We start from the raw sequence: 57671 nt of genomic DNA on the forward strand, positions 1-57671 counted from the left end.
TTTAAAGAAAGCATTAGATGAAATGGGTGAAGCGGTAACCGATGGCACATCTGGGGAAAAAGCAGATTTACAATTTCATCTTTCAATTGCAAGAGCAGCCAAAAATTCATTGCTAGTTGAGCTATTAAATAACATTTCTGAATTAATGCAAGATTCAATGGAAGAAACAAGAAAGATATTTATTTATAGCAAACAAAAAACAATGAATAAACTACATGAAGAACATGTGATTATTTATAATGCAATCGTAGAACAAAATGCTACCAACGCAGTTAAAGCCATGGAGTCACATTTATTAGAAGTTAAAGAAACAATTTTAGCTAATTTTAAAGAGCAATAATATTTGGAAAGCATCTGGGAGTGTGTCAGCAATCTAATTTTTAAAACAGCTTTTGTAGTGTGAAGTTAGGTCGGCAAAGAGGACTTAAAAATAGGAATAAAAGCATTAATATAAGCGTAATTTCAATTTAGACAGCTACTGCCAATGTAACAGTATGGTTGCGACAGGTATTTATGTTTCAGTCTTATTGAAAAAAGCACCTATTTCAATTTTAAAAAATGAAATAAGTGCTTTTATTTTTTTGATTTTATTAAGTTTAAGCCAGAAATTTTTTACTTTAGGTTGTTGAGCAATAATAAAAGCCCAAACTAAGGAAGTTTGGGCTTTATCGCAAATTTTATATTTTTGAAAAAGTAATCAGCTTTTTCAAGTACATCATAATAAACTTTTAATTACCTTATATGTAAAACAGATAGAGTCTGTTTTTGTGACTCTATAGTAATTATAATATTTTTAAGTATATAATGGCAAGTATTTTTGTAAAAAATTTACGACAATAATATAATTGTTCATTAAAATGTCGAAAAATGTAATTGAGTCAAATAAAACAAACTATTATGCTTTATAAATAATTGATATAATAACAAGTGATTTTAGTATCATTGAACGTTGAACTAGTCGTTTATAACGCGCAGCGTTATATGATACAATCTTTATAGCTCAAATAAAAAATACAAAACTATACATAAAAATTTCCGTTAAAAGTATTTTATATAGAAAGACTTAAAATTTGAATGAAGCAACTTAAGAATTTGGAGGTGTGATTAATGCCATTATTTTTAAAACCAATTTTCCATGAAAAAATATGGGGTGGCAATAGATTAAAAGAATTAGGATATGATTTACCAAGCGATTGTATTGGAGAAGCATGGGGGATATCAGCGCACCCAAATGGCAAATGTGAGATATTAAATGGACCATACCAAGGTCAAACTTTAGATCAAGTTTGGAATGAGCACAGAGAATTGTTTGGTGATTTTCCAAGCAAAGAATTCCCGTTAATGACTAAAATTGTTGATGCTAAGGAAGCATTGTCAGTACATGTTCATCCAGATGATGCGTATGCTTATGAAAAAGAGAACGGGCAATATGGAAAGTCTGAATGTTGGTACATAATCGACGCTAAAGAAGATTCAGAAATTATCTATGGGCTTTCTGCAGAAACAAAAGAGTTAGCCATAGATAAATTAAATGACGGGGAGTATAATGGTTTATTTAATAAAGTTAAAGTTAAACCAGGAGAATTTTATTTTATCCCTGCAGGTACAATCCATTCCATAGGTGCAGGTATTCTAGTGTATGAAACGATGCAATCTTCAGATGTAACGTATCGCGTGTATGATTTCGATCGTGAACATGAGTCAGGACATAAACGTGAACTTGACCAAGGAAAAGCTAAAGACGTCATTGAAATAGCCAATGAAAATATCAATATTGCTACAGATACTGAAATCATTGAAAATCACAAACGTACACAACTCGTATCTAATGATTTTTTCACAATTGTGAAATGGCAAATTTCAGGTACACTAAATTATATGAAACCAAGAGAGTTTGTTCTCGTATCAGTACTTAAAGGTGAGGGACAAGTGATTATTGATGGCGAAGTTTATGATTTAAATCATGGACAAAACTTTATTCTAACTTCAGACGACTTAGATACAATATTTGAAGGAGACTACGAACTAATAGTTAGTTACTTATAGAAAAAATGGAGTGTTTTGAAATGTATAAATTTTTGTATATCTCATTAGTTTGTGGAATGTTAGCAGGTGCAGGCATATTTTTAAAATTACCAATTTTTCCTTCTATGGCATTTCCAGTAATGATAGGGGTAATTGGGATAATTTCATCATTGATTACAATTCCTAATAAAGAGATAAGCGGTTTATTAAAGCTTGGCGGGGTTATGATTAACATCATGCCGATTATGGCTGCGTTTGCCGTAGCGTAATAGCCAATAAGTTTAGTATCTTTACATTATTGTAGAAGATACTTTTTTTGTGATTTTATAAAAAAAACAGAACAAAAACAATTTGAAATATACTTTACGAAGTATCTTATGATTAATTATTTGTGTGCTGTGAGAATTTAGCTGAAAATATTTAAATAAATATTGCAAAATATAATATTTATTTTTACAGTTTTATGTCAAAAGAAATATGCTAAAATGAAACTAAATTGGGAGGTGGCAAGTGTGCAAAAAGTACGGGGTATCATGATGACCTTGGTAATTGCAATGGTTGCAACAATATTAGGAAGTGAATTTCCAGTCATTGGCGGTGCAATTTTTGCTATTATTATAGGAATTATTATCAATAATATAATTTTAATTCCTAAAAAATATGAAGCTGGTATCAAGTATAGTAGCAAAAAGATTTTGCATTACAGCATTATCGTGCTTGGGTTTACATTGAGCTTTCAATCTATTGGTGCAATTGGATGGAAATCGTTACCAATCATTATCATTACTTTACTTGCTGCCTTTATCACTGTGTTTTTGTTAATGAAGATATTTAAAATTAATGAACATCTAAGTATTTTAATAGGGGTTGGAACAGCAATATGTGGTGGATCGGCAATTGCTGCAACAAGTCCAGTAATTAAAGCGAAAGAAAGTGAAGTAGCATTCGCTATTTCTACGATATTTTTATTTAATTTAATAGCAGTATTTGTATTTCCACCATTAGGCCACGTATTAAATATGGGGCAAACTGCATTTGGATATTTTGGAGGAACCGCTATTAATGATACTTCAAGTGTGATTGCTGCAACTTCAAACTATGGCAATACAGCCTTAGAAACAGGGGCAGTTGTAAAATTAACGCGTACTTTAATGATTATACCGGTGGTACTCTTTTTTACATATAGAACGATACGTAAAGAAAAAGCGAAACAAACTGATACATCTATTGCTAAAATATTTCCATGGTTTATTGTATGGTTTATCGTAGCATCTTTAATAAGCACTGTTTTTAATTTTTCACCAACAGTGATACATGTATTCCAACAAATTTCATTGTTTTTAATTACAATGGCAATGGCTGGCATTGGATTAAGTGTTGATTTTAAACAATTTAAACAAGCAGGTATGAAACCGGTAATGCTTGGGTTAGTAACATGGATTGTCGTCATTATTTCAAGTTTAATTACGATGAAGTTGATAAACTTATTGTAATGTTTGTTCAGAAAGAAATTTTGCATATAATAGGTTAGATAGAATTTTTATATGAGATAAGGAGTATCTAAATGGCAGAGGAAACAAGTTATTTTTGGTTGAACTGCGGATATAATCGCTGGAACCATAATGAACTATTAGTAGGTCAGACGACATTATTTGAATCAGGTGCACAATTTAATCCTTCACAAGGTTTCCGATCATTTAAACAAGCTAAAGTAGGAGACCGTGTTATCTTTTATCAAGTACAAATGGATACTGGTTTATTAGGTTTGGGTGAAATCACAAGTGTACAAACAGGTGCTCAAAATAAAATTCGTGTTCATTTTCAATTACAAGAACAGCTTAAACCATTAACTGCGGATTATTTGAAAAGAAGCGAACAATTAGAATTTAGAATGAGAAATATGAAAGAAACTTTATTTAATCAAATAACACAAGAAGAATTTGAGTTAATTGTTAGTTTAGGTAAAGGAGAAACAAAAATTCCTCGATACTTTTTTATAGCGGAAGAACAAGAGTTCGAACCTAAATCATACAATACAATATATACGCACACATATAACGGTATTAAACGAAATGGTTATCATTTTTACACGCAACTTGAAATAGGTGATCAACTTATTTTTTATAATAAAAATAGAGATCAGTCCGTCATTGGTGTAGGAGAAGTAAGTAAGCATATACATGAAAAAGCACCTATACCTGGGAGAACAAACAGTACTGCAATTGAGGTTTATTTTGAAAAGGAAATTGACCCTGTTTCATTGGGTACATTAAACAAACATCCTAAATTGAAAAATTTATATTATCTTCAAGAAAACGCAAAACAAGCTATTGCTAGCATGTCAAAAACACAATTCGATGCGATTCGTGAAATAAGTAAAAATGATGGTATGAAATCACAGTTTGAAGCTATTAAAAGTGGTCAGATGATTGATGAACATACTGAAGATTTAAAACCGTTTATTTTACTCGTAGTTGATAAAGGAGAAGGCTTAAAGGCAGCTGAAGATTTATTACAAAAAACGAATGCGAAACCAGTGATAACTTCTGGTCATCCTGACTTTTCTGAAGATATGTTGTACGGGAAGTATTTACCAAATGAAACAGGTGCACTGTACTACAGAGAAGGGTTTATAACGAATCTTATGCCTCGTACAGATAAAAGCTACCTTGTTATAGATAACTTTAATCGTATTGATCCTGATATATTCCAAACATATATCAATGTGCTTGAAGGTTATGAAATAACATTACCACGCTATAATAGAGATGGTAGTATGGTTAAATGGTCTAGAAAAAAAGATTCATTTTATCATTTTAATCCAAATTGGCATATTGTGGGTATCACATATGATGACTTAAATGAAATTAAGCAAAAATATACTGAACAATTTTTGAAATATACAAGAATCGTGAAAGTAAATCAAGACTAATTTTTAAGTCATAACTTATTTAAAGTTAATAATATAAGATAAGCTATGGATATATCCATACTTAAAATAGAAGCATCAATTCATTGCATTTTATCAATGGATTGGTGCTCTTTTAAATTTTCGGAGTTTAAAGTGTTAGTCCGATTTAGTTTAAAACGTCCCATCGGTTATAATTAGAGGATAAATGACAATAAAATAAGATAACGAGTGATATAATGATTTAATTTTATAATTTTAGGATATAATAATAGTGTGGAGAAATCACATTCTCTTATGAAGTGACAATATAATATTTTACTGTTAGGGGTGAAGTATATGCCAATAATATATTATGATGCCAATTGTGTATATTGCTATAACTATGCAATTTGGCTAATACAAAATGGTTTGTCAAGACGTTATCAATTTGCTGAATTACAAGGAGAAACAGCACAAAATTTATTTGAAAATTATCCTGAAACAAAACAATATGACAGTGTTATATTGCAAGAAGGGGATCATTTCGAATATAAATCTGATGCAATCACTACACTAATCACAACACTGACAAATTATAAATGGATCGGTATATTGCTACATTTGACGCCTAAACCACTTAGAGATTTAGGATATCAATTGTTTGCTGATAATAGGGATAAAATGTGGAAAACGCATTGGCATCAGCCTAATGCTTATGAGCAATCATTTTTTATTGATTGAATAGACGGAGGAAGCAAATATGGAGAACATTGTTGTAATAGGTAGTTCATCAATTGATTTAGTAGTGAAAACAGACGTTTTACCACAAGCAAGTGAAACAGTTATGGGTAATTCATTTTTTACAACTACTGGTGGCAAAGGTGCTAATCAGGCTGTTGCAGCAGCTCGTTTGAGTAATAAGGTCTATATGATAGGCGCTGTAGGCGATGATGAAAATGGTAAACAGATTATTGAGAACTTAGAACAAAACAATGTAGATACAACTTTTATGGATAAAATTGAAAATGAAACATCTGGAACAGCGCATATTACACTGTTTGAAGATGATAATCGAATCATCGTTGTGCCTGCTGCTAATAATCATGTAACGCCTGAAAAAGTGTTACCAAAACTCGAGCGCTTTGGTGCAGGAGATATTATTTTGATGCAACATGAAATACCAGAACATACAATTAAAGAAGTGACAGATTATGCTGTGAAACATGATATGAAAGTAATATTAAACCCAGCACCATATCGTAACATTGACAAAGAAATTATAGATAAAGTGACTTGGATTACACCAAATGAATCAGAAAGTGAACTACTATTTGAAAGCGGAGTAGATGAAGCACTGAAAGCTTATCCTCGTAAGCTTATTGTAACTAAAGGAGCAGCAGGAGCTATGTTTTACAATGATTCTCAACAACTTGTCAAAGGATATAAAAAGAAAGTCGTTGATACTACAGGTGCTGGTGACACATTCAATGGTGCTTTAGCTGTTGCACTAATTGAAAATAAACCTTTAGAAGAAGCCGTTGATTTTGCTAATTTAGCGGGTAGTTTTTCTGTAACTGGATTAGGTGCTCAAGGTGCGATGCCATACAGAAAAGAACTAGATTAAACCCCTTAATTTGGGTATAATATAGTAAGATTATTAAATGACAACACAGATTAAAATAATTCTAATTTAGGTAAGTTAAAAAACTTTACAGATTATAATGATTATTATATAATAATAAATGTAATCAAGAACTTGAGTTGTCATTTTGTAATGATAATTAAACTTAAAGGAGAGATTTTAGCATGGCAAACAGTAATAAAGACGTAGTAAAAGTATTAAATGAACAAGTAGCAAACTGGACAGTAGCATTTACTAAATTACACAATTTTCATTGGTATGTAAAAGGACCTAATTTCTTCTCATTACACACTAAATTTGAAGAATTGTATGATGAAGCAAGTCAATATATCGATGATTTAGCTGAACGTATTTTAGCAGCAGGTGGAAACCCAGTTGCAACATTAAAAGAAAGTTTAGACCTTGCAATCATTGATGAAGCTGGTAAAGGCTATAAAGCTGAAGAAATGGTAGAAGAACTATCTAAAGACTTTGAAAATATTACAAAACAATTAGAAGAAGCAATTGAAGTTGCTTCAGCTGCTGAAGATGATGTAACAGAAGACATGTTCATCGGTATGAAAACAAATATAGATAAACATAACTGGATGTTAAAATCTTATTTAGGTAAATAAGAGACTTCAGTCACATATATGAATGAATATTATATTTTGATTGAGTGATAAGCTAGTGCGAAAATAATCTAATTTTAGATTATAAGCATCAATCTGTTATCTTTGAAGGATTGCATAGTAGCTGTCTGATAACCAGTCAACGTTGTAGGAGCGAGGAAAAATCAAATTTTGATTTTTCTTCGCTCTTTTTCTATTTAAAAATCGCAACAATTATACAAAAGGCCATGAATATAATCACTATCGCAGTGAAACCATTTATTCGGAATTTCTATATCTTATCCATTTTTCATTAAAAAACAGGTCTTTCAAAACATGCGTTGTTTTGAAGGACCTGTTTTATTTAAATAATGATTTGAAACATCAATTACTCAGCCATTTCGAGTGCGACTTCCATCATTTGTGTAAATGAATTTTGACGTTCTTCAGCTGTAGTTGCTTCATCGCGTAAAATATGATCACTCACTGTGAATATACCTAACGCTTTTTTACCAGCGTAAGTTGCATTTAAGTATAATGCAGCAGATTCCATTTCTATACCTAAGATGCCCATACGTTGCCATCTTTCATTAAACGTTGGATCAGCATTATAGAATGTATCAGATGATAATATGTTTCCTACATGTGTAGTTGCCCCAATTTCATCCGCTTTTTGTTTTGCTTTTAAAACTAAATCAAAATCAGCTAAAGGTGCGTAATGACCTGGAATATTATATTGCTCTACATAACTAGAGTTTGTAGAAGCGCCTTGAGCAATAATTATATCGTAAAGGTTAACGTTTTCTTGTAATGCACCACAAGATCCAATACGGATAATTGTCTCAACATCAAAGAAATTATAAAGCTCATAAGAATAAATTCCAATACTAGGTACGCCCATGCCTGATCCCATTACTGATACTTCTTTCCCGTTATAAGTACCAGTATATCCAAACATATTTCTAACTTCGTTGAATTGTTCAACATGTTCTAAATAGTTGTCAGCTATGTATTTTGCTCGAAGCGGATCTCCCGGCATTAATACTGTTTTTGCAATTTTAGTTCCATTGGGTTGAATATGAGGTGTAGATTTTGTCATAATCATCTTCTCCTTTATGTTCTTTTATCAATTTAAAGATAACATTTGTTTATTATTATTGCGAATTTTTGTAATATAGATAATAAGAGAGTGTTTATAAAGATATCTATTTAATTTTGCTTTATAATAATAAGTGAAATGAATGTTTATTGTAAACAAAAATTAGGAGGATTTAATATGAATTATGCAAAATATATAGATCATACATTACTTAAACCGGAGTCGACTAGAGCTCAAATCGACAAAATTATCGAGGAAGCTAGAGAATTTAATTTTAAATCAGTGTGTCTTAATCCTACACATGTAAAATATGCAGCAGAAAAACTTAAAGATACAGAAGTATTAGTTTGCACTGTAATTGGATTCCCTTTAGGCGCGTCTACTACAGAAACGAAAATGTTTGAAGTTGAAGATGCTGTGAAAAATGGTGCTTCTGAACTTGATATGGTTATCAATGTTGGTGCATTAAAAGACGGACGTTATGAAGACGTACAAAAAGACATTGAAAGTGTTGTTGGTGCTGCGAACGGTAAAACAGTTAAAGTAATTATTGAAACATGTCTATTAACAGACGAAGAAATAGTTAAAGCAAGTGAACTAAGTAAAGCAGCAGGTGCTAACTTTGTTAAAACATCAACAGGTTTTGCTGGTGGCGGTGCAACTCCAGAAGACGTGAAATTAATGAAAGATACTGTTGGAGATGACTTAGAAGTGAAAGCTTCTGGTGGCGTGAGAAATCTTGAAGATTTCAACAAGATGCTTGAAGCTGGTGCAACGCGTATCGGTGCGAGTGCAGGCGTTCAAATAATTCAAGGCTTAGAAAGCGATTCTGACTACTAGAATAGTTAAAAAAGGGATATATTATTAAGTTTGTATGATAGACAAACAGGGGAGGCCAACTCATATGAGAATGGTAGATATTATTGAAAAAAAGCGTGACGGACAAGTACTTACGAAAGAGGAAATTGAATTTTTTATAACTGGTTATACAAATGGTGACATACCGGATTATCAAGCTTCTGGTTTAGCGATGGCTGTATTCTTTCAAGATATGAATGATGAAGAAAGAGCTGCGTTAACTATGGCAATGGTTAATTCAGGTGACGTTATTGACTTATCAGATATTCACGGTACTAAAGTTGATAAGCATTCTACTGGTGGAGTTGGAGATACAACTACATTAGTACTTGCACCTTTAGTTGCAGCTGTAGGTGTACCTGTAGCTAAAATGAGCGGAAGAGGACTAGGACATACAGGCGGAACGATTGATAAATTAGAATCAGTTGAAGGTTTCCATGTTGAAATCAGTGAAGAAAAATTCGTTAAGTTAGTTAATGAAGCTAAAGTTGCTGTCATTGGACAAACTGGTAATTTAACACCCGCAGATAAAAAATTGTACGGTCTTCGTGATGTTACTGGTACAGTAAATTCTATTCCACTTATCGCTTCATCAATTATGAGTAAAAAAATTGCAGCAGGTGCTGATGCAATTGTGCTTGATGTTAAGACAGGTAATGGCGCATTTATGAAGACACTTGAAGATGCTGAAGCTTTAGCACATGCTATGGTAAGCATCGGTAATAATGTAGGTAGAAATACAATGGCTATCATTTCAGATATGGGTCAACCTTTAGGACACGCTATAGGTAATGCCTTAGAAGTAAAAGAAGCGATTGAAACACTACAAGGTAAAGGTCCTGAAGACTTAACTGAACTTGTAATGACCTTAGGTTCACAAATGGTTGTAGTGGGCGGCAAAGCAAAAGATTTAGAAGAAGCACGTGCATTGTTAGAAAAAGCAATACAAGATGGTTCTGCTTTAGAAAGTTTTAGAACATTTTTAGAGAATCAAGATGGAGATGGCTCAGTGGTAGACGACGTATCAAAATTACCACAAGCCAAATATCAAGTAGCATTACCAGCGGAATCATCTGGTTTCGTAACTGAAATTGTTGCGAATGAAATGGGCGTTGCCTCGATGATGTTAGGCGCAGGTAGACAAACAAAAGACGATGATATCGATTTAAGTGTTGGTCTTGTACTGCATAAAAAAGTAGGCGACAGAGTCGATGAAGGTGAACCTCTATTAACAATACACAGTAATCGCGAAAACGTTGATGATGTAATAGAGAAATTGAACCAAAGTATCACAGTAAGTGAACAAGGTGCAGAACCAACATTGATTCATAAAATTATTACTGAATAGGAGTTGAGATAATGACTACACCATTTAAACGAGTCCACTTAATTGTGATGGACTCAGTAGGCATAGGGGAAGGCCCTGATGCAAAAGCTTTTAACGATGAAGGCAGTCATACATTAAAACACACGTTAGAAGATTTTAATCAGTCATTACCTAATCTTCAAAAATTAGGTTTAGGTAATATTGAACCACTACCTGTAATTGAAAAAGAAGTAAAACCACAAGCTTTTTACACTAAAATGAGTGAAGCCTCTGTTGGTAAAGATACAATGACAGGGCATTGGGAAATTATGGGCTTAAATATCATGCAACCTTTTAAAGTATATCCTGAAGGGTTCCCTAAAGAGTTGATAGATGAAATTGAGTCAATAACTGGTCGTAAAGTAGTAGCTAATCGCCCTGCTTCTGGAACGCAAATTATAGATGAATGGGGCGAACATCAAATGAAGACTGGAGACTTAATAGTCTACACTTCAGCTGATCCAGTTCTCCAAATTGCTGCCCATGAAGATATTATTCCGTTAGAAGAACTCTATGATATCTGTGAAAAAGTAAGAGAATTGACCAAAGATCCAAAATATTTAATTGGTAGAATTATTGCCAGACCTTATCTTGGTGAACCAGGTTCCTTTAAAAGGACATCTAATAGACACGACTATGCTTTAAAACCTTTTGGCAGAACAGTTATGAATGAATTACAAGATGGTGGCTATGATGTCATTGCCTTAGGAAAAATAAATGACATTTTCGATGGCGAAGGTGTGACTGAAGCGGTTCGTACAAAAGATAATATGGACGGTATGGACAAATTAATAGAAACAGTACAACGTGATTTTAATGGACTAAGTTTTTTAAATCTTGTGGATTTTGATGCCTTATACGGACATCGTCGTGATAAAGCAGGTTATGCACAAGCGATTAAAGATTTTGATGAGCGTTTACCTGAACTTATCGAGCATTTACAAGAAGATGATTTAGTAATTATCACTGCTGACCATGGTAATGATCCAACTGCTGAAGGTACAGATCATACAAGAGAGTATATTCCAGTTTTAATGTTTAGTCCGAAAATTGCTGAGTATCATGAATTATCGGTAGATGCTACATTTAGTTCGCTAGGTGCAACGATTGCTGATAATTTTAATGTGAAATTACCAGAGTACGGAAGAAGCTATTTAAAAGAAATGGGCATTGAGTAATGAAGAAAATAATTAGAATTTTATTTGGCATTGGTTTTAGCGTAGCTGGCGTGCTTCATTTTAAAGATGAAGAAAATTTCAGAAATATTGTACCTGAATATTTACCATTTAGAAAAGCCGCAGTTTTAATCACAGGTGTGTTTGAAATCGTGTTTGGTTTATTATTATTAATCAAGCAGCCTTCAACATGTTTGAAAAAAACGATAAATGCTTTTCTATGGGCTGTATTCCCAGCTAATATTTATATGGCACGTAAAAATTTACCACTAGCTGGTAAGCAATTACCTAAATGGGCTTTGTATGGCCGTTTACCATTACAATTTATCATGATAAAAATGATTAGTAAGCTATAATCGGTTAAATAAAGAAAGTGGCTGTTAGTATCCTTATTGGGAATCTAACAGCCACTTTTTTATGCAATATAATTAAGTTAGGAATAAATGAACTCACAGTTATCTTAAGATAATTATTGGTTAGTATGATTATTTGTTTTCTCCGTATACATCTTGCCATACTGATTTTTGATCTAAGAAAGTTTGTGCAATTTCTTTAGCGCCTTCAAGAGAATGACTTGCTGCCCAGCCACATTGTACTTCGTTACAAGCAGGTACTTCTGTAGCGTTTAATACATCATTGATTGTTTGTTCGATGATGTTTAAGACATCTTCATAATCATCATGGTTAATGAATGAAACATAGAAGCCAGTTTGACAACCCATTGGGCTAATATCAACTACTTTATCTGAATGATTTCTAATATTCTCGGCCATTAAATGTTCTAAAGAGTGTAAACCAGGCATTTCCATATGCTCTTTGTTTGGCTGTTTGAAACGGATATCATATTTATGGATAACATCACCGTTAGCGCCCTCCATTTTACCAGCATGTCTAACAAATGGTGCAGATACTATCGTATGATCTAAATTGAAGCTTTCAACGTTCATTTTTGGCATGTCATATCCTCCTAATATTATAAGTAAGTTAATTGTAACAAGACCGCAATGTATTTACAATTTCTGAAACGGGTATAAATATAAAGTGGTAAAATACTAATTTATTTAAAATTCAGAAAAGGAATGACAGAAGACGAGAAACCCGATAGAATAAATAATAATTAAACACGATATAAATATTTAGCATGATATGTGGTGTTATCTATAAAATTACTTAATGCATAGTGTATGGAAGTTGAAAGTGTTTTGGTAATTTAGGAGGTAGAGTGCAAACGATGGAGAAAAAACAAATTATTTTAGATTATATAGAAAATGAAAATCATAAATACTTAGAAATAAGTCATCAGATACACCAAAGACCAGAATTAGGAAATGAAGAGATTTTTGCTTCGAGAACTTTGATTGAAGATCTAATAGCACATAATTTTGATGTGGAAACTGATATAGCAGGACATGCAACAGGATTTATTGCACGATATGACTCAGGTATAGAAGGGCCTACAATTGGATTTTTAGCAGAATACGATGCTTTGCCAGGTTTAGGACATGCTTGTGGTCATAATATTATAGGTACTGCGAGTGTATTAGCGGGTACTGCATTGAAATAAGTGATTGATAAGATTGGTGGTAAAATTATTGTCTTAGGATGTCCTGCAGAAGAAGGCGGTGAAAATGGCAGTGCTAAAGCGACTTATGTTAAAGCAGGTGTTATAGATGAGTTGGATATTGCACTCATGGTCCACCCTGGAAATGAAACATATCGAACGATTGATACATTGGCTGTCGATGTTTTAGATATAAAATTTTATGGTAAAAGTACGCATGCATCTGAAAACGCAGATGAAGCGAGAAATGCTTTAGATGCGATGATTTCTTATTTTAATGGGATAGCGCAATTAAGACAACACATTAAAAGACGCCAACGTGTGCATGGTGTGATACTTGATGGTGGTAAAGCAGCGAATATTATACCTGATTTTACACATGCGCGTTTTTATACGAGGGCTACGTCTCGAAAAGAGCTAGATGTTTTGACTGAGCGGGTTGGACAGATAGCAAAAGGTGCAGCACTACAAACAGATTGTGACTTTGAATTTGGACCAATACAAAATGGGGTTAATGAATTTATTAAAACGTCTAAATTAGATGACTTATTTGCGAAATATGCCACTGAAATGGGTGAAGCAGTTATAGATGATGATTTTGGATATGGTTCTACAGATACTGGGAATGTCAGTCATTGTATACCAACGATTCATCCTCATATCAAAATTGGTTCACGAAATTTAGTTGGTCATACACATCGTTTCCGTGAAGCAGCAGGTAGTACCCATGGTGATCAGGCATTAATTAGAGGTGCGAAAATTCTCGCTTTAATGGGGCAAGAACTCATAGAAAATAAACCATTGTTTGAAGAAATCATCGAACAATATCAATATACAAAGGGGCACAAAAAATGACTAATCAAAGCTTTCTAAGACCTACATTAACACTTAGTGATCTTTACGATTCACATATTGTTTATACTTCTAGACCGTCTTATATATCGAATCCTTGGTTGGAACCCGAAGTACATCAATCTAATTTTTTGACTGGTAGAGAGCTGATTATTGCTAATGAGATGCCTGTAATCGTACACGCAGCAAGTGTAACTGATAAATTAAAAATGCTATTTGAAGCAATTGGTAAAGATATGCCAACCAATACGCTTAAATTTCAAGATCAAAGTAGCTATGAACAATTGATACAAGATTTGGCACATGATTATAAAAAAGTTTACTTTCAATACATTCATGGTGAAGATATTTTGAATAAAAAGTATTACGCGTTGGATAAGGATATTTTTGTAGCTTTAAATAATAAAGCACGTATACCAGAATGGACAAACCATAAATATCTACCTATAAGAGAAGTTGTTGATATAGATAATTTTGTAGAAGCTGTAGCAAAATGGGAGTATCCATTTGTATTGAAACCTGGAGACGACCTACCAACAGCAGGTGGATATGGTGTGATGATTTGTTATAATGATGCTGATTTAAAACAAGCAAAATTGCGTATTGAAAATGCTAAAAACGAAACAGATACGATGATTATCGAACAAAAAGTAGAAGCAGTTGCAAATTATTGTGTTCAATATGCATATTCGAAGTATACTGGTGTGCGTTATATTGGGACTTCTGAACAGTTAACCAATAAATATGGGTATTATAATGGAAACGAAAATGTACAAGATGTGCCTGATGCTGTAATTCAAGCGGGTAAAGAGATTATGGAAGTCGGCGTTTCGAAAGGATATTTTGGAATAGCTGGTTTTGACCTTTTGGTAGATAGCAACGATGACATTTTTGCGATAGATTTGAACTTTAGACAGAATGGCTCAACAAGTATGTTATTGCTAGAACCGTTTCTTCAAGAAGGGTACCATAAATTTTATAGTTATTTGTCACATGTAGATAATTCAAAATTTTTCAACACAATTATGAAGTATGTAAATAAGGGTGTATTATTTCCGTTATCTTATTATGATGGGGATTGGTTTGATAATGAAGTTGTTAAATCAAGGTTTGGTTGCATATGGCATGGGGAAAACAAATCATATGTGGAAAAAATGGAGCAACAATTTTTAAATGATTTAGAAGAAAAATAGAACAATTACTCACAAATATAATGAAACTCTCTAGTAAATTACATTAGACGTTAATTGACTAGAGTATAAGAGTCATTTATATTTTAAGTATGGGTAAATATTATAAATGAATTGAAGGTGCTATGATGTCTTATAAACAAAATTCATTTTTCCAAGAAATTTTAGTCAATGAAGTCTTTTACGTAGCTACAAAATCAAAAGAATTAATTAGACATGAAGTATTGGGAAAAAATGTAGTATGTGCGTGGTCGGAAAAATCTAAAGCGGAAACATTTTTGAAGAAGCTTAATATTGACTACAGCAATATAAAGAAAATTGATATAGACCGTTTTGTAACATACGAAATGGATAACTTATTTGAAGAAGGCGAAGAAGTACTCATTGATGCTACTGGTACTACAGATGGCGAATTGATTAATATTGTAGAAATTACAAATGAGTTAATGTCTGATTTAGACAATATTCGTTTGAAAGAATTTGTAAACGATGTTGCTAAAGAGGATGCAGTCTTTGGTTTATCTAATCAAAAAGAAAAGCATTTTATATTGATTAGTGATGATGAACATCAAAGACCACAAATTATGCCTGTTTGGAGCATTAAAAGTAGAGCTGAAAAGGTAAGGAACGAAGACTTTGAAGAATGTGAAATTATCGAAATCGAAGGTGAAGTATTCGCTGAATGGTTAGATAATTTACGAGATGATGATAAAGCTGTAGCAATAGACTTGAAATCTGGTGTTGTAGGCACAGTTGTATCTGCTCAAAAAGTGATTGACCAACTTACATTTTAATTATTTCTAAATGCGTTTCAATGCGCTAGTATTTTGTTTTTATATTATTTGAATAATGATTAATTATGATGAGTTGTTTTGAAACTATAAATAGAAATTTGGGACATTTGTATTTTGAATTACTAGTAAAAGCAGTTTTCTACTGAAAAACGTAGAAAGCTGCTTTTTTCATGTTGATATTTATAAATGAATTGCACCTAATGCACCAGAGAATGCACCATGTTCAATATAATAAGGTTTAAACCCGCGAAGTATTGTATAATCTGTAACAACTTTTTTTAATAAATCATTATTATGAAAAGATGAACCAATATAAGCGACATTTTCAGTATTATTTTCTCTAGCAACAGTAATAGACATTGTGGTAATAACTTCCCCAACAACACCTATAACAGATGCTAATTTATCAGCATCTGTAAAATTGGCATCCAAATTATGTAGGACATGGCCAAAGTTTGCTGCTGTAAGGTCACCTGAGATAGGTGGTTCACTGTCCTTATAAATATGTTTAACTTTCAAGTCAATAATCTCTCTATTTCCATTTTGAGCTGTATCAGTTAATTGTTTATAATCTTTAATACCAGTTAATAAATATCCAAGCCCTTGAATCATTCCACCACCTGCGCCAACGCCACCTACACGTTGTTGATGATTACCGTCTGAAAAGTGTAATGAAGTGCCGGTACCGACGTTAGTAAAGATGTAATCATCTAATAAATGCTCTTGTTCTACTAAAAGTATTTCTAAACCTTTTGCAGCTGCATCAAATTCGACAAAAATACGCGAAGGACAAGTTAAGTGTTCTTGTATTAATGCAGCTTGTCCACCAGTTAAACTAATGCTTTCACAATCTTGTTGATTTAACCATGAGATAACTTCATCAATTTCAGTAGTTGATTTTGTTGTATATACACGTTCCCCGTTATTGTCTTGAACTATCTTAATTAGAGTTCCACCAGCATCAATGCCAATCTTCATTTCTATTCCCCCCAAATAAATTTACATTATAACTAATATTATAATAAAATGGGGGAAAATCAAATATGAAATTAAAAGGAGCGTTCTTTTATGATGCAATTAAGTCCGTTTATTAAAGTAGACGACGTTGATGAAGCTGTGAATTTTTATAAAAATGCGTTTGGTGGAGAAGAAAAATATTAAACGAAACAAATGGACTACGACTGCATACAGAATTGCATGTGAATGCAACAGTGATATTACATATATCAAGTACATACGGAAAAGAATGGCATAATGATAATACTAATATTATTTTGACCTTTGACGATTTAGAAGTGCAACAACAAGTATATAACGCTTTGAGTAAATTAGGTGATCCACATATGCCGCTTGAAAAAACATTTTTCAATGCTATGCATGGTCAAGTTAAAGATCAATTTGGTGTGAATTGGCTCATGAATTGCTTTTTAAACTAAACCGTTTAGTATAGGTTATAATTAGTTAGAAAGTGGTATTAATAAATAATTACTAAGTTTTAAATAGGGGATAGGATATGTTTATTAAAAAACAATTTGAAGGAATTACAGTTCAAGTGTATGAAGATAAATATAAAGATGCACTTTATAATTTTAAATTGAATGAACGCCAACAAATTTATTCATCTTTGCCGAGTGATGTTTTAGAAGATGCGTTGCACGATAAAGATAGAATTGCAAACATCGCATTGAATAAAAAAGGGGAAGTTGTAGGATTTTTCGTTTTGCATCAGTATTATCAACATGAAGGCTACGATACACCAAAACAAGTGATTTATGTTAGATCACTATCTGTTAACCAAAATTTTCAAGGTTATGGTTATGGTACTAAAATGATGATGTATCTTCCACAATATGTTCAATCTTTATTTCCAGATTTCAACCACTTATATTTAGTCGTTGATGCGGAAAATGAGAGTGCTTGGAATGTTTATGAACGTGCAGGTTTCATGCACACTGCAACTAAAGAAGAAGGACCACTAGGAAAAGAAAGATTATATTATTTAGACTTAGATTCAAACCATGTATCATCATTGAAATTAAAGCCAAATACGGAAGATGTGCCGTTCAACATTCATATTATTGATTTATTTAAAGATGGAAACAAAGTAGGATTTATTGCAGTAGAAAAACATGAACAACGTATGAATATTTCTTCTGTAGAGGTTAATAAATCAGAAAGACACAATGGTATTGCGGAAAGTGCTTTGAGACAACTTTCTACATATATCAGAAAGTATTTTGATGATGTCAGTCTGTTGACAATTACACTATATGGTGAGAATAATGAATTAAAACCGTTATGTATCAATAGTAACTTTGTTGAAATCGAGTCTGCGGATGATTTTAAAGTATTTGAAAAGCATATAAATTATTAATAGAGATTGCGAAATCACAAATTGTCATTTATAATTTACATTTGTTATTATTACTTAAGATGAACTTAGTACGAATTTGGATAAATGCCTTTGAAAGGAAGAATAAATAATGAGAATTCAAGATTATACAAAAGAAATGGTTGATGAGAAATCATTTATCGATATGGCCTATACGCTATTAAATGAAAAAAATAGTACTATGAATTTATACGATATCATCGATGAATTTAAAGCGCTTGGACATTATGAAGACCATGAAGTAGAACATAGAATTGTACAATTCTATACAGACTTAAATACTGACGGTCGTTTTTTAAACGTTGGAGAAAATATCTGGGGATTACGTGATTGGTATTCAGTAGATGATATTGAAGAAAAAATTGCGCCAACAATTCAAAAATTCGATATATTGGATGATGACCCAGAAGAAGATAAAAATTTAAAATTACTTGGTGAAGATGAAACTGATGACGATGATGACATCCCAGCTGTAACTGATGACCAAGAAACTTTGAATGATCCTGAAGAACCAAAAGAAGACGAAGTTGAAGAAGAAGGCATTGTTATTGATGAAGATGATGAAGACTTTGATGACGAAGAAGAAGATGAAGACGAAGAAGCCGAGGAAGAAACTGAAAAATAATTATTTGAGATTTAATTGACTTTTCTCGTGAAAATGATAAAATTTTATTCGGGCTCCTTTAATTAGGACGACGTGTATAAATATTATACGCTCCCCCTTACAACGATGTGAGAGGGAGCGATTTTTTTATTTAAATGACTATAAAAAATTTATGAATTCTTTGAAATTAGGTAATTGCTTAGAGCAATAATTTATACATATGAAAATAATAAATGATAATTATAATATGTAAAACACGCTATTACACAAAAAATTAAGCAATTGATTTTAAAAATTCGATGTCAATATCGGTATTGATTGAAAAAACTGTTTTAATAACTAGGAGGCAGAACATGACAAAATTTATTTTTGTAACTGGTGGAGTTGTTTCTTCATTAGGAAAAGGTATCACAGCAGCATCTTTAGGAAGACTATTAAAAGATAGAGGGCTAAAAGTAACAATCCAAAAATTCGATCCATATTTAAACGTAGATCCTGGAACGATGAGTCCATATCAACATGGTGAAGTTTTTGTTACTGATGATGGTGCAGAGACAGACTTAGATTTAGGACACTATGAACGATTTATAGATATTAACTTAAATAAATATTCTAATGTTACAGCTGGTAAAGTGTATTCTCACGTATTGAAGAAAGAACGTCGTGGTGATTATTTAGGAGGAACAGTACAAGTTATCCCGCATATCACAAATGAAATTAAAGAACGTTTACTTTTAGCAGGAGAAAGCACAAATGCTGATGTTGTTATTACTGAAATCGGTGGAACAACAGGGGATATAGAATCATTACCATTTATTGAAGCTATTAGACAAATTCGCAGTGACTTAGGTCGCGAAAATGTAATGTATGTACACTGTACATTATTACCGTATATTAAAGCTGCTGGAGAAATGAAAACGAAACCAACACAACATAGCGTAAAAGAATTACGCGGTTTAGGTATTCAGCCTGATTTGATTGTGGTTCGTACAGAATATGAATTAACACAAGATTTAAAAGATAAAATCGCTTTATTCTGTGATATCGACAAAGCAAGTGTAATCGAATGTCGTGATGCAGAATCACTATATGAAATTCCTTTACAGTTAAGCAAACAAGATATGGAGAACATAGTGATTGATCGTTTAGAACTTAATCCAAAATACGAAACACAGTTAGATGAATGGCAATATTTACTAGACACAGTGAATAATTTAGATGGCAAAGTGACAATTGGTTTAGTTGGTAAATATGTAAGTCTTCAAGATGCTTATTTATCGGTTGTTGAATCATTAAAACATGCAGGTTATCCATTTAAAAAAGATATTGAAGTAAGATGGATTGATTCTAGTGAAGTGACAGATGATAATGTGTCAAAAATATTATCAGATGTAGATGGTATTTTAGTCCCAGGTGGATTTGGATTCCGTGCAAGTGAAGGAAAAATTTCTGCGATTAAATATGCACGTGAAAATAACGTACCGTACTTTGGTATCTGTCTAGGTATGCAATTAGCAACAGTTGAATTTGCTAGAAATGTACTTAACCTTGAAGGTGCGCATTCAGCAGAATTAGATCCAAACACGCCGTATCCAATTATTGATTTACTACCTGAACAAAAAGATATTGAAGATTTAGGCGGTACGTTACGTTTAGGACTTTATCCTTGCCATATTAAAGAGGGTACATTAGCACACTCAATTTACAATGAAACTGATATTGAAGAAAGACATCGTCATCGTTATGAATTTAACAATGAATATAGAGAACAATTAGAAGCAAACGGTATGGTATTCTCAGGTACGAGCCCTGATGGTCGCTTAATTGAAATGGTGGAAATTCCCGAAAATGACTTTTTCGTAGCTTGTCAATTCCATCCTGAATTTTTATCAAGACCTAACCGTCCACAACCAATTTTCAAAGCGTTTATTGAAGCTTCTTTAAAAAATAAACAATCTAAATAAAATAAAAATGACGCATGTTAGCTAAGTAATTAAAGGTTACAGTTAGCAATGCGTCTTTTTTTATATCCTTAATTGTTAAATGTCATTATACATTAACGATAATTGAATTTTTTATAAAGGTCTCAAAATTCGTGTTATTTGATTCAAACGATTTCATAATTATATTTTTACAATTACTGTAAAATAAGATGTATAGTATAACAAATTTACAAAAATTAGAAGAAAAATGTCTATTTTTAAGGTTTTAAAAAGAAAAAAACGATTAAAAGCGCTTACAATTGTTTAGAAGAATGCAAAAGGTTTCTAATTTTGATATAATTAGATTGTAAAAATATGTGCTTAAAGCACCAAGGAGGAACTTTCATGCCTTTAGTTTCAATGAAAGAAATGTTAATAGACGCAAAAGAAAATGGTTACGCAGTTGGTCAATACAACTTAAATAACTTAGAATTTACACAAGCTATCTTAGAAGCTTCACAAGAAGAGAATGCTCCAGTTATTTTAGGTGTATCTGAAGGTGCTGCTCGCTATATGGGTGGTTTCTACACGGTAGTTAAAATGGTTGAAGGGTTAATGCACGACAAAGAAATCACTGTCCCTGTTGCAATCCACTTAGACCACGGTTCAAGCTTTGAAAAATGTAAAGAAGCAATTGATGCTGGATTTACATCAGTAATGATCGATGCTTCTCATGGTTCATTTGAAGACAACGTTGAAATCACTTCAAAAGTGGTTGAATATGCGCATGAACATGGCGTATCAGTTGAAGCTGAATTAGGTACTGTAGGCGGACAAGAAGACGATATTATCGCTGAAGGTGTTATCTATGCAGATCCTAAAGAGTGTCAAGAACTTGTTGAAAGAACAGGCATCGATACATTAGCACCAGCATTAGGTTCAGTACACGGACCATATAAAGGTGAACCTAAATTAGGATTTAAAGAAATGGAAGAAATTGGTGCTTCTACAGGATTGCCGTTAGTATTACACGGTGGTACTGGTATCCCAACTACAGATATCCAAAAAGCTATTCCTTTCGGCACAGCAAAAATTAACGTTAATACAGAAAACCAAATCACTTCTGCTAAAGCAGTACGTGAAGCTTTAGACAAAGATAAAGAAGTATATGATCCTCGTAAATATTTAGGACCAGCACGTGAAGCAATCAAAGCAACAGTTATTGGTAAAATTAAAGAGTTTGGTACATCTAACCGAGCAAAATAATTTAATCTATATTACAAATGAGACTGAGACATGTAATTATGTCCCAGTCTTATTTTTTTATGTTATAATTGCTATCGTTTGGTAAAGAGGTTATTATTAAATCCAAACTATTTACATAAATCTCAAACAAAATATATATAATTATGATTTAAAACATAAAATAATGGGAAATAAAAACTATAGTAAATAATTTATATGTAACTTGCATCACTTAATTTTAATTTTAAAAAGTTTTAGTAGACTGATGTACTTTGCAAACTGGAAAAAGTAATTTATAATGCAAATAATGATTGAAAGTCAAAGGAGAACAAGCGAATGGCTCAAGAAGTGATAAAAATTAGAGGTGGACAAACACTTAAAGGTGAAGTGGATATCCACGGTGCTAAAAACAGTGCAGTAGCAATTATACCTGCAGCAATCCTGGCTGAAGATAAAGTAACAATTGAAGGTCTTCCAGAAATTTCTGATGTAGAAACATTGGTTAGTCTATTAGGGGATTTAAATATTAAAACAGAATTAGATGGTATGACATTAAAGGTCGACCCTACTGACATTGAAAATGCACCATTACCTAATAATAAAGTCGAGTCTTTACGTGCCTCTTATTATATGATGGGTGCAATGTTAGGTAGATTTAAAAAATGTGTCATTGGTTTACCTGGAGGTTGTCCATTAGGACCAAGACCTATTGATCAACATATCAAAGGTTTTAAAGCTTTAGGCGCGAAGATTGATGAATCAAGTGAGACTTCTATGAAAATTGAAGCTGACAAATTAACTGGTGCAAATATATTTTTAGATATTGTGAGCGTTGGTGCAACAATTAATATTATGCTTGCAGCTGTACGAGCTGAAGGGCATACTGTCATTGAAAACGCAGCTAAAGAACCAGAAGTTGTAGACGTAGCAACGTATTTAATTGGTCTAGGTGCAGATATAAAAGGTGCAGGTACAAGTACGATTAAGATTAATGGTGTGGATCGTCTTCACGGTTCTCATCATCAAGTTATTCCAGATAGAATAGAAGCTGGTACGTATATGTGTATAGCTGCAGCTTGTGGTGAGGATATTCAAATTAATAATATTATCCCAACACATGTTGAACCATTAACTGTAAAGTTAAAAGAATTAGGCGTGGATATTCAAGTTGGCGATGATAGTGCTAAAATTAAACGTAGTGCGCCTTATTCAAGCGTCGACATTAAAACTTTAGTTTATCCTGGATTTGCTACAGACTTACAACAACCTATTACACCGCTATTATTTATGGCAGATGGTGTATCCTTTGTGACTGAAACAATATACCCAGCGCGTTTTAGACACGTTGATGAATTAAAAAACATGGGTGCCAATATCAATGCAGATGATGGTACGGCAACTATTAAGCCATCTAAATTAACAGGGGCAGAAGTATATGCGAGTGACCTACGAGCAGGCGCATGTCTTATTGTTGCAGGACTTTTAGCAGAAGGTGTTACTACAATTTACAACGTAAAACATATTTATCGTGGCTACACTAATATTGTGAGTACTTTAGAATCATTAGGTGCAGATATTTGGACTGAAGAAATTTAGAAAATGTGGTATACTAAATATACTAAGCACTTGAAATATATTTTAGTAACTCAGATTATAGAATAAAAACGATATGAGGTGATGACCATGGAGGTTTGCCCTTATCTTGAAGAGACCTTTAAAATAGTAGGTAGAAGTTGGAATGGTCTAATTATTAATTATTTGTCTAGGTGTCCAGAAAAATCTGCTCATTTTTCGGATATGAAACGTGATTTGAAAACAATTACACCACGTGCACTTAGTATAAAATTAACAGACCTAAGTGAATGGGGTCTTGTAGAGAAAAAAATAGTATCTACAAGCCCGATGAACATATTATACCAACTTACGGATAAAGGTGATGCACTAGCGGCAGCATTAGTACCAATGGAAAAGTGGGCGCAAGATTTTATTGAACTTGAAAATCAATAATATCAATGTCTATGAACGAAGATTTAAAGCGTTATAATAAGAGAAGAAGTCTATGACATGTCATAGACTTCTTTTTTTGTTTTTAAAAAAAGAAAATATATATATTTTCTTTTAGCTTATAAATTGTGAGGTTCAAGGTTTTTGTTGGGACTAATTATTAATGTGAAATGATTAGAAAACGCTTAATAACAACGTTTGTCGTCATATAACGTGAGCATTAATGTTTAAAAATACAGAATCTCGGTTAAAATATAATTATCAACACAAATTAAGGAGTGAATTATTGATGAGAAATTTCACTAAACAATATATTAACGGAGAATGGATTGAAAGCACTAGTGGAGAAACACTAGAAGTTATTAATCCAGCGACAGAAGAAGTAGCAGGTACAATTGCGAAAGGTAATAAAGAAGATGTTGATAAGGCAGTAGACGCTGCAGAAAATGTGTATCTAGAATTTAGACACAGCTCAATAGAAGAAAGAAGAACATTATTAGATAAAATAGTACAAGAATATAAAAATAGAAAAGATGATCTTATAGAGGCAATTACAGACGAATTAGGTGCGCCTTTATCAGTATCAGAAAAAGTACATTATCAAATGGGACTAGATCACTTTGAAGCAGCACGTGATGCATTAGATAATTTTGAATTTGAAGAACGTCGTGGTGATGATTTAGTTGTGAAGGAAGCTATTGGTGTTTCTGGCTTAATCACACCTTGGAATTTCCCAACGAATCAAACTTCATTGAAATTATCTGCCGCTTTTGCAGCAGGAAGTCCAGTCGTATTAAAACCATCTGAAGAGACACCATTCGCCGCAATTATTTTGGCTGAAATTTTTGATAAAGTAGGAGTGCCAAAAGGTGTGTTTAACTTAGTGAATGGTGATGGACAAGGTGTAGGTAATCCATTAAGTGAACATCCAAAAGTAAGAATGATGTCGTTCACTGGCTCTGGTCCAACTGGTTCAAGCATTATGAAAAAAGCAGCTGAAGATTTCAAAAAAGTGTCACTTGAATTGGGCGGTAAATCACCATATATTATTTTAGATGATTCAGATATTGATGGTGCAGCAAGTGCAGCAACTGGTAAAGTTGTTAGCAATACTGGTCAAGTTTGTACAGCAGGTACTAGAACATTAGTACCAGCAAGTCTAAAAGAAGAATTCTTAACAGCTGTAAAAGAAAAATTCAGTCAAGTTAAAGTCGGTGATCCACGCGAAGAAGGCACTCAAGTTGGTCCAATCATTAGTAAAAAACAATTTGACCAAGTACAATCATATATCGATAAAGGTATTGAAGAAGGTGCAGAATTATTCTATGGTGGACCTGGCAAACCTGAAGGCTTAGAAAAAGGTTACTTTGCTCGCCCAACAATATTTAATAATGTTGATAATAGTATGACAATCGCGCAAGAAGAAATTTTTGGCCCAGTGATGTCAATTATCACTTACAATGATTTAGATGAAGCAATTAAAATTGCAAATGATACTAAATATGGCTTAGCTGGATATGTATACGGTAATGATAAAGACACATTACACAAAGTAGCACGTTCAATTGAAGCTGGTACAGTAGAAATTAATGAAGCTGGCCGTAAATCGGACTTACCATTTGGTGGTTATAAACAATCTGGTATTGGACGCGAATGGGGCGACTACGGTATCGAAGAATTCCTAGAAGTTAAGTCCATTGCTGGCTATTATAAATAATAAAGTTTAGCAGTAATTAAATAATTTAAATGAAGCAAGGCAGTTTAACTGTCTTGCTTTTATAATTTATAAAAACTGAAATACATTTTGTAATTAAATAAGAAATTTGCTATAGTTATAAAAGTAAGTAGCGTAGTACGTTGCGTTATTTAAAAACTTATTTATGAAATGGGTGCAAGATAATGCCTGATAAAGTACGAACATCACCTCAGTATGAATCGTTCCACGAATTATACAAAAATTACACTACAAAAGATCTCACTCAAAAAGCAAAATCTCTAAAACTAACAAATTATAGTAAACTTAATAAAAAAGAACTTGTTCTTGCAATTATGGAAGCGCAAATGGAAAAAGACGGTAACTATTATATGGAGGGTGTATTAGATGACATCCAACAAGATGGCTATGGTTTCCTTAGAACAGTTAATTATTCAAAAGGTGAAAAAGATATTTATATCTCTGCCAGTCAAATACGTCGTTTTGAAATCAAACGCGGCGATAAAGTTACTGGTAAAGTAAGAAAACCAAAGGATAATGAAAAGTATTATGGTTTGCTACAAGTTGATTTTGTTAACGACGAGAATGCAGAAGAAGTTAAAAAAAGACCTCACTTTCAAGCGTTAACGCCATTATATCCTGAAGAACGAATCGTTTTAGAAACAACGAAGCAAAATTTTTCGACTCGTATTATGGATTTAATTACGCCAATTGGTTTGGGCCAACGTGGACTTATTGTTGCACCACCAAAAGCAGGTAAAACATCTCTATTAAAAGAGATTGCTAACGCTATTGCTATCAACAAACCAGATGCAGAATTATTTGTATTATTAGTCGGAGAACGTCCAGAAGAAGTAACAGATATTGAACGTTCTGTTGAATCTGCTGAAGTTGTGCACTCTACATTTGATGAGCCACCACAACACCATGTTAAAGTTGCAGAACTTTTATTAGAACGTGCAAAAAGACTTGTTGAAGTAGGAAAAGATGTCATTATTTTAATGGATTCAATTACAAGGTTAGCTCGCGCATACAACCTTGTTATACCACCAAGTGGACGCACATTGTCTGGTGGTTTAGACCCTGCGTCATTACACAAGCCAAAAGCATTTTTCGGAGCTGCAAGAAATATTGAAGCTGGTGGCAGTATGACGATATTAGCTACAGCGTTAGTTGATACAGGATCACGTATGGACGATATGATTTACGAAGAATTTAAAGGAACGGGTAACATGGAATTACATCTAGATCGTAAATTGGCAGAGCGCCGAGTATTTCCAGCTATTGATATCGGTCGTAGTTCAACGCGTAAAGAAGAACTACTTATTTCTCCAAAAGATTTAGAATCATTATGGCAATTACGTAATATGTTTACAGATTCAATTGATTTTACAGAAAGATTTGTACGCAAATTAAAACGTACAGAAAATAACCAAGAATTTTTTGAACAATTACAAAAGGCTGCTAAAGAAAGCACTAAAACAGGTAAACCAATTATTTAAGTTGAAATTAGCAAAGTGTTATCAAGCTAATATATGATTTAGGGTTGCGTTTTGGTTTTAAAGCAATTATAATTATCAAGTATTGGGTAAAAACTCACAAACAACTCTGTTCCAGATGGTTCAGGGCAAAGGAGCTGAAAATAATGAGAAAAAATATTCATCCTGAATATCACAGTGTAATCTTTTTAGATACAACTACGAATTTTAAATTCCTAAGTGGTTCAACAAAATCTTCAAAAGAGACTATGGAATGGGAAGATGGCAACGAATACCCAGTTATTCGTTTAGACGTTTCATCTGATTCACATCCATTCTACACAGGACGCCAAAAATTCGCTGCTGCGGATGGCCGTGTGGAACGTTTCAACAAAAAATTCGGAATCAAATCAAGCGACGAGTAATCGTTGTTATAAGGCATTCTCATTATATGAGAATGCCTTTTTGTTTTTAGAAATATAAGTCTCTAATTGAGAATATTACAGTTTTAATAGTTTTTATACATAAAAATAACTCAATATCTTGAAGAAATAGCATATTTCAATTAAAAAAATATGCTATAATGAATCGATTATGTTTTGAAAAAGGTGGAACGCATAATGTATGAAACTTATCATTCCGGGTGGATTGAATGTATTACTGGAAGCATGTTTAGTGGTAAATCTGAAGAGTTAATTCGTCGATTAAGACGAGGCCTTTATGCTAAGCAAAAAGTAGTTGTATTTAAACCGGCTATAGATGACCGCTATCATAAAGATAAGATTGTTTCTCATAATGGCAACGCTATTGAAGCAATTAATATTTCAACAGCGGCTGAAATACTTAAGCACGATTTGTCAGATACAGATGTTATAGGTATCGATGAAGTGCAGTTTTTTGAAGAAGGTGTAGTTAATATTGTTGAACAATTAGCTAAAAAAGGCCATAGAGTCATTACAGCGGGACTAGATATGGATTTCCGAGGGGAACCGTTTGAACCTATACCACACCTACTAGCAGTAAGTGAAGAAGTGACTAAACTACAAGCTGTTTGTGCTGTTTGTGGTGCATCTTCAAGCCGCACACAAAGGTTGATTGATGGTAACCCAGCAAAAATAGATGATCCAGTTATATTAGTTGGTGCAAATGAAAGTTATGAACCAAGATGCAGAGCGCATCATATTGTTGCACCAAGTAATAATATGAAGGAGGAAATGTAGTGTTTGATCAATTAGATATCGTAGAAGAAAGATATGAACAATTAAATGAATTATTAAGTGATCCAGATGTAGTAAGTGATCCAGATAACTTAAGAAAATATTCAAAAGAACAATCAGATCTACAAAAAACTGTAGAAGTATACCGTAATTATAAACAAGTCAAAGAAGACATTGTTGAAATAGAAGAAATGTTAAAAGAAACAAAAGACAGTGATGAAATTGAAATGTTAAAAGAAGAACACCAATCACTTAACAATCAAGTTCCGAAACTAGAAGAAAATCTTAAATTTTTACTTATTCCGAAAGATCCTAACGATGAGAAAGACGTTATCGTGGAAATACGTGCTGCTGCTGGTGGAGATGAAGCTGCAATTTTTGCTGGGAACTTATTTAGAATGTATTCTAAATACGCTGAAGCACAACGTTATAAAACAGAAATTGTAGAAGCCGCTGAAAGTGACCATGGTGGTTATAAAGAAATCAGTTTTTCAATTTCAGGATCAGGTGCTTACAGTAAGTTGAAATATGAAAATGGCGCCCATCGTGTACAACGTGTACCTGAGACCGAGTCAGGTGGACGTATTCATACATCGACTGCTACAGTTGCAGTACTACCAGAAGTTGAAGATGTAGAAATTGAAGTGCGTAATGAAGATATTAAAGTAGATACTTACCGCTCTAGTGGTGCGGGTGGACAACATGTCAATACTACGGATTCAGCTGTACGTATCACACATGTGCCGACCGGAATCATTGCTACGTCTTCAGAAAAATCACAAATTCAAAACCGTGAAAAAGCTATGAAAGTTTTGAAAGCACGTTTATTTGATATGAAATTACAAGAAGAGCAACAAAAATATGCTGCCCAACGTAAATCAGCAGTAGGTTCTGGTGATCGTTCAGAACGTATTAGAACGTATAATTATCCTCAAAGTCGAGTGACTGACCACCGTATTGGTTTAACGATTCAGAAGTTAGATCAAGTTATGGAAGGAAAATTAGACGAAGTGATAGATGCATTAACTTTAGCTGAACAAACTGATAAATTGAAAGAACTTAACAATGGTGAATTATAAAACACGACTTTCTAATGCAAAAATGAAATGCTTTGAACTAGATATTGAAACAACTCGAGCAGAATGGTTAATGTTAGATTTATTGCAATGGAGTAAAGCGGATTATTTGATGCATAAGGATGAGGTAATGTCGGACATACATTTAGAATTATATAACGACGCTGAAGTTAGAATGTTAAAAGGTGAACCGATTCAGTATATTGTTGGAAGCCAATCATTTTACGGTGAGACATTCAAGGTGACTGAAGATTGTTTAATACCTAGACCTGAAACTGAGGAAGTCATGTTACACTTTTATAACGAGATTCATTCTGATGATACAATTGTTGATATTGGTACAGGTAGTGGTAATATTCCAATTATACTAAAAAAGATGAATCAATCATTAACTGTCTATGCTACAGATTTATATGCTACAGTATTAGCAGTAGCACAAGAAAATGCCCTTAGCCATCAAGTAGATATTAACTTTTTGCAGGGTGATGCATTAGCACCTTTAATAGAAAGAGGTATAAAAGTGAATGGTCTAATTTCTAACCCGCCTTATATTGATGATAATGAGGCTGTACTGATGGATGACACAGTATTGAAATATGAACCACATTCTGCATTATTTGCAGAAGATAATGGGTATAAGGTTTATGATGCAATATTAAACCAATTGCCAAAAGTACTTCTGCCGAATGCAAAGGTCGTTTTTGAAATTGGTTATAAACAAGGTCAAACATTGAAGCAAAAAATACAATCTAAATATCCTTCATTAGATGTTCAAATTATAAAAGATATTAATAATAACGATAGAATTATTTCTTTCGAGTGGTAATAAGAAGTTATGTACTGAACATGATAAATCATGAGAGTGCATAACTTTTTATTTTATTCTAAAATAAAATCATGAGAAGAAAGGGCGGGGCTAAATGGAAACGAAGATTTGGGATTTACGACAGTATAAAAATGAAATCAATCAATTTCCGGATATAAATGAAATCAAGCACATCTTTGAACAAGGAGGCTTGATTGCAATACCAACAGAAACAGTATATGGTCTTGGTGCAGATGCGAGAAATGCAGAAGCAATCAAAAAGATATATGAAGCGAAAGGTAGACCTTCAGATAACCCTTTGATTGTGCATATACATGATTTAAAACAAATAGAGCATTTTACACATGATATAACAAACGAAATTAAATTATTGATGAAGCATTTTTGGCCTGGACCAATTTCTTTTATATTACCGCTTAAAAAAGGATATTTGTGTGAAAGTGTAAGTGGTGGTTTATCATCAATTGCTGTTAGAATGCCAAGTCATTCAATCGGCAGACAAATTTTGCAATTCGTAGATATACCCATAGCAGCACCGAGCGCAAATTTAAGTGGTAGACCGTCACCTACAACATTTGAACATGTTTATTCAGATTTAAATGGTCGTATTAATGGTATGGTAAATGGTGATCAAAGTGAAGAAGGATTGGAAAGCACTGTATTAGATTGCACACAGTTTCCATTTAGAATCGCTAGACCTGGTTCAATTACGAAACCGATGATTGAAGCGGTGTTACCTCATAGTGTATCTACAAGAAAGACTTTGGATAGCGATAAGCCAATTGCACCAGGGATGAAATATAAACATTATGCGCCAGATACACCGTTACAAATTGTTCAAGCATTCAATATAAAGCCTTCAGAAGAAAAAGATTGGAGCCAAACAGCATTTATCGTTCCAAGTGATAAGCGAGATTTCGTGCCTGACGGGTCTATTTTTATAGAATTATGTAAAAATGAAAATGATATTAAAGGGGCAAATCATAACCTTTATAAAATATTGCATCATATTGATCAAGATGAACAAATTAAAACAGCATATATTTATGGTTTTGATATTACTGACCATACCATAGCGATTATGAATAGAATGATGAAAGCTGCAAGTCAAACTATTGTTAAAGGAGACCAACTATGAGAATAATATTTGTTTGTACTGGTAATACGTGTAGAAGTCCGATGGCTGAAAGTATTGCCAAAGCGAAAATGCCTGAATATATCATAGAATCACGAGGTGTTTTTGCTCAAGATGGCCAGCCTACGTCTCAGAATACACTAAGTATTATAAATGAACATCATTTACCATCACCTAGTAATGCTAAACGTTTTACAGCAGAGGATTTAAATGCAGATTTAATATTAACAATGTCACAATCTCACAAAGAAACGATACAACAAGTATATGGAGAGACAGAGAAAATTTTTACTATCAATGAATATGTTCAACGAGAAGGAGAAATCACTGATCCATATGGTGGATCGTTATATGATTATAATAAAATATATAATGAATTAAATTTGTTGATAGATACTTTGAAAAATAAAATATTAAAGTAATAATTTGGTTAAATTAGTATGAGTGAGTAGCTAAATACGTTATAATAAAATACGTATAGCAAAATTGCTATCGTCTAATCTTGTATGTCTCATAGCATCGCGGTGTTTAAATACTTTTTTTAATCATTATTTTAAAAGGGGTGGGAGAATGGAAGATCTAAAGTTATTGTTAAATGAATTAAAGACTAAATCTTTCTTTAAAGCAAATGAATTATGTGTGATTGGTTGTTCTACATCCGAAGTAATTGGTGAGCGTATAGGTAGTGTAGGTTCTATGGATGTAGCACAAGAAATATTTGAAGCATTAAAGCAAATTGAGAATGATACAAATGTTTCTTTTGTATTTCAAGGCTGTGAACATATTAACAGAGCAATAACAATTGAAAGGTCTAAGTTCAACCCCCTTACGATGGAAGAAGTGTCTGTAATACCAGATGTTCATGCAGGTGGTAGCTTAGCAACTTATGCTTACCAACATATGCAAGATCCAATGGTTGTTGAACGAATAATAGTGCCAAAAGGTATTGATATTGGTCAAACATTAATTGGCATGCATATTGCGCATGTAGCCATTCCAGAACGTACAAGTGTTAAACAAATTGGTGAGGCAGTTGTTACAATCGCTTCTTCAAGACCTAAGAAAATTGGTGGCGAAAGAGCAAAATATAACTAATACAGAACGAGGGGGATTTACCTATGTCATTTATTCAAGAGCAAGATAAAGAAATATATGAAGTGATTCAAAATGAATTTAACCGTCAAAATAACAATATCGAGCTGATTGCTTCAGAGAACTTTGTTTCGGAAGCAGTTATGGAAGCGCAAGGTTCAGTATTAACGAACAAATATGCTGAGGGCTATCCGAACAGAAGATACTATGGTGGATGTGAATACGTGGATGTGTCTGAAACATTAGCTATCGAACGTGCCAAACAACTTTTTGGTGCTGAACACGTTAACGTACAGCCACACTCTGGGTCACAAGCAAATATGGCAGTTTATCTAGTAGCATTAGAACATGGTGATACTGTATTAGGTATGAATTTAAGCCATGGTGGTCATTTAACACATGGTTCGCCTGTTAACTTTAGTGGACAATTTTATAACTTTGTTGAGTATGGCGTAAACAAAGAAAATGAACAAATTGATTATGATGAAGTGTTAAGATTAGCTAAAGAAAATAAACCTAAATTAATTGTCGCAGGTGCATCCGCTTATTCTCGAGCTATTGATTTCAAACGATTCAAAGAGATTGCAGATGAAGTAGGGGCAAAATTAATGGTAGATATGGCGCATATTGCAGGTTTAGTTGCAGTTGGTTTACATCAAAACCCTGTTGAATATGCAGATTTTGTAACTACTACAACACATAAAACATTACGCGGCCCTCGTGGTGGAATGATTTTATGTAAAGAAGAGTACAAAAAGCAAATTGATAAAAAAATATTCCCTGGTATTCAAGGCGGACCGTTAGAACACGTTATTGCTGGGAAAGCAGTTGCTTTTGGTGAAGCATTACAAGACGACTTCAAAACATATCAACAACAAGTAGTTAATAATGCTAAAACATTAGCAGATACATTAACTAAAGAAGGCTATAGAGTCGTTTCAGGCGGTACAGATAATCATTTAGTATCATTAGATGTTAAAGGTTCAGTAGGTATCACAGGTAAAGTAGCTGAAGAAACATTAGATGCTGTAGGTATTACTTGTAACAAAAATACAATTCCGTTTGATCAAGAAAAACCATTTGTAACAAGTGGTGTTCGTTTAGGTACACCTGCTGCAACAACACGTGGATTTGACGAAGCTGCTTTTGAAGAAGTTGCAAAAATTATCAGTTTAGTTTTAAGAAATCCAGAAGATAAAAAAGCTTTAGACGAAGGAAAAGAAAGAGTTAAAGCATTAACTACAAAACATCCTTTATACAATTAAAATTGGAGGAAGTAAATTATGGGCAAAGTACATGTTTTTGATCACCCACTTATTCAACACAAATTAAGTTACATTCGAGACGTACATACAGGGACTAAAGAATTTAGAGAATTAGTAGATGAAGTTGGTATGTTAATGGCATACGAAGTGACAAGAGATTTAGAATTACAAGATGTAGAAATAGACACACCAGTAACTAAAATGGTAGCTAAAAGATTAACGGGTAAAAAATTAGCATTTGTACCAATTTTAAGAGCTGGCTTAGGTATGACACAAGGTATTTTAAACTTAGTACCAGCAGCGAGAATAGGTCATGTGGGTCTATATAGAGATCCTGAAACACTTGATGCAGTTGAGTACTTTGTGAAATTACCACAAGATATCGAAGAAAGAGAAATTGTAGTCGTAGACCCAATGTTAGCTACAGGTGCTTCAGCAATTGAAGCAATCAATTCTCTTAAAAAACGTGGCGCGAAAAACGTTCGTTTTATGTGCTTAGTTGCTGCGCCTGAAGGTGTAGAAAAATTACAAGAAGCACATGAGGATGTAGATATTTTCATAGCTGCATTAGATGAAAAATTAGATGACCATGCATATATTACACCTGGTTTAGGTGATGCTGGAGACCGTTTATTCGGAACAAAATAGTTTTACCCAGGAGTGGAGTAGAATGAAGAAGATAATGACTGTGTTCGGGACACGTCCTGAGGCAGTGAAAATGGCGCCGCTTGTATTAGCATTGCGAGATGATGCTGAGTTGGAACCGATAGTAGTAGTTACTGCGCAGCATAGAGAAATGTTAGATTCTGTACTGGAAAGCTTTCATATTACACCAGATTACGATTTGGATATTATGAAGCAAGGCCAATCATTATCTGAAATTACTTCTCGTATATTGACTAGACTAGAGGACGTTATTAAGGAAGAACAACCAGATATGATACTTGTGCATGGTGACACCATGTCAACTTTCGCTGGAAGTTTGGCAGCATTATATAATCAAATTCCTATAGGCCACGTGGAAGCAGGGTTAAGAACTTGGGATAAATATGCTCCATTTCCTGAAGAAATGAATAGGCAAATGGTAGGGGTAATGGCAGATTTGAACTTTGCCCCTACTAATAATGCTGCAGAAAATCTTATTGCGGAAAATAAACCGTCAGATACTGTAGTGGTTACTGGAAATACTGCAATTGATGCTATGAAGACTACCATACATGAACATTATCAATCTGATATTATCGACAGACATAAAGATAAACGCATTATTTTACTAACTGCTCATAGGCGTGAAAATATTGGAGAGCCTATGGAACATATTTTTAAAGCAGTAAGAGATATTGTCGATAAATATGAAGATGTAGTAGTCGTTTACCCTGTACATAAAAATCCAAAAGTAAGAAGTATTGCAGATTTATACTTATCTAATCATGATCGAATTGAATTGATCGAACCATTAGAAGTAGTAGACTTTCATAATTTTGCGCATCAGTCTTATTTGATATTAACGGATTCAGGTGGAGTTCAAGAAGAAGCGCCATCTCTAGGTAAACCGGTATTAGTTTTAAGAGAAGCAACTGAAAGACCAGAAGGTGTAGAAGCAGGCACACTGAAAATTGTTGGTACAAATGCACAAATGATTTTTGATGCTACGCAAGCATTATTGGAAGACGAGCAATTGTACAAAGCAATGAGTGAAGCGCGCAACCCTTATGGCGATGGAAATGCATCAAATAGAATTTGTGAAAATATAAAGTATTATTTTCATCTAATTCCCCAAAAACCTAGTTTTTTTAAATATTAATAGTGGTAAATGTGTCATTTTTGTGACAAGTGTGCAAAAAATTAAACTACATTTTGAATAGAATTGACACCTTTACCGCCCTATATTATTATTAAAACTGTATGATTGAAATGGTTTTCATCATTGAATGAAAAAATGAAGTGAGGCACAGTAATGAAACGTTTCAACATCATTTTTCAACAGTATATACAATTTTATTTATATGGTATAGTTGTACTGTTATTTGTGTTTATTTTCACAAGTTCGCCATTTATTTTAGGACTTATCATAGGCATGATTGGATCACTTATTAATACTTTTACTTTCGAGTTTTACTTAGCGAAAGCTAAACAAAAAGATAATATACATATTTCAACGGGCAACGTTTGGAGATATTTGATTGTGATTCTTGCATGTTGTACTTGGTATTTTTATAAGGACTATATAAATATAATTGGTGTGGTTGTTGGTTTAATGATTTCTTATGTGTTAATGGTTTTGAAACCGTTTTTGCACAAGGAATAAAATCTTAATATGAAAGAGGTGAGAAAGCATGGATCATAAAGACCCTCTAGTCAGTTGGAATGTGTTCGGTCTAGACATCGTGTTTAATCTATCATCAATTATGATGTTGGTTATTACAGCGCTTATTGTTTTTGTCATAGCTATTATTTGTACACGCAACCTCAAGAAACGTCCATCTGGTAAGCAAAACTTTATAGAGTGGGTTTTTGACTTTGTAAGAGGAGTTATTGAAAGTAACATGGCATGGTCTAAAGGTGGTCAATTCCATTTCCTTGCTGTTACATTAATATTCTTCATATTTGTCAGTAATATGATTGGATTACCTTTTCAATTAATTTCAGGTCATACACTGTGGTGGAAATCACCAACAGCTGATGCAACTGTTACTTTGACATTGTCAACTTTAGTTATCCTTTTAACACACTATTACGGTGTTAAAATCAAGGGTCCAAAAGGATACTTCCAGAACTATACTAAACCTATATTCTTATTACCTATTAATATCTTTGAAGAATTCACTTCAACATTGACATTAGGTTTACGACTATACGGTAATATCTTTGCAGGTGAGTTACTACTTGGATTACTAGCAGGTTTAGTTATCGGTTTCCCAGCATGGGGATGGTTGATTGGTATCCCAGGTTTAATTGTTTGGCAAGGGTTCTCAATATTTATTGGTACGATTCAGGCTTATATTTTTGTAATGCTTTCAATGGTATACATGTCCCATAAAGTTCAGGACAGTCATTAATTTAAAATTTAAAAAAGAAAAATTAGGAGGATTTATAAATGAATTTAATCGCAGCAGCAATCGCAATCGGCTTATCAGCACTAGGTGCAGGTATTGGTAACGGTCTTATCGTTTCAAGAACAGTAGAGGGTGTAGCACGTCAACCAGAAGCACGTGGTCAATTAATGGGTATTATGTTCATTGGTGTTGGCTTAGTTGAAGCATTACCAATCATCGGTGTAGTTATCGCTTTCATGTCACTATAATTAAACCAGTTTTATGGCGAAGTCTTGTAGACTTTCGCCGTTCGTTTTTATCAATATGACTTATAATTATAATGAATGAAAGGAGTGTCTATGTAAGTGACTGCTACGACAAATATGTTCGTACTTGGTGCGGCTGACACTAGTGGTGTTCAGTGGGGAACAATTCTTGTTACCCTTGTAACTTTTCTTATATTAGTAGCTTTATTGAAAAAATTCGCTTGGGGTCCATTAAAAGGTGTAATGGATCAACGTGAACATGATATTAATAAAGATATAGATGATGCTGAACAAGCTAAATTAAATGCACAGAAGTTAGAAGAACAAAACAAACAAACGCTAAAAGAAACACAAGATGAGGTTCAAAAGATTTTAGAAGATTCTAAAGTCCAAGCTCGCAAACAGCATGAAGAAATTATTCATGAAGCAAATATTAGAGCAAATGGTATGATTGAAACAGCACAGAATGAAATCAACAGTGAAAAAGAACGTGCAATTGCTGATATTAATAATCAAGTTTCTGAACTTTCAGTATTGATTGCATCGAAAGTACTGCAAAAAGAAATATCAGGCAAAGATCAAAAAGAATTAGTTGAAAAGTACATTAAAGAGGCAGGCGATAAATAATGGCTATCATAGCAAAAAAATATGCCAAGGCTTTATTTGATACTGCTAAAGACACAAACAATCTTGAAATGATGTACGAAGAATTTTCAACAATCAACACAGCAGTACAACCTGAAACAAAAAAATTACAAGCATTGGATGCAGATCCACAAAAAGATGTACAACAGCGTCGTAGTTTTGCAAAAGTAGTGTTTGGTCATGCCAATCAATACTTGCAAAACATGTTAACGATTCTTGCAAGTAACCGTCATCTTTCTTACATTCATGAAATCTATATAGAATTTGAAGCTTTATTTAATCAACATCACAATCAAGAATATGCTGTAGTTGAATCAGTGTATGAATTGTCAGATGAAGATTTAGAACGCATTGATACGATAATTAAATCACGTACAAATTACTCTAAAATCATGATTACAAATAAAATCAATCCAGAGCTTATCGGCGGGGTTCGAGTTAAAGTTGGAACGAAAGTCATGGACGCAAGTATTAAAAATGACCTTGCACAATTAGAGAAACAATTTATTAGAGTGAAATAAAAACTTAAGGAGTGACATAGATGGCCATTAAAGCTGAAGAAATCAGTGCATTACTTCGCTCACAAATAGAAAATTATGAGTCAGAAATGGCTGTTACTGATGTAGGTACAGTACTACAAATAGGTGATGGTATAGCATTAATCCACGGATTAAATGATGTTATGGCTGGTGAGCTAGTAGAATTTAATAGCGGCGTTCTAGGTTTAGCACAAAACTTAGAAGAGTCAAATGTAGGTGTCGTAATTTTAGGCCCTTACGATGACATAAAAGAAGGGGACGAAGTAAAACGTACTGGACGTATTATGGAAGTTCCTGTTGGTGAAGAATTACTTGGCCGTGTTGTTAACCCATTAGGACAACCAATAGATGGACAAGGTCCTGCTAACACAACAAAGACACGCCCAGTTGAGAAAAAAGCAACTGGTGTAATGGATCGTAAATCAGTTGATGAACCATTACAAACGGGTATTAAAGCGATTGACGCATTAGTACCAATTGGCCGTGGACAACGTGAATTAATAATAGGTGACCGTCAAACTGGTAAAACAACAGTTGCAATTGATACGATTTTAAACCAAAAAGATCAAGATACGATTTGTATTTATGTTGCAATCGGTCAAAAAGATTCAACTGTACGTACGAACGTTGAAAAATTACGCCAGGAAGGCGCGTTGGATTATACAATTATTGTTTCTGCTTCTGCAGCTGATCCGGCACCAATGCTTTATATTGCACCGTATTCTGGTGTAGCTATGGCTGAAGAATTCATGTTCGATGGTAAGGATGTATTAATAGTTTATGATGATTTAACAAAACAAGCTGCGGCTTATCGTGAATTATCATTACTATTACGTAGACCTCCAGGCCGTGAAGCTTACCCTGGTGACGTGTTCTACTTACATAGTAGATTGTTAGAAAGAGCAGCAAAATTAAACGATGAATTAGGTGGCGGTTCAATTACTGCATTACCAATTATCGAAACACAAGCTGGCGATATCGCAGCATATGTACCAACAAACGTTATTTCAATCACTGATGGACAAATTTTCTTACAATCAGATTTATTCTTCTCTGGTGTAAGACCTGCAATCAATGCTGGTCAGTCAGTATCACGTGTTGGTGGTTCTGCACAGATTAAAGCAATGAAAAAAGTTGCCGGTACTTTACGTTTGGACTTAGCGTCGTTCCGTGAATTAGAATCATTTGCTCAATTTGGTTCTGATTTAGATGAATTTACTGCACAAAAATTAGAACGTGGTAAACGTACTGTAGAAATTTTAAAACAAGATAAAAACCAACCACTACCTGTAGAGAATCAAGTATTAATTATTTATGCTCTAACTAAAGGTTATTTAGATGATATTCCAGTTGAAGACATCACTCGTTTTGAATCAGAATTAAATCAATGGGCGAAATCAAATGCCTCTGAATTATTAGACGAAATCAAAACTTCTGGTGCTTTACCTAACGAAGATGCATTTGAATCAGCTATTACTGAATTTAAAAAAAGTTTCAGTAAAACAGAAGCATAGTAGTTATAGTAAATAAAAGGTGGTGAGATAATGGGATCTCTTAAAGAGATTGATACACGTATAAAATCAACTAAAAAAATGAAACAAATTACGAAAGCAATGAACATGGTTTCAAGTTCAAAATTGCGTCGTGCTGAAAGAAATACAAATCAATTCAGACCTTATATGGAAAAAATGCAAGATGCAATTACTGCGGTTGCTGGTGCAGATAAAAATTCAAATCACCCAATGTTACAACAACGTGAAGTGAAGAAAAGTGGCTATATTGTCATTACAAGTGATCAAGGATTGGCAGGCGCATATAATGCAAATGTATTGAAGCATTTAGTTAACGATATTGAGAATAAGCATGCTAGTAAAGATGAATATTCAATTTTAGTCTTAGGACAAACTGGTGTGGATTTCCTTAAAAATAAAGGTTATGAAGTTCATGATTCACTTGTTGAAGTACCTGATCAACCTTCATTTAAAGAAATACAAGCTATCGCTAAAAAAGCGGTAGATTTATATAGCGATGAAGCAGTAGATGAGGTTAAAATCTACTATAGTCATTTCGTCAGTGTATTAGAAAATACACCTTCCATGAAAACTGTACTTCCATTGTCTCCAGAAGATTCTAGTTTAGGACATGGTCAAATGTCTTCATATGAATTTGAGCCAGACAAAGAAGCAATCTTAAGCGTTATTCTACCTCAATATGTAGAGAGTTTAATATATGGAACGATTTTAGATGCGAAAGCAAGTGAGCATGCGACTCGTATGACTGCTATGAAAAATGCATCTGATAATGCGACAGAGATTATTGATGATTTATCAATTGAATATAACAGAGCTAGACAAGCAGAAATCACTCAACAAATTACTGAAATTGTTGGTGGATCAGTTGCGCTTGAATAATTATTAAAGGAGGCAAAAAAGCATGGGATTAGGCCGTGTAACACAAATTATGGGTCCAGTAATTGATGTTCGCTTTGAGCACAATGAAGTTCCAGAAATTAACAATGCTTTAACAGTCGACGTTGAAAGAGATGAAGGTACTGTCACGCTTACATTAGAAGTTGCATTACAACTTGGCGATAATGTAGTACGTACGATTGCAATGGATTCAACTGATGGTGTTAAACGTGGTACAGAAGTTCGAGATAGTGGTGAAAGTATCAGCGTACCAGTTGGAGATATTACATTAGGTCGAGTATTCAACGTACTTGGCGATACAATTGATTTAGATGAAAAAATCGAAAATTCAGTTCGACGTGATCCAATTCATAGAGAAGCACCTGCATTCGATGAATTATCTACTAAAGTTGAAATTTTAGAAACAGGAATTAAAGTTATCGATTTATTAGCACCATATATTAAAGGTGGTAAAATCGGTTTATTCGGTGGAGCCGGTGTTGGTAAAACTGTATTAATTCAAGAATTAATTAATAACATTGCTCAAGAACATGGTGGTATTTCTGTATTTGCCGGTGTTGGTGAACGTACACGTGAAGGTAATGACTTATACTTCGAGATGAGTGATAGTGGTGTTATTAAGAAAACTGCAATGGTATTCGGTCAAATGAACGAACCGCCTGGTGCACGTATGCGTGTAGCATTATCTGGTTTAACAATGGCAGAATATTTCCGTGACGAACAAGGACAAGATGTATTACTATTCGTTGATAACATTTTCAGATTTACACAAGCTGGTTCAGAAGTATCAGCATTGTTAGGTCGTATGCCTTCAGCTGTTGGGTATCAACCAACATTAGGTACGGAAATGGGACAATTACAAGAACGTATTACATCAACAAACAAAGGTTCGGTTACTTCAATCCAAGCGGTATTCGTACCTGCCGATGACTATACTGACCCTGCGCCAGCAGCAGTATTTGCTCACTTAGATGCAACTACAAACTTAGAACGTAAATTAACTGAAATGGGTATTTATCCAGCGGTTGATCCGTTAGCATCTACTTCAAGAGCACTTGACCCAACGATTGTTGGACAAGATCATTATGAAATAGCACGTGATGTACAATCTACTTTACAAAAGTATAGAGAGTTACAAGACATCATTGCTATTTTAGGTATGGATGAATTATCGGAAGAAGATAAACTAACTGTAGAACGCGCACGTCGTATTCAGTTCTTCTTATCACAAAACTTCCACGTAGCAGAACAATTCACTGGTCAAAAAGGTTCTTACGTTCCAGTTCAAAAAACTGTAGAAGGTTTCAAAGCAATTTTAGATGGCGATTATGACCATATCCCTGAAGATGCATTCCGTCTTGTTGGTAGTATGGAAGAAGTAATTGCTAAAGCTAAAGACATGGGTGTTGAAGTTTAAAAATTAGGAGGTATGGATAATGAACACATTAAGCCTAAATATTGTCACTCCTAATGGTTCTGTTAACAACCGAGAAGATGTTAATCTTGCAGTGTTCCAAACTACTGCAGGTGAGATCGGTGTCATGTATGGACATATTCCAACAGTTGCAGCACTTGAAATTGGCTATGTCAAAATTAACTTTGATAATGGTTCAGAATATATTGCAGTGAGTGAAGGTTTTGTTGAGGTTAGACAAGATAAATTATCGGTTATTGTACAAACTGCAGAACCTGCTAACGAAATAGATGTAGCTAGAGCAGAGTTAGCTAAATCTAGAGCAGAATCTCATATAAATAATGAAGAAGATAATAGTGATATTAGTAGAGCTAAGCGTGCGTTAGAACGTGCTAACAACCGTATTCGTGTCGCTAACTTACAATAAATATTATTTGAAATTTGAAGTTCCTAATAGAAGGAACTTCATTTTTTTTTGATTATAAAACGCATTAATATCCTCGCAGTTCATTATTTTATTGAAGGATGTCCTATAAATAAACGATTTTAATTCCTATATAGAATATTTTATTACGAGATATACATAAAATATTTTTATCTTTATATTTAATATGAATATCTTTTATGCTATTAGGGAATAGCAAAATATAACATTTAGTTATATTAGGGGATTTACCGTTGTTCTTAAGTATCTTTTAGAGCCAATTTCGTGTAAAATAGTTGAATAGTATGAAGTGAGGAGCATGGCTTATGGAGTATTTAGGACAGTTCTCAGTTGTACATCTTATCTTACATGTGCTTTGTATTAGTGTTGCTTATTGGGCACTTAACTCAATAAGGTTAGATCAATTTTTTAAAAAAGGGTATCCAGTTCAAGTTCAGATATGTATGATATTTTTAGCAATATTATTAGGTACAGCAGTAAGTAATTTTATTGTAGATTTACTACAATTTTCAACTCAAATAAAATATTTAGCACAATAATTCAAATATCTGTATATTTGTTTGGTTTACAGATATAATAATTTAAGAGTACATAAAAAAGATGAATTTTAATGAAATATAAAAGTAGTTAAGTGGAGGATTTAAGATGGATATGATAGAGATTAATGGTGGAAATAGATTAACTGGTGAAGTGAAAGTATCAGGTGCAAAAAATGCTGTATTACCAGTATTAACTGCTTCACTATTAGCATCAAAAGGTGTTAGTAAACTTATGAATGTACCAGCACTTAGTGATGTGGAGACGATTAATAATGTAATTTCAACATTAAATGCAGATGTTTCATACAATAAAGAAGAAGAATCTGTCACTGTTGATGCCACAAAGGAATTAAATGAAGAGGCACCATATGAGTATGTGAGCAAAATGAGAGCAAGTATACTTGTAATGGGTCCATTATTAGCTCGTCTAGGTCATGCAAAAGTTGCGTTGCCAGGTGGTTGTGCAATTGGTTCAAGACCTATCGAACAACATATCAAAGGCTTTGAAGAGTTGGGTGCTGATATCCATATGGATGGTGGTTTTATTTATGCCAGCACTGAAAATGGATTGAAAGGTACATCAATTCACTTAGATTTTCCAAGTGTAGGAGCGACTCAGAATATCATTATGGCTGCATCATTAGCTGAAGGTAAAACAGTGTTAGAAAACGTAGCACGTGAACCAGAGATTGTTGATTTAGCAAACTATATCAATGAAATGGGCGGTAATGTAGTAGGCGCAGGTACAGATACGATAACTATTCACGGGGTTGAAGCATTACATGGAGTAGAACATTCAATTATCCCTGACAGAATTGAAGCAGGAACGCTACTTATTGCAGGAGCAATTACACGTGGTGATATAATTGTAAACGGAGCTATCAAAGAACACATGACAAGTTTAGTTTATAAATTAGAAGAAATGGGCGTAAACTTAGATTATCAAGGTGACACGATACGTGTTACAGCAGAAGGCCCATTAAATCCTGTAGATATTAAAACACTACCTCACCCAGGTTTTCCAACTGATATGCAGTCACAAATGATGGCATTGTTACTTACAGCAGACGGTCATAAAGTAGTGACTGAAACAGTTTTTGAAAATAGATTTATGCATGTTGGAGAATTCAAACGCATGAACGCTAAAATACAAGTTGAAGGTAGAAGCGCAAAAATTGAAGGTAAAAGTGAACTTCAAGGTGCTCAAGTAAAAGCAACAGATTTACGTGCAGCAGCGGCCCTTATTTTAGCAGGACTTGTAGCTGATGGAACAACCCAAGTTACTGAGTTAATACACTTAGATAGAGGTTATGTTGATTTACATGGTAAATTAAAATCTTTAGGTGCCGATATCAAACGTACACAAAAATAATACTTCAATGTATTAATATAAAACTCGCAACGAAAGAAGATTTGGAGGAAGCAAATAATGGAGACAATTTTCGATTATAATCAGATTAAAGATATTATTCCACACAGACAACCATTTTTATTAATTGATCGCGTGATTGAATACGAAGAAGGCGAACGATGTGTAGCTATTAAACAAGTTTCTGGAAATGAGCCGTTTTTCCAAGGGCATTTTCCTGAATTTGCAGTTATGCCAGGCGTATTAATTACCGAAGCCTTAGCACAAACAGGTGCGGTAGCTATTTTAAATAGTGATGCAAATAAAGGCAAACTTGCATTATTTGCAGGAATCGATAAATGTCGATTTAAGAAACAAGTCACACCAGGTGATACTTTACAATTAGAAGTTGAAATTACGAAGATGCGTGGACCAATTGGAAAAGGGACTGCGAAAGCAACTGTTGATGGTCAACTTGCATGTAGTTGTGAATTAACATTTGCAATACAAGATAAAGAATAAATAAAAATGCCTTAAGGATTTGTGAATTCCACTAAATCCTTAAGGCATTTTTGTGTTTAATATTTACTTTACTTTTCGAATTTTTCATCTTTAAGTCTTGGTTTAGATTGCATCATACGATTAAATGATTTTTTCAGTTCTTCACCAGTTAAGCCTTCATCAATCAACTGTTCTAATAAGCTTTCTGCATAAACTTGTCTCAAAGTATAGATGTGACATTCAAATACTACAGAAATAGTGTCATCTAATTGGCTAATATTTTTTATTGTTGCGTCAAATAGCGCAGGGTCATTAGCTGGACGTGTAATGACAACACGAATATCTAAGAGATCTTCATTATTCATATATTGTTTCATGGTTTCATAATGGAAGTCTGAAATGACGATTTCAAGCAACCAGCCAGTACCACTATTTTCTTTATTTATAATGACTCCATCTTCTAATTCATATTCAGTAACTCCGCCATTTTCTGATACGATTTGAAATCGAACGGCTTTAAATGTTTTCATCGTCTTCACATCCAATTGATTAATTTAAAATCTACTATAATTGCATTTATATAATCATTATAACGTAATTTCAAAAGAGAAAGGTGAAATTTGTAGAAATTAGTAGTAATTTACTTTTTGGTTTATGAAAATATGAGTTTTGACTCAATTTATAAATTTAATTATGATTAAAACACAAAGGAGGTGACCTATGATAAATAACATCGTCATTGTAGGACGATTAACAAAAGATCCCAAAATTTATGAAAAGGAGGGGAAGAAGTTAGCTACCTTTTGTGTAGCAGTAAATAGAAATTATAAAGATAAAGATCAAAATACAGTCTGTGATTATTTGTATTGTAAAGCATTTGATAAAATTGCTGACAATATTGAAAAGTATATCAATCAAGGATCACTTGTAGGTATTACTGGACAAATGCAATCACGTAAATTTGAAAAAGAAGGACAGATGCATTTTGTATCAGAACTTTATATCGAAACAATTAAATTCATGTCTCCACGAACTAAAAATGAAACGGATGAACTTTTTGAACCATTCCCATTAGAGCAAGATCATGAATCATTCAACGAAATTAATATTCAAGAAAATGATATATACGAAATTGTATAAAACTCCCACTTAAAACTTATCCCACATTAAACTATTCCAATTAATATACATTAAATCCTACTATCAATTATACTTCTTTCAGGCTATTCCTCTTAATAATGCCCAATCTAGAGGAATAGCTTTACATATTATATCTATCCATATATACATCTAAAAAATAAGTGAACGTAAAAGTACTGTAAAATTCAATTCACAAAACTTCTTGAAAATGCGATTTATAGCATTTACATAATACAGAATAATCAGTTTAATTACGAAAATATTACAAGGATATAAAGTCAATTATAGTACAAAAGGTTATCATGGTAGTACTTATATGCTTAAATATACATAAAAATGAGTATTGGTGATGTAATTAGGTTGTAAAAAAAAGGTTTGTTTTTTTATTTCACTGTAACCTACAAAGAACTTTTGAATGATATAGTTGTAGTTGCAAATTAATCATAAAATAAATTAATCACCTTATAGGAGGACTTTTTAACAATGAAAAAAACAGTAATCGCATCAACTTTAGCACTAGGATTAGGCGTAACAGGAGCAGCAAATTCAGCTGACGCTTCAGAACAAGGCGTAGACAAAGCAGAATTAGCTCAATTAGCTCAATCAAACTCAGAACAATTAAATGAAGCACCTGTACAAGAAGGCGCTTATGACATAGATTTCAATTATAATGGTACAGACTATAGCTTTGAATCAGATGGTACAAACTTTAGCTGGAGCTTTGGCGGAGGCTCAACTGAAGCACCTGCTCAACAAGAAGCACCAGCTGAACAAGCAGCAGAGCCAGCACAACAATCAGCACCAGCTGAACAAGCTGCAGAACCAGCTCAACAAGAAGCACCAAAAACTGAAGCAACTCAACAACCACAACAAGAATCTACTTCAAAAGAATCAAGCTCAAGTGAAGCTTCAAGTGGTTCATCAGTAAATGTTAACTCTCATTTACAAGCAATCGCTCAACGTGAATCAGGCGGCGATCTTAAAGCTGTTAACCCATCATCAGGTGCAGCAGGTAAATATCAATTCTTACAAAGCACTTGGGATTCAGTAGCTCCAGCAGCTTACCAAGGTGTATCTCCAACAGAAGCACCTGAATCAGTACAAGATGCTGCAGCAGTTAAACTTTATAATGAAGTTGGCGCTTCACAATGGGTTACTGCATAATTTAGTCAGTAATTAACTATAAATACTATAAACGTATGCCAATAAAGTCACCGACTTTGTTGGCATTTTTTTGTCCACGATTTCCACTAATACAACTACAGCTTGTAGTTACTGTGTCATCGCTATAATATTTACAACATAGACGCTTCATTGAAGTACGTTCTTTTGCAATGTCACACTACATTTGTTATGTTTAAAGAAATAATAATATATGAAAATCTACTAGGGGAGCCTTTATGGCTGAGATGATTTAGTTCAGACCCTTACGACCTGATTTGGTTAATGCCAACGTAGGAAAGTAGTTTAATTTATAATTGAATTGCTTAGCCTTTCTATTAATTAACTACATTCTTACTTGGAATGTAGTTTTTTTATATTTAGGAGGACTTAACGTGTTATTTTCAAAAGAATTAAAAATAGATGCCAAGCCAATTATTGATGACATTTATAATGACCCATTTATACAAGAAATGTTACAAGGTCATTTATCTAAGGATGCTACTAAATTTTATTTAAGAGCAGATGCATCTTATTTAAAAGAGTTTGCTAATATTTACGCATTACTCATACCTAAAATGGAGCAAATGGAAGATGTAAAATTTTTAGTTGAACAGATACAATTTATTGTTGATGGAGAAGTGGCGGCACACGAAATATTAGCTGAATATGTAAATGAACCTTACAATGAAATTGTACGAGAGAAAGTTTGGCCACCGAGCGGCGATCATTATATTAAACACATGTATTTTAATGCTTTTGCTAAAGAAAATGCAGCATACACAATTGCTGCCATGGCGCCTTGTCCATACGTATATCAAGTTATTGCACAACAAGCGTTACAAGACCATACTTTAAATACCGATTCTATTTTGGCAAAATGGTTTGAATTTTATAGTACCGAAATGGATGAACTTGTGCATATTTTTGATAATTTAATGGATAAATTGACACAAAATTGCACAAAACAAGAGAAAGCTGACATCAAAGATTGTTTCTTACAGAGTACAGTTCATGAACGCAAATTTTTTAATATGTCATTCATTGAAGAAGAATGGCTTTATGGAGGGGTTAATAATGAATAAACCTAAAATTGCTTTAACTATAGCAGGCACTGACCCAACGGGTGGCGCAGGTGTCATGGCAGATTTAAAATCATTTCATGCTTGTGGCGTATACGGTATGGCTGCGATAACGAGTATCGTAGCGCAAAACACAAAAGGCGTTCAACATATTCATAACATAGAAACAAGTTGGTTATCCGAGCAATTAGAAAGTATCTTTGATGATGAGTTACCTCATGCGCTGAAAACAGGCATGATAGCTTCAAAAGAAATGATGGAATTAATACAATATTATTTAAAGCAATATCCAGAGATTCCTTATGTAATAGATCCTGTAATGTTAGCTAAAAGTGGTGACTCGTTGATGGATGAGGATGCTAAAGCTGACTTGCAAAATATTCTATTGCCTTATGCTACTGTGGCAACACCAAACTTGCCCGAAGCAGAGGAAATAACAGGATTAACGATACAAGACGAATCATCAATTTATAAAGCAGGCGACATTTTCATTAATGAAATTGGCAGTAAAGGTGTTGTTATCAAAGGTGGACATTCAGAGGATTTAGACTTCGCTAAAGATTATTTATTCACTAATGAAAATGTATATACTTTTGAAGAACCTCGATTTGATACAAAACATACGCATGGTACAGGGTGTACTTTTTCGGCAGTGATTACTGCAGAATTAGCAAAAGGTAAAACAATATATGAAGCAGTGAAAAAAGCAAAACAGTTCATTTCTTTAAGCATTAAACACACACCTGAAATTGGTCAAGGTAGAGGACCAGTTAATCATTTTGCATATATGAAAGAGGTAGGATTAGATGATGAATAATTTAGAAGTACTCAGAAATAGTAACCCGTTAGTTATTTGTTATACAAACGATGTTGTTAAAAATTTTACAGCAAATGGCTTATTAAGTTTAGGAGCAAGTCCAGCAATGAGTGAAGCACCAGAGGAAGCGTCAGATATGTTAACTCACGCGAATGCTTTACTGATTAATATTGGCACGCTGACTAAAGATAAAGAGTCATATATTTTAAAAATTGCGAAGGTAGCTAATCAAATTGGAGCACCAATCGTCTTTGATCCTGTTGCTGTAGGTGCATCACAATACCGCAAAGATTTCTGTGAGACATTTTTAAGTGAGGTTAAGGTAGCAGTTATCAAAGGTAACGCCTCAGAAATTTTAACGCTAATTGATAATGATACACAAATGAAAGGTACAGATAGTGATATAAATCTGGATGCTGTGACTATTGCTAAAAAAGCTCATACACAATTCGGGACAGCGATAGTTATCACAGGTAAAGAAGATATTGTAATGCATGAAGATAAAATTCTAAAACTTGCTAATGGTTCGCCTATGCTTGCAAAAGTCACAGGTGCAGGTTGTTTATTAGGCGCTGTGATAGCGAGCTTTTTAGAATCCAAGCAGCAGCCACAATTAAATCAATTGGTAGAAGCAGTTACTATATATAATATTGCTGCTGAACAAGCTGAAAAAAATTCGGTTAACCGAGGGCCTGGCACATTTATGGTTGAATTAATAAATGCCCTATATCAAGTCACATATGATGATTATTTGAATTTAATACGCAGTCAAGAGGTGCAATAATGTTTGATAAAAGTAAGCTAAAACTTTATTTTATTTGTGGCACGCAAGATGTTGCAGAAGGTGAATCGATTATTGATGTTGTAACTGAAGCTTTAGAAGCAGGTATAACACTATTTCAGTATAGAGAGAAAGGAAAAACTGCATTAGTAGGTGATGATAAAGTGAGGATGGCAAAACAATTACTTTCGTTGTGCCATCAATACGATGTACCTTTTATAGTAAATGATGATGTGAGTTTAGCTAAAGATATTGATGCAGATGGTATTCATGTAGGGCAAAATGATTTAGAAGTAAATGAATTTGCACAACAATTTGAAAATAAAATCATTGGTCTGAGTGTAGGTGATGTAGATGAATACTTAAATTCTGATTTGAAATATGTCGATTATATGGGTGTTGGTCCAATGTTTGCTACGACATCTAAAGATGATGCAAGTTTGCCAGTTGGTCCAGAAATGATTACACAATTAAGACATTACGTTAATGATTTTCCGATTGTTGCGATTGGTGGCATCAATTTAGATAATACACCATCTATAATTCATGCTGGGGCAGATGGTATATCAATTATTTCGGCTATTGCTAAAAGTCAAAATATAAGTGAATCAGTAAGACAATTTTTAAAAACTGTTGAATAATGTATAAAAATTTCTTTTTTTGTTTTCTACTTCCCTATGAGTATGATAAAATAAATTCTATGTGAATAAATCATTAGAGGTGGAAAAATGAAGAAGAAAGCGCTACTCCCTTTATTATTAGGTGTAATGGTCTTTTTAGCAGGTTGTGACTATTCTAAACCTGAAAATAGAGATGGGTTTTTCTATAATACGTTCGTAAATCCAATGGACAGTCTTATACATTGGTTAGGAACTAGTTTTAATAACGACTATGGACTAGCAATTATTGTCATTGTATTGGCGATGCGTATCATATTATTACCATTCATGTTATCGAATTATAAAAACAGTCACATGATGCGTGAAAAAATGAAAGTTGCTAAACCGGATATTGATGCAATTCAAGAAAAGGTTAAGCGTTCACGTACGCAAGAAGAAAAAATGGCAGCTAACCAAGAAATGATGGAAGTTTACAAGAAATATGATATGAATCCGATGAAGAGCATGTTAGGTTGTTTACCAATCTTGCTTCAAATGCCAATCATCATGGGTCTTTTCTTCGTATTGAAATATCCTTCAAGTGGTGGTTTCACTGAACACCCTGATTTCTTATGGTTTAACTTAGCTCAACCAGATATTTGGATTACGATTATAGCAGGTGTCTTATACTTCTTACAAGCTTATGTTTCAAGTAAGAGTATGCCAAACGAACAGCGTCAAATGGGTTATATGATGATGATTATTTCGCCAATTATGATTGTGTGGATTTCATTAAGTTCTGCATCAGCATTAGGTCTATACTGGTCAGTCAGTGCGGCATTCTTGATTGTACAAACACAAGTAGCGAATATGCATTATTCTAAACTTGCTAAAAAAGAAGTAGCACCAATGATTGAAGCTATGGAGAAAAACAAAGCTGAAACAGCGAGCAAAGGTAAAAACACACAAGTTGTTTCTAAGAAAAATAAGAAAAAATAAATTATTTAAATTCTAAATAAATTTGTAATGAAAAGTCATCGTAGTTTTAAACTACGATGACTTTTTTGTATTATTTGAAATACCATTCATTAAAAAATTGAGTTACAAATACTTCCATATATTCGTGTCTCTGTTGTGCAAGTCGTTTAGCGGTTGGTGTATGCATTAAAGCTTTAAGTTTAAACAGTTTTTCATAAAAATGTTTAATAGCTGATGCTGGAAAATTTTTATTATCGATTTCTTTGTTAGACAAAGTATCGTTGTATGCTCCTTCAATCCACATGGGTTCTCCAAAATGACCAGCATATTGGAAAGTACGAGCAATTCCAATTGCTCCGATAGCATCGAGGCGATCAGCATCACGTACAATTTGGCCCTCTATTGATAATGAAATATCATTATTTTCTCCATTTTTATAACTCATATGTTCAATAATATGTAGAATAGCTTCTTGCTGTTGTATTGGCAGCTGAAGTTGTGTCAAAAATTGTGTTAATCTATGTTTTGCTTGACTAGTGTCGGTAAGTTTAGCGTCAACCGTATCATGTAATAAACTAGCTAGTTGAATGGTTAATAAATTTCCAACTTGCTCTTGTTGCGCAATGTAGTTTGCCATTTTAACGACGCGCAATACGTGAGCGACATCGTGGCCAGTTGCATCCTCTTTATGAAATGACTCCATATATATATGCGCTGAATTGACTATTTCTTGCGGATTCATCTAAACGCCTCTTTTCATAGAAATAAAGTTATATAAGCTAGTGATTTAGTATAATCATTTACTTTATAATAAAGAAAGTCCAAAGTAATATTGATGTTCATCGATTACTTTGGACAGAGTTAAATTATTACAAAATAGGTGATATAAGTCTTGCAATACCTTCTTTAAATTTAATCCACAAACTTCGCTTCTCATACTCCTCTTTTGTTAGTCGATAGGATAAGGCTAAATCTTTTTCAAAAGTGGCTTTAAGTTCTTTCGTTATGAATGTGTCATAAATAAAAGCATTAATTTCAAAATTTAAAGTAAAGCTTCGGTGATCCATATTTGTAGTACCCACACTCGCAACTTCGTCATCTATAAGCAGTATTTTTGAATGTAAAAATCCATTATCGTAATGGAAAATATTGGCACCTGCATCTAACAGTGATGCTACGTTATTATAGGTAGCCCAATATACAAATGGATGGTCAGGTTTATTAGGGATCATGATATTCACATCGACGCCACCTAATGCTGCGATTTTTATCGCGTCTAAGAATGATTGGTCAGGAATAAAGTAAGGAGATTGAATATGAATAGATTGTTTAGCAGAAGTAATCATTTTCAAATAACCATATTTGATTTGCTCCCATTCTTCGTCTGGCCCGCTAGATGCGATTTGGACACCAATCGTACCTCCAGAATCCACATCAGGAAAATAACGTTCAGCGTATTTCAAATTATCGCGTGTTGATTGAACATTCCAATCAAGCATAAAACGTAATTGAAGTGCATTGACAGCATCGCCAACAATTCGTAAATGTGTATCTCTCCAGTAACCAAATTTTTTCTTTAATCCTAAATATTCATCACCAACATTAAAACCACCAATGTAACCAATATGTCCATCGATAATCACTAATTTCCGGTGATTTCGATTGTTCACTCTTAAATTGATTAATGGCAATTTAGAAGGGAAAAAGGCTTCTACTTTACCACCTTTGTTTCGAAATGATTTAAAATCTTTAAGTGATAAACTACGTGAGCCCATGTCATCATAAAGCATCTTCACTTCTAACCCTTGCTCAAGTTTTTGCTCGAGCGCTATTAAAATACGTTTACCTAAGTCGTCATTTCTAAAGATATAGTATTGGATATGGATATAATCCTTTGCCTCGTTTATATCTTTAATAAGTGCATCAAACTTTTCTCTACCATCTGTAAAGATATCAATATCATTATCTGTTGTTAAAAAGGCAGCATTATTGTATAACAACATTTGAACCATATCTTTAAATTTAACAATTTGATGATTACCTTTTGAAAATTCATCGTTCTTTAAGGCTTCTAATTGTTCATTAACAATCATTTCAATACCTATTTTATCTTCTTCATCTAAGGTGAAAATACGGTCTCGCTGAATTTGTCGTCCAAACAATAGATAGATGATAAAGCCTAATATAGGTATGAAGACTAACACTAACAGCCACGCCCACACGGCACCAGCCGAACGTCGTTCCATAAAAATAATTGTGAAGGCAAAGATAAGGTTTAATATAAATGCGCCAAGAAAAATGATGTTAAGAATAACGTTTGTGTTGTTAAACGTTAAAGAAAATATATCTATCATATTAAACCTCCAAAATGCATTTCAGTTAATTAAAGTACTATAAAAGTCTTAATTATTGTAACATGAATATAAGGTTTTATCATTTGACTAATACCGCCTAGGGGTATATCATATAATTGAAATTATTAGGAGGCGTGTAATATATGGCGGAAATACAAAAAGCGCATCACTCAGAACAAATTAAATCTAATTTAAAATCAAGATTAAATCGTATAGAAGGCCAAGTGAGAGCAATTAATCGCATGGTAGATGAAGATGTTTATTGTGATGACGTGCTCACACAAATTAGAGCCACTCGATCGGCTTTAAATGGTGTTGCTACTAAATTATTAGACCATCATATGAAAAGTTGTATTATGGAAAAAGTAGAGCAGGGTCAACAAGAAGAAGCTATGGAAGAACTATTGGTTACATTTCAAAAATTAATGAAGGATTAGGCAAGGCGAACGTAGTGGTAACAAAAGTTATTTATATTTCCGGTATAGAAAATGAAACACAACAAAAACATATTGAACAGCAGCTTAAGCAATTACACGGTGTACACCAAGTCAACATAGAAATAGAAAGCAATAATGGCAAAATTTTCATTGATTTTGAAACCCCTGCAAGTTTAAATAATTTAGAAAAAGAAGTTTATGATTTAGGATATGAAATTTTATATTAAATTGAAATATTAAAAAAGAGTACAGTTTCACTTTAACTGGTTTTTGTTACTTTTGAAAACTTATTTTACAAAGGAAAATTATTTTTACGATGTAATTATACAATAAAATTGACTAAATATTTGACTATAATAAAAAAATTTTGAATATAATGTAGTATTTAGTAATTAAATAGGGTAAGATATAGTAGAAGCAAGTAATTTAGGGGTGATGATATGAGTAAAGATAACGAAAAGATTCAAAATGTAGTTAAACTATTATCATCATTAGGGGTAAACATAAAGAAAACCAAATCAAGATTAGAAGTTATGCAGACTTTGCCGACAACTGTGAAAGCCGCTAACGAACTGAAATAGTAAAGTTACCTAACTAAGCGATTGGAGCAGTGTGCTCCAGTCGTTTTTTTGTTATACAGAAACCTGTTTTATTTAATAATTGGTAAAAAAATAACTGTTACGATCATTGAGATGATTGTAACAGTTATTTTTTAGAAGTAAAAATTAAAATGATTTTATTTTTGAGCTTGTTTTTGAACGTCAGGTGAGTACTGTTTTGGTTGATGATAAGAAATAGATAATAATACACCAATACCACACATTAAACTCCATAAGGAACTACCACCATAGCTTATAAATGGTAATGGAATACCAGTGATAGGTAATAATTGTATTGTCATACCTATATTTTGTAACACGTGGAATAGAATTAGTGCTGTGTAACCAATAATAAATAATTTGCTGAATGGTGATTCAATTTTAGTTGCAAGTCTAACTAGGTGAAACATTAGTCCTAAAAACACTAGAATTAAAATAACTGAGCCAATGAATCCAAACTCTTCTCCAATAACGGAGAAAATAAAATCAGTATGATTTTCAGGGATATATACTTCACCTTGATTGAATCCCTTACCAAATAGTTGACCAGATCCAATGGCTTTAAGTGATTCTGTTAAATGATAGCCGTCGCCACTACTATAAGTATAAGGATCTAACCATGAACTAATGCGTCCGAGTTGGTAAGTTTTAATACCCAAACTATTCTCTATAAGTGATGGCTTGAAAATAATAGATAAGATGATACTTGATGCTAAGAGAAATACTGTAATAAATAATGGTGCAATTATTTTCCATGTGATACCACTCACTATAATTACACCAACAATAATGGCGCAAATAACAAGCGTTGTGCCCAAGTCGTTTTGCAGTAGGATAAGGCCCATAGGAATAATGGAAATACCAAAAATTTTCAGCAGTAATTTAAAATCTGTCTCCAATGATTTATTGAAAGTAAATTGATTATGCTTTGAGATTAGTTTAGCAAGCGCCAATATCAATACTATTTTCATAAATTCTGAAGGCTGTACGCTGATTGGACCTAGTTTATACCAACTCTTTGCACCATTTATAACAGGTGTGAACGGTGTTTCTGGAATAATGATTAATATAAATAAGGCTGCGCAAAAAAGAAAGTACAGTAAATATGTATATTTCATTAGTTTCTTAGGTGAAACTAACATGATTAAAAATGCTATGAATCCGCCAAGGACATAATACAGAACTTGCCTAATGCCAAAGTTGGCGCTATATTGACCGCCACCCATAGCTGAGTTGATTATTGTTACACTAATAATTGCTAACAATACGAGGAAGCCTACTAAAGTCCAGTCGACTCGCCGTATCCAATGGTTGTTTTTTAATTGACGTGAAGTACTCATTTCTTACTCCTTTGAAAAGCTTAGTTTTCTTTAACTTTGTAATATATATAGATTTTACCGAACTTTAATGTATATTGCTAGAAGTAGGGTGCCAAATTGAAAAATTATAATAAGATAACTATATATTGATGAGTTAAAGTTATTACTTTTAATCCATTGTAAAGTGCCATATACTAAATTGAAAAATAAAAAGTTTTTATACTACTTAACAAATGCAAAAAAATATTAAATCGTGATATGATGTAGTTTAAGAATTGTATATGGAGGCTAAAGTATGGCTAAAGAAAATGTATGTATCGTATACGGAGGAAAAAGTGCGGAACACGATGTTTCAATATTAACAGCACAAAATGTCTTAAACGCAATAGATAAAGATCAATATCAAATAGACATCATTTACATAACAAATGAAGGTGACTGGAAAAAGAAAGAAAATATCGTAGACACTATAAATGAAATAGACACTTTACGTTTAACAGATGTTGCTGCAGGTGAAATCTCTCAACTACTTAGTATAGGTAGCACAGGGAACGCCTATAGTGCAGTTTTCCCAGTATTACATGGACCGAATGGTGAAGATGGTACAATTCAAGGTTTGTTTGAAGTATTAGATATACCATATGTAGGAAACGGTGTTTTAGCTGCCTCAAGTTCGATGGATAAACTTGTTATGAAACAATTATTCGCGCATAGAGGATTACCTCAACTACCTTATGTGAGCTTTTTAAGAAGTGAATATCATAAATATGAAAGTAACATTTTGAAACTTGTACATGACAAGTTAGAATATCCAGTATTTGTAAAACCAGCAAACTTAGGTTCTAGTGTTGGTATTAGTAAATGTAATAATGAAGAAGAATTGAAAGTTGGTATTGAAGAAGCATTCCAATTTGACCGTAAATTAGTAATTGAACAAGGTATTGATGCGAGAGAAATAGAAGTAGCTGTACTTGGTAATGACTATCCTGAAACGACTGCGCCAGGTGAAGTGATTAAAGAAGTAGCATTCTATGATTACAAAGCTAAGTACAAAGATGGAAAAATAAAATTAGATATTCCTGCTGATTTAGATGAAGAAGTACAAACAACATTAAGAAATATGGCAGTCGAAGCATTTAAAGCGACAGATTGTTCTGGTTTGTTACGAGCTGATTTCTTTGTCACTGAAGACAATCAAATTTTTATTAACGAAACAAATGCAATGCCAGGT

63 protein-coding genes, 1 pseudogene and 1 riboswitch (2 of these 65 only partly in view) are annotated in these 57671 nt (G+C 33.3%); of the genes and pseudogenes, 57 read left to right on the top strand and 7 right to left on the bottom strand.

Translation table 11 applies throughout. From position 1 onward, the window contains the following. The 8 genes from AOB58_RS12780 to AOB58_RS12815 form a co-directional block, all read left to right on the top strand. A protein-coding gene (locus tag AOB58_RS12780) for a FadR/GntR family transcriptional regulator (RefSeq protein WP_021339799.1) crosses the window boundary here: on the top strand, positions 1-340 show its final stretch. Its footprint begins 359 nt before the window's first position; only the last 340 of its 699 coding nucleotides appear in the window; the start codon falls outside the window, past its left edge; the stop codon is at positions 338-340. 767 nt (positions 341-1107) lie between these two features. Then, positions 1108-2046, top strand: coding sequence for a mannose-6-phosphate isomerase, class I (gene manA, locus AOB58_RS12785; RefSeq protein WP_021339798.1), 939 nt, complete (start codon positions 1108-1110; stop codon positions 2044-2046). 20 nt (positions 2047-2066) lie between these two features. After that, positions 2067-2294 (top strand): hypothetical protein, encoded by a 228-nt coding sequence (locus AOB58_RS12790; RefSeq protein WP_002507039.1) that lies wholly within the window; start codon positions 2067-2069, stop codon positions 2292-2294. Positions 2295-2537: 243 nt separating this feature from the next. Continuing rightward, positions 2538-3518: a YeiH family protein gene (locus AOB58_RS12795; protein ID WP_002511433.1), complete on the top strand. Its 981-nt coding sequence runs from the start codon at positions 2538-2540 to the stop codon at positions 3516-3518. A 71-nt stretch (positions 3519-3589) separates the two neighbouring features. After that, the gene (locus tag AOB58_RS12800; RefSeq protein WP_064783550.1) at positions 3590-4957 is read left to right on the top strand and encodes an EVE domain-containing protein; all 1368 of its coding nucleotides are present in this window, start codon (positions 3590-3592) and stop codon (positions 4955-4957) included. Between the two features lie 315 nt (positions 4958-5272). Further along, entirely contained in the window at positions 5273-5656 is a 384-nt protein-coding gene (locus AOB58_RS12805) for a thiol-disulfide oxidoreductase DCC family protein (RefSeq protein ID WP_021339796.1), read from the top strand. Between the two features lie 19 nt (positions 5657-5675). Further along, entirely contained in the window at positions 5676-6539 is an 864-nt protein-coding gene (gene rbsK / locus AOB58_RS12810; protein ID WP_064783551.1) for a ribokinase, read from the top strand. Positions 6540-6721: 182 nt separating this feature from the next. After that, on the top strand, positions 6722-7171 hold the full coding sequence (locus AOB58_RS12815) for a Dps family protein (protein ID WP_002507044.1): 450 nt from the start codon (positions 6722-6724) through the stop codon (positions 7169-7171). 364 nt (positions 7172-7535) lie between these two features. Here AOB58_RS12815 and deoD read toward each other — a convergent pair whose 3' ends face one another. Beyond that, positions 7536-8246, bottom strand: a complete 711-nt coding sequence (gene deoD / locus AOB58_RS12820; protein WP_064783552.1) for a purine-nucleoside phosphorylase — start codon at positions 8244-8246, stop codon at positions 7536-7538. Between the two features lie 177 nt (positions 8247-8423). Here deoD and deoC point away from each other — a divergent pair, with 177 nt between their 5' ends. The 4 genes from deoC (at position 8424) to AOB58_RS12840 (ending at position 12001) form a co-directional block, all read left to right on the top strand. Then, positions 8424-9086, top strand: coding sequence for a deoxyribose-phosphate aldolase (gene deoC / locus AOB58_RS12825; RefSeq protein WP_021339794.1), 663 nt, complete (start codon positions 8424-8426; stop codon positions 9084-9086). A gap of 64 nt (positions 9087-9150) precedes the next feature. Next, positions 9151-10452, top strand: a complete 1302-nt coding sequence (locus tag AOB58_RS12830; RefSeq protein ID WP_064783553.1) for a pyrimidine-nucleoside phosphorylase — start codon at positions 9151-9153, stop codon at positions 10450-10452. Positions 10453-10463: 11 nt separating this feature from the next. Beyond that, entirely contained in the window at positions 10464-11648 is a 1185-nt protein-coding gene (gene deoB, locus AOB58_RS12835) for a phosphopentomutase (RefSeq protein WP_064783554.1), read from the top strand. Further along, positions 11648-12001 (top strand): DoxX family protein, encoded by a 354-nt coding sequence (locus AOB58_RS12840; protein WP_002507049.1) that lies wholly within the window; start codon positions 11648-11650, stop codon positions 11999-12001. Before deoB ends, AOB58_RS12840 begins: the two co-directional genes overlap by 1 nt. A gap of 129 nt (positions 12002-12130) precedes the next feature. Here AOB58_RS12840 and AOB58_RS12845 read toward each other — a convergent pair whose 3' ends face one another. Continuing rightward, positions 12131-12601: an S-ribosylhomocysteine lyase gene (locus tag AOB58_RS12845; RefSeq protein ID WP_064783555.1), complete on the bottom strand. Its 471-nt coding sequence runs from the start codon at positions 12599-12601 to the stop codon at positions 12131-12133. A gap of 275 nt (positions 12602-12876) precedes the next feature. Between AOB58_RS12845 and AOB58_RS12850 the strand changes: the two are divergent. The 3 genes and pseudogenes from AOB58_RS12850 (at position 12877) to AOB58_RS12860 (ending at position 16042) form a co-directional block, all read left to right on the top strand. After that, positions 12877-14061 (top strand): annotated as a pseudogene (locus tag AOB58_RS12850) (M20 family metallopeptidase). Continuing rightward, a complete protein-coding gene (ldmS, locus tag AOB58_RS12855) occupies positions 14058-15251 on the top strand; it encodes an L-aspartate--L-methionine ligase LdmS (protein WP_064783556.1) in 1194 nt (397 codons plus the stop codon). Before AOB58_RS12850 ends, ldmS begins: the two are co-directional and overlap by 4 nt. Before the next feature lie 125 nt (positions 15252-15376). Continuing rightward, positions 15377-16042, top strand: coding sequence for a DUF2750 domain-containing protein (locus tag AOB58_RS12860; protein ID WP_021339789.1), 666 nt, complete (start codon positions 15377-15379; stop codon positions 16040-16042). A 180-nt stretch (positions 16043-16222) separates the two neighbouring features. On the opposite strand, the gene coaW is transcribed toward AOB58_RS12860, so the two are convergent. Then, a complete protein-coding gene (gene coaW / locus AOB58_RS12865) occupies positions 16223-17020 on the bottom strand; it encodes a type II pantothenate kinase (protein WP_021339788.1) in 798 nt (265 codons plus the stop codon). Between the two features lie 221 nt (positions 17021-17241). On the opposite strand from coaW, the gene AOB58_RS13875 reads away from it, so the two are divergent. From AOB58_RS13875 to fabZ, 31 genes are all read left to right on the top strand, one after another. Then, a complete protein-coding gene (locus tag AOB58_RS13875; protein WP_237283160.1) occupies positions 17242-17478 on the top strand; it encodes a VOC family protein in 237 nt (78 codons plus the stop codon). Positions 17479-17555: 77 nt separating this feature from the next. Beyond that, positions 17556-18416, top strand: coding sequence for a GNAT family N-acetyltransferase (locus AOB58_RS12875; RefSeq protein ID WP_021339787.1), 861 nt, complete (start codon positions 17556-17558; stop codon positions 18414-18416). A 109-nt stretch (positions 18417-18525) separates the two neighbouring features. Continuing rightward, positions 18526-19059: a DNA-directed RNA polymerase subunit delta gene (gene rpoE / locus AOB58_RS12880; RefSeq protein ID WP_064783557.1), complete on the top strand. Its 534-nt coding sequence runs from the start codon at positions 18526-18528 to the stop codon at positions 19057-19059. A gap of 332 nt (positions 19060-19391) precedes the next feature. Further along, on the top strand, positions 19392-21002 hold the full coding sequence (locus AOB58_RS12885) for a CTP synthase (RefSeq protein WP_064783558.1): 1611 nt from the start codon (positions 19392-19394) through the stop codon (positions 21000-21002). A 363-nt stretch (positions 21003-21365) separates the two neighbouring features. Next, on the top strand, positions 21366-22226 hold the full coding sequence (gene fdaB / locus AOB58_RS12890; protein WP_002507059.1) for a class IIb fructose-bisphosphate aldolase FdaB: 861 nt from the start codon (positions 21366-21368) through the stop codon (positions 22224-22226). 315 nt (positions 22227-22541) lie between these two features. Further along, positions 22542-23801 (top strand): UDP-N-acetylglucosamine 1-carboxyvinyltransferase, encoded by a 1260-nt coding sequence (locus AOB58_RS12895; RefSeq protein ID WP_021339784.1) that lies wholly within the window; start codon positions 22542-22544, stop codon positions 23799-23801. Between the two features lie 87 nt (positions 23802-23888). Further along, positions 23889-24212: a winged helix-turn-helix transcriptional regulator gene (locus AOB58_RS12900; RefSeq protein ID WP_002511426.1), complete on the top strand. Its 324-nt coding sequence runs from the start codon at positions 23889-23891 to the stop codon at positions 24210-24212. A gap of 286 nt (positions 24213-24498) precedes the next feature. Further along, the gene (locus AOB58_RS12905) at positions 24499-25926 is read left to right on the top strand and encodes an aldehyde dehydrogenase family protein (protein WP_002507062.1); all 1428 of its coding nucleotides are present in this window, start codon (positions 24499-24501) and stop codon (positions 25924-25926) included. Positions 25927-26108: 182 nt separating this feature from the next. Then, the gene (rho, locus tag AOB58_RS12910) at positions 26109-27425 is read left to right on the top strand and encodes a transcription termination factor Rho (RefSeq protein ID WP_002507063.1); all 1317 of its coding nucleotides are present in this window, start codon (positions 26109-26111) and stop codon (positions 27423-27425) included. 143 nt (positions 27426-27568) lie between these two features. Next, entirely contained in the window at positions 27569-27826 is a 258-nt protein-coding gene (locus AOB58_RS12915) for a type B 50S ribosomal protein L31 (RefSeq protein ID WP_002507064.1), read from the top strand. 195 nt (positions 27827-28021) lie between these two features. Then, the gene (locus AOB58_RS12920; RefSeq protein ID WP_002507065.1) at positions 28022-28621 is read left to right on the top strand and encodes a thymidine kinase; all 600 of its coding nucleotides are present in this window, start codon (positions 28022-28024) and stop codon (positions 28619-28621) included. After that, the gene (prfA, locus tag AOB58_RS12925; protein WP_002507066.1) at positions 28621-29697 is read left to right on the top strand and encodes a peptide chain release factor 1; all 1077 of its coding nucleotides are present in this window, start codon (positions 28621-28623) and stop codon (positions 29695-29697) included. Before AOB58_RS12920 ends, prfA begins: the two co-directional genes overlap by 1 nt. Then, the gene (gene prmC / locus AOB58_RS12930) at positions 29684-30520 is read left to right on the top strand and encodes a peptide chain release factor N(5)-glutamine methyltransferase (protein ID WP_021339783.1); all 837 of its coding nucleotides are present in this window, start codon (positions 29684-29686) and stop codon (positions 30518-30520) included. Before prfA ends, prmC begins: the two co-directional genes overlap by 14 nt. 94 nt (positions 30521-30614) lie before the next feature. Continuing rightward, complete coding sequence (locus AOB58_RS12935) at positions 30615-31658, top strand: L-threonylcarbamoyladenylate synthase (RefSeq protein WP_021339782.1); 1044 nt, start codon at positions 30615-30617, stop codon at positions 31656-31658. Continuing rightward, positions 31655-32077 (top strand): low molecular weight protein arginine phosphatase, encoded by a 423-nt coding sequence (locus AOB58_RS12940; protein ID WP_002507069.1) that lies wholly within the window; start codon positions 31655-31657, stop codon positions 32075-32077. Before AOB58_RS12935 ends, AOB58_RS12940 begins: the two co-directional genes overlap by 4 nt. A gap of 148 nt (positions 32078-32225) precedes the next feature. Then, positions 32226-32750, top strand: coding sequence for a TIGR01440 family protein (locus AOB58_RS12945; RefSeq protein ID WP_002507070.1), 525 nt, complete (start codon positions 32226-32228; stop codon positions 32748-32750). Between the two features lie 23 nt (positions 32751-32773). Further along, entirely contained in the window at positions 32774-34012 is a 1239-nt protein-coding gene (glyA, locus tag AOB58_RS12950; protein WP_064783559.1) for a serine hydroxymethyltransferase, read from the top strand. Positions 34013-34030: 18 nt separating this feature from the next. Continuing rightward, a complete protein-coding gene (gene upp / locus AOB58_RS12955; RefSeq protein ID WP_064783560.1) occupies positions 34031-34660 on the top strand; it encodes a uracil phosphoribosyltransferase in 630 nt (209 codons plus the stop codon). A 22-nt stretch (positions 34661-34682) separates the two neighbouring features. Further along, positions 34683-35816, top strand: a complete 1134-nt coding sequence (gene wecB, locus AOB58_RS12960) for a non-hydrolyzing UDP-N-acetylglucosamine 2-epimerase (RefSeq protein WP_021339778.1) — start codon at positions 34683-34685, stop codon at positions 35814-35816. A 153-nt stretch (positions 35817-35969) separates the two neighbouring features. Beyond that, entirely contained in the window at positions 35970-36320 is a 351-nt protein-coding gene (locus tag AOB58_RS12965; protein ID WP_002507074.1) for an ATP synthase subunit I, read from the top strand. 28 nt (positions 36321-36348) lie between these two features. Continuing rightward, a complete protein-coding gene (atpB, locus tag AOB58_RS12970) occupies positions 36349-37071 on the top strand; it encodes a F0F1 ATP synthase subunit A (RefSeq protein ID WP_002507075.1) in 723 nt (240 codons plus the stop codon). A 38-nt stretch (positions 37072-37109) separates the two neighbouring features. After that, positions 37110-37316, top strand: a complete 207-nt coding sequence (atpE, locus tag AOB58_RS12975) for a F0F1 ATP synthase subunit C (protein WP_002507076.1) — start codon at positions 37110-37112, stop codon at positions 37314-37316. Between the two features lie 96 nt (positions 37317-37412). After that, on the top strand, positions 37413-37940 hold the full coding sequence (locus tag AOB58_RS12980; RefSeq protein WP_021339776.1) for a F0F1 ATP synthase subunit B: 528 nt from the start codon (positions 37413-37415) through the stop codon (positions 37938-37940). Next, positions 37940-38479 (top strand): F0F1 ATP synthase subunit delta, encoded by a 540-nt coding sequence (locus AOB58_RS12985; protein WP_002507078.1) that lies wholly within the window; start codon positions 37940-37942, stop codon positions 38477-38479. The genes AOB58_RS12980 and AOB58_RS12985 overlap by 1 nt, the downstream gene beginning before the upstream one ends. Positions 38480-38499: 20 nt before the next feature. Next, a complete protein-coding gene (gene atpA / locus AOB58_RS12990; RefSeq protein ID WP_002507079.1) occupies positions 38500-40011 on the top strand; it encodes a F0F1 ATP synthase subunit alpha in 1512 nt (503 codons plus the stop codon). Positions 40012-40041: 30 nt separating this feature from the next. Beyond that, positions 40042-40908, top strand: coding sequence for an ATP synthase F1 subunit gamma (gene atpG / locus AOB58_RS12995; RefSeq protein ID WP_002507080.1), 867 nt, complete (start codon positions 40042-40044; stop codon positions 40906-40908). 22 nt (positions 40909-40930) lie between these two features. Beyond that, positions 40931-42343: a F0F1 ATP synthase subunit beta gene (atpD, locus tag AOB58_RS13000; RefSeq protein ID WP_021339775.1), complete on the top strand. Its 1413-nt coding sequence runs from the start codon at positions 40931-40933 to the stop codon at positions 42341-42343. A 19-nt stretch (positions 42344-42362) separates the two neighbouring features. Then, positions 42363-42767 (top strand): F0F1 ATP synthase subunit epsilon, encoded by a 405-nt coding sequence (locus tag AOB58_RS13005; protein WP_002507082.1) that lies wholly within the window; start codon positions 42363-42365, stop codon positions 42765-42767. Between the two features lie 323 nt (positions 42768-43090). Next, positions 43091-43324, top strand: coding sequence for a DUF1146 family protein (locus AOB58_RS13010; RefSeq protein ID WP_064783561.1), 234 nt, complete (start codon positions 43091-43093; stop codon positions 43322-43324). A gap of 106 nt (positions 43325-43430) precedes the next feature. Further along, positions 43431-44696, top strand: a complete 1266-nt coding sequence (murA, locus tag AOB58_RS13015) for a UDP-N-acetylglucosamine 1-carboxyvinyltransferase (protein ID WP_021339774.1) — start codon at positions 43431-43433, stop codon at positions 44694-44696. A 57-nt stretch (positions 44697-44753) separates the two neighbouring features. Further along, a complete protein-coding gene (gene fabZ, locus AOB58_RS13020) occupies positions 44754-45194 on the top strand; it encodes a 3-hydroxyacyl-ACP dehydratase FabZ (protein ID WP_064783562.1) in 441 nt (146 codons plus the stop codon). Between the two features lie 68 nt (positions 45195-45262). Here the strand turns inward: fabZ and AOB58_RS13025 are convergent, their stop codons facing one another. Further along, positions 45263-45703, bottom strand: a complete 441-nt coding sequence (locus AOB58_RS13025) for a YwpF-like family protein (protein ID WP_002507086.1) — start codon at positions 45701-45703, stop codon at positions 45263-45265. A 190-nt stretch (positions 45704-45893) separates the two neighbouring features. Between AOB58_RS13025 and AOB58_RS13030 the strand changes: the two genes are divergently transcribed. The 7 genes from AOB58_RS13030 to yidC all read left to right on the top strand — a co-directional run bounded on the left by AOB58_RS13030 (position 45894) and on the right by yidC (position 51752). Beyond that, positions 45894-46313, top strand: coding sequence for a single-stranded DNA-binding protein (locus AOB58_RS13030; RefSeq protein WP_064783563.1), 420 nt, complete (start codon positions 45894-45896; stop codon positions 46311-46313). Positions 46314-46796: 483 nt separating this feature from the next. Next, complete coding sequence (locus tag AOB58_RS13035) at positions 46797-47477, top strand: transglycosylase family protein (RefSeq protein WP_002507088.1); 681 nt, start codon at positions 46797-46799, stop codon at positions 47475-47477. Positions 47478-47691: 214 nt separating this feature from the next. Further along, positions 47692-47791, top strand: a riboswitch (TPP riboswitch). A 78-nt stretch (positions 47792-47869) separates the two neighbouring features. Next, positions 47870-48559, top strand: a complete 690-nt coding sequence (gene tenA / locus AOB58_RS13040; RefSeq protein WP_064783564.1) for a thiaminase II — start codon at positions 47870-47872, stop codon at positions 48557-48559. Next, positions 48552-49373 carry a bifunctional hydroxymethylpyrimidine kinase/phosphomethylpyrimidine kinase gene (gene thiD / locus AOB58_RS13045; protein ID WP_021339939.1) on the top strand — a complete coding sequence of 274 codons (822 nt, stop codon included), beginning with the start codon at positions 48552-48554 and terminating at the stop codon, positions 49371-49373. Before tenA ends, thiD begins: the two co-directional genes overlap by 8 nt. After that, positions 49366-50157, top strand: a complete 792-nt coding sequence (gene thiM / locus AOB58_RS13050) for a hydroxyethylthiazole kinase (RefSeq protein WP_064783598.1) — start codon at positions 49366-49368, stop codon at positions 50155-50157. The genes thiD and thiM overlap by 8 nt, the downstream gene beginning before the upstream one ends. After that, complete coding sequence (gene thiE / locus AOB58_RS13055; protein WP_064783565.1) at positions 50157-50795, top strand: thiamine phosphate synthase; 639 nt, start codon at positions 50157-50159, stop codon at positions 50793-50795. The genes thiM and thiE overlap by 1 nt, the downstream gene beginning before the upstream one ends. Positions 50796-50882: 87 nt before the next feature. Then, the gene (yidC, locus tag AOB58_RS13060; protein WP_002507093.1) at positions 50883-51752 is read left to right on the top strand and encodes a membrane protein insertase YidC; all 870 of its coding nucleotides are present in this window, start codon (positions 50883-50885) and stop codon (positions 51750-51752) included. 70 nt (positions 51753-51822) lie between these two features. On the opposite strand, the gene AOB58_RS13065 is transcribed toward yidC, so the two are convergent. Next, positions 51823-52473 carry an HD domain-containing protein gene (locus AOB58_RS13065; RefSeq protein WP_064783566.1) on the bottom strand — a complete coding sequence of 217 codons (651 nt, stop codon included), beginning with the start codon at positions 52471-52473 and terminating at the stop codon, positions 51823-51825. Between the two features lie 127 nt (positions 52474-52600). Further along, the gene (cls, locus tag AOB58_RS13070) at positions 52601-54085 is read right to left on the bottom strand and encodes a cardiolipin synthase (RefSeq protein ID WP_021339943.1); all 1485 of its coding nucleotides are present in this window, start codon (positions 54083-54085) and stop codon (positions 52601-52603) included. A 143-nt stretch (positions 54086-54228) separates the two neighbouring features. Between cls and csoR the strand changes: the two genes are divergently transcribed. The 3 genes from csoR (at position 54229) to AOB58_RS13485 (ending at position 55103) form a co-directional block, all read left to right on the top strand. Further along, on the top strand, positions 54229-54522 hold the full coding sequence (gene csoR, locus AOB58_RS13075) for a copper-sensing transcriptional repressor CsoR (protein WP_002507096.1): 294 nt from the start codon (positions 54229-54231) through the stop codon (positions 54520-54522). 14 nt (positions 54523-54536) lie between these two features. Next, a complete protein-coding gene (csoZ, locus tag AOB58_RS13080) occupies positions 54537-54749 on the top strand; it encodes a putative copper chaperone CsoZ (RefSeq protein WP_031266142.1) in 213 nt (70 codons plus the stop codon). A 213-nt stretch (positions 54750-54962) separates the two neighbouring features. Next, a complete protein-coding gene (locus AOB58_RS13485; protein WP_002507098.1) occupies positions 54963-55103 on the top strand; it encodes an Lmo0850 family protein in 141 nt (46 codons plus the stop codon). 155 nt (positions 55104-55258) lie between these two features. On the opposite strand, the gene rodA is transcribed toward AOB58_RS13485, so the two are convergent. Next, complete coding sequence (gene rodA, locus AOB58_RS13085; protein WP_002507099.1) at positions 55259-56461, bottom strand: rod shape-determining protein RodA; 1203 nt, start codon at positions 56459-56461, stop codon at positions 55259-55261. A gap of 274 nt (positions 56462-56735) precedes the next feature. On the opposite strand from rodA, the gene AOB58_RS13090 reads away from it, so the two are divergent. Then, positions 56736-57671, top strand: partial view of a D-alanine--D-alanine ligase gene (locus AOB58_RS13090; protein ID WP_002507100.1) — the 5' portion only. The gene runs 135 nt beyond the window's last position; the window shows 936 of its 1071 coding nt (coding positions 1-936); the start codon lies at positions 56736-56738; its stop codon lies off the right edge, out of view.

The sequence above is a fragment of the Staphylococcus sp. AntiMn-1 genome (genome assembly GCF_001663395.1).
In the GTDB taxonomy this organism is placed as follows: Bacteria; Bacillota; Bacilli; order Staphylococcales; family Staphylococcaceae; genus Staphylococcus; species Staphylococcus equorum.

Excerpts from the sequence above, each read along its gene's own strand:
- csoR (WP_002507096.1), top strand. The coding sequence starts at position 54,229 with ATGGCGGAAATACAAAAAGCGCATCACTCAGAACAAATTAAATCTAAT.
- AOB58_RS12900 (WP_002511426.1), top strand. The coding sequence starts at position 23,889 with ATGGAGGTTTGCCCTTATCTTGAAGAGACCTTTAAAATAGTAGGTAGA.
- ldmS (WP_064783556.1), top strand. The coding sequence starts at position 14,058 with ATGACTAATCAAAGCTTTCTAAGACCTACATTAACACTTAGTGATCTT.
- AOB58_RS12815 (WP_002507044.1), top strand. The coding sequence starts at position 6,722 with ATGGCAAACAGTAATAAAGACGTAGTAAAAGTATTAAATGAACAAGTA.
- atpG (WP_002507080.1), top strand. The coding sequence starts at position 40,042 with ATGGGATCTCTTAAAGAGATTGATACACGTATAAAATCAACTAAAAAA.
- murA (WP_021339774.1), top strand. The coding sequence starts at position 43,431 with ATGGATATGATAGAGATTAATGGTGGAAATAGATTAACTGGTGAAGTG.
- thiE (WP_064783565.1), top strand. The coding sequence starts at position 50,157 with ATGTTTGATAAAAGTAAGCTAAAACTTTATTTTATTTGTGGCACGCAA.
- atpE (WP_002507076.1), top strand. The coding sequence starts at position 37,110 with ATGAATTTAATCGCAGCAGCAATCGCAATCGGCTTATCAGCACTAGGT.
- AOB58_RS13065 (WP_064783566.1), bottom strand. The coding sequence starts at position 52,473 with ATGAATCCGCAAGAAATAGTCAATTCAGCGCATATATATATGGAGTCA.
- rbsK (WP_064783551.1), top strand. The coding sequence starts at position 5,676 with ATGGAGAACATTGTTGTAATAGGTAGTTCATCAATTGATTTAGTAGTG.
- manA (WP_021339798.1), top strand. The coding sequence starts at position 1,108 with ATGCCATTATTTTTAAAACCAATTTTCCATGAAAAAATATGGGGTGGC.
- thiM (WP_064783598.1), top strand. The coding sequence starts at position 49,366 with ATGAATAATTTAGAAGTACTCAGAAATAGTAACCCGTTAGTTATTTGT.
- AOB58_RS13485 (WP_002507098.1), top strand. The coding sequence starts at position 54,963 with ATGAGTAAAGATAACGAAAAGATTCAAAATGTAGTTAAACTATTATCA.
- AOB58_RS12885 (WP_064783558.1), top strand. The coding sequence starts at position 19,392 with ATGACAAAATTTATTTTTGTAACTGGTGGAGTTGTTTCTTCATTAGGA.
- AOB58_RS13005 (WP_002507082.1), top strand. The coding sequence starts at position 42,363 with ATGAACACATTAAGCCTAAATATTGTCACTCCTAATGGTTCTGTTAAC.
- thiD (WP_021339939.1), top strand. The coding sequence starts at position 48,552 with ATGAATAAACCTAAAATTGCTTTAACTATAGCAGGCACTGACCCAACG.
- AOB58_RS12920 (WP_002507065.1), top strand. The coding sequence starts at position 28,022 with ATGTATGAAACTTATCATTCCGGGTGGATTGAATGTATTACTGGAAGC.
- AOB58_RS12800 (WP_064783550.1), top strand. The coding sequence starts at position 3,590 with ATGGCAGAGGAAACAAGTTATTTTTGGTTGAACTGCGGATATAATCGC.
- AOB58_RS12875 (WP_021339787.1), top strand. The coding sequence starts at position 17,556 with ATGTTTATTAAAAAACAATTTGAAGGAATTACAGTTCAAGTGTATGAA.
- deoB (WP_064783554.1), top strand. The coding sequence starts at position 10,464 with ATGACTACACCATTTAAACGAGTCCACTTAATTGTGATGGACTCAGTA.
- AOB58_RS12805 (WP_021339796.1), top strand. The coding sequence starts at position 5,273 with ATGCCAATAATATATTATGATGCCAATTGTGTATATTGCTATAACTAT.
- cls (WP_021339943.1), bottom strand. The coding sequence starts at position 54,085 with ATGATAGATATATTTTCTTTAACGTTTAACAACACAAACGTTATTCTT.
- AOB58_RS12790 (WP_002507039.1), top strand. The coding sequence starts at position 2,067 with ATGTATAAATTTTTGTATATCTCATTAGTTTGTGGAATGTTAGCAGGT.
- deoD (WP_064783552.1), bottom strand. The coding sequence starts at position 8,246 with ATGACAAAATCTACACCTCATATTCAACCCAATGGAACTAAAATTGCA.
- AOB58_RS13025 (WP_002507086.1), bottom strand. The coding sequence starts at position 45,703 with ATGAAAACATTTAAAGCCGTTCGATTTCAAATCGTATCAGAAAATGGC.
- yidC (WP_002507093.1), top strand. The coding sequence starts at position 50,883 with ATGAAGAAGAAAGCGCTACTCCCTTTATTATTAGGTGTAATGGTCTTT.
- prmC (WP_021339783.1), top strand. The coding sequence starts at position 29,684 with ATGGTGAATTATAAAACACGACTTTCTAATGCAAAAATGAAATGCTTT.
- AOB58_RS12895 (WP_021339784.1), top strand. The coding sequence starts at position 22,542 with ATGGCTCAAGAAGTGATAAAAATTAGAGGTGGACAAACACTTAAAGGT.
- AOB58_RS12965 (WP_002507074.1), top strand. The coding sequence starts at position 35,970 with ATGAAACGTTTCAACATCATTTTTCAACAGTATATACAATTTTATTTA.
- AOB58_RS12830 (WP_064783553.1), top strand. The coding sequence starts at position 9,151 with ATGAGAATGGTAGATATTATTGAAAAAAAGCGTGACGGACAAGTACTT.
- fdaB (WP_002507059.1), top strand. The coding sequence starts at position 21,366 with ATGCCTTTAGTTTCAATGAAAGAAATGTTAATAGACGCAAAAGAAAAT.
- rodA (WP_002507099.1), bottom strand. The coding sequence starts at position 56,461 with ATGAGTACTTCACGTCAATTAAAAAACAACCATTGGATACGGCGAGTC.
- AOB58_RS12860 (WP_021339789.1), top strand. The coding sequence starts at position 15,377 with ATGTCTTATAAACAAAATTCATTTTTCCAAGAAATTTTAGTCAATGAA.
- AOB58_RS13010 (WP_064783561.1), top strand. The coding sequence starts at position 43,091 with ATGGAGTATTTAGGACAGTTCTCAGTTGTACATCTTATCTTACATGTG.
- AOB58_RS13035 (WP_002507088.1), top strand. The coding sequence starts at position 46,797 with ATGAAAAAAACAGTAATCGCATCAACTTTAGCACTAGGATTAGGCGTA.
- AOB58_RS12935 (WP_021339782.1), top strand. The coding sequence starts at position 30,615 with ATGGAAACGAAGATTTGGGATTTACGACAGTATAAAAATGAAATCAAT.
- AOB58_RS12940 (WP_002507069.1), top strand. The coding sequence starts at position 31,655 with ATGAGAATAATATTTGTTTGTACTGGTAATACGTGTAGAAGTCCGATG.
- coaW (WP_021339788.1), bottom strand. The coding sequence starts at position 17,020 with ATGAAGATTGGCATTGATGCTGGTGGAACTCTAATTAAGATAGTTCAA.
- AOB58_RS12905 (WP_002507062.1), top strand. The coding sequence starts at position 24,499 with ATGAGAAATTTCACTAAACAATATATTAACGGAGAATGGATTGAAAGC.
- atpA (WP_002507079.1), top strand. The coding sequence starts at position 38,500 with ATGGCCATTAAAGCTGAAGAAATCAGTGCATTACTTCGCTCACAAATA.
- AOB58_RS12945 (WP_002507070.1), top strand. The coding sequence starts at position 32,226 with ATGGAAGATCTAAAGTTATTGTTAAATGAATTAAAGACTAAATCTTTC.
- AOB58_RS12845 (WP_064783555.1), bottom strand. The coding sequence starts at position 12,601 with ATGCCAAAAATGAACGTTGAAAGCTTCAATTTAGATCATACGATAGTA.
- AOB58_RS12985 (WP_002507078.1), top strand. The coding sequence starts at position 37,940 with ATGGCTATCATAGCAAAAAAATATGCCAAGGCTTTATTTGATACTGCT.
- AOB58_RS13030 (WP_064783563.1), top strand. The coding sequence starts at position 45,894 with ATGATAAATAACATCGTCATTGTAGGACGATTAACAAAAGATCCCAAA.
- wecB (WP_021339778.1), top strand. The coding sequence starts at position 34,683 with ATGAAGAAGATAATGACTGTGTTCGGGACACGTCCTGAGGCAGTGAAA.
- rho (WP_002507063.1), top strand. The coding sequence starts at position 26,109 with ATGCCTGATAAAGTACGAACATCACCTCAGTATGAATCGTTCCACGAA.
- AOB58_RS12840 (WP_002507049.1), top strand. The coding sequence starts at position 11,648 with ATGAAGAAAATAATTAGAATTTTATTTGGCATTGGTTTTAGCGTAGCT.
- rpoE (WP_064783557.1), top strand. The coding sequence starts at position 18,526 with ATGAGAATTCAAGATTATACAAAAGAAATGGTTGATGAGAAATCATTT.
- atpD (WP_021339775.1), top strand. The coding sequence starts at position 40,931 with ATGGGATTAGGCCGTGTAACACAAATTATGGGTCCAGTAATTGATGTT.
- fabZ (WP_064783562.1), top strand. The coding sequence starts at position 44,754 with ATGGAGACAATTTTCGATTATAATCAGATTAAAGATATTATTCCACAC.
- AOB58_RS12915 (WP_002507064.1), top strand. The coding sequence starts at position 27,569 with ATGAGAAAAAATATTCATCCTGAATATCACAGTGTAATCTTTTTAGAT.
- atpB (WP_002507075.1), top strand. The coding sequence starts at position 36,349 with ATGGATCATAAAGACCCTCTAGTCAGTTGGAATGTGTTCGGTCTAGAC.
- deoC (WP_021339794.1), top strand. The coding sequence starts at position 8,424 with ATGAATTATGCAAAATATATAGATCATACATTACTTAAACCGGAGTCG.
- upp (WP_064783560.1), top strand. The coding sequence starts at position 34,031 with ATGGGCAAAGTACATGTTTTTGATCACCCACTTATTCAACACAAATTA.
- glyA (WP_064783559.1), top strand. The coding sequence starts at position 32,774 with ATGTCATTTATTCAAGAGCAAGATAAAGAAATATATGAAGTGATTCAA.